Consider the following 55943-nt stretch of genomic DNA (forward strand, 5'->3'; position numbering starts at 1 on the left):
ACTCGATCTCTCGGCCGCGACGGTCAGATGCTGATGCGCCCCTCGAGCGCGGCGAGGCCGATGTCGGTGCGGAAGTGCCCGCCGGGCAGCTTGATCGCGTCGAGCTTGGCGTAGGCGTCGACCCTGGCTGCGGTGAGGTCCGCCCCGGTCCCGACGACGCTGAGCACCCGACCACCCGCGGAGACGACCGCGCCGTCGACGACCTTGGTTCCGGCGTGCAGGACCCCGTCGTTGTCGGCGCCGACGATCGAGTCACCGGTGCGGGGCGTTCCCGGGTAGTTCTCGGCGGCGAGGACGACGGTGACGGCGGCGCCGTCCTGCCAGCGCAGCGGCGGCAGCGAGGACAGGGTGCCGGTCGCGGTGGCGTTCAGCACCTCCCCGAGCGGGGACTCGAGCAGCGCCAGCACGGCCTGGGTCTCGGGATCGCCGAAGCGGCAGTTGAATTCGACGACGGCGGGGCCGTCGGCACCGATCGCCAGGCCCGCGTATAGGAGGCCGCTGAACGGGCAACCCCGCTTCACCATCTCGGCGGCGACGGGGACGCACACCTCGTCGACGATCCGGGTGACCATGTCGGCGGGCAGCCACGGCAGCGGGGTGTAGGCGCCCATGCCGCCGGTGTTCGGGCCGGTGTCACCGTCGCCGACCCGCTTGTGGTCCTGGGCGGGGAGCAGCGGGACCACGGTTTCGCCGTCGACGAGGCAGAACAGCGACACCTCGGGCCCGTCGAGGAACGACTCCAGCAGCACCGGGTGCCCGTGCTCGAGGATGTCGGCGGCGTGCGCGCGCGCGGCGGCCCGGTCGGTGGTGACGACGACGCCCTTGCCCGCGGCGAGCCCGTCATCCTTGACGACCCAATTGGGGCCGAACCGGTCGAGGGCCTCGTCCAGGGTGGCCGGGTTGTCCACGACCTCACTGCGCGCGGTCTTCACGCCCGCGGCGGCCATCACGTCCTTCGCGAACGCCTTCGAGCCCTCGATCCGGGCGGCGTCGGCGGACGGACCGAAGCAGGCGATCCCGGCGGCGCGCACCGCGTCGGCGACGCCGGCCACCAACGGCACCTCGGGCCCGATCACCACCAGGTCCGCCGCGACCCGCTGCGCGAGGGCGACAACCGCGTCACCGGAGGCGGCGTCGACGGGATGCTGCTCGGCGATCTTCGCGGTGCCCGCATTGCCGGGGGCCGCAATGAGCGCCGTCACCCCCGGATCGCGGGACAGGGCGAGCAGGAGGGCATGTTCACGGGCTCCGGAGCCGATAACGAGTACGCGCACGAACCTCAGACTACGTTCCGGTCCGTCTGGGGCGCGACGTCAGGTCGCACGGCGTCCCCCCCTCGACTGCTTGACCTTCACGTTGGTCGAGACCCAATGATGGTTCCCGTGCCGAACTCCCCCGACCCGTTCCCCCGCCCCGACGACCTGCTGCCGATCGGCGCCTTCGCCAGGGCCAGCGGGATCACCCCGAGCGCGCTGCGCTTCTACGCGGATGCGGGCGTGCTGGATCCGGAGTGGACCGACCCGGCGACCGGATACCGCTACTACGCGCCCAGCCAACTCGAGCGGGCGGTCACGCTGCGCCTGCTGCGCGAGATCGACATGCCGCTCGCCGCTGTCACCGCGGTGCTGGACGCCGACACCGGGCGGGCGGGCACGCTGATCGAGGAGCACGTCGACGCCCTCGCCGCCCGCGCCGGGCAGGCACGGGCCACCGCAGCCGCGGTCCGTGCGGGTCTCGGCGGGGTCGGGTCGTGGACGCCGGTCGCGACGGTCGGCGGCCCGGTGCTCGCGGCCGCGGTGGACCAGGTCCTCTCGGCGACCGCGCACGACCACACGCACCCGGTGCTGACCGGCGTGCACCTGGAGGCGGTGGACGGCAGCCTGACCCTCACCGCCACCGACCGCTACCGCCTGTCCACCCGGACGATCACCCTCGACCGGCCCGGCGCCCCCGACTGGTCCGGCACCGTCGCCGGGGACGACCTGCGGCTGGCCGCGGCGTGGATTCGGCGCCGGCCGGTCGTCGACCTGCGGGCCGGTGCCGCGGACCTGATCGTCGACGCGGCCGAGGCGGGGGCCCGCACCTGCGGGCTGCTCACCGACCCGTTCCCCGACCATCGCGCCGTCGTCGCCGGGATCCCGCCGGTGCGCACCCGCCTGGTGCTGGACCGGGCCGCGCTGGTGCGGGCCGTCGAGCAGCGCACCGGCGACCGGGTGGTCCTGGCGGCGGCGGGCGATGCCGTGACGGTGGCATCACCGGGCCCGGAGCCGCGGCCGGTGCCGGTGCCCGCGACGGCCGTGGGCGCCGCGACCACCCTCGCCTTCGAGATCACCACCCTGTACCCGGCGATCTCCGTCGCCGCGGGCCCCGACCTGATGCTCGACATCGCGGGCCCGGACCTTCCGGTCCTGGTCCGGTCCGCCGACGACGGCGACCTGACGACGCTGGTGATGCCCGTCGCCCACCCCACCCCGCACGAAGGAGACCCCGCATGACCGACGCAACGATGGACGCGATCGCCGAGGCAACGATGCTCGGGCGCGGCGGCGCAACCGATGCCGCCCGCGCCCGCCTGCTCGACCTGTGGGAGGAGATCACCCCGTCCGGGGACGCCCTGCACCGCTGCACCCTGGCTCACTATGTGGCCGACCTGCACACCGACCCGGCACAGGCGTTGGTCTGGGACGTCCGCGCGTTGGACGCCGCCGCCGCGCTGACCGACGAGCGCACCGAGCGGCATCACCCCGGCCTCCGGGTGGCCGGCTTCTACCCGTCGCTGCACCTGAACATCGCGGACAACCTCCGCAGGCTCGGCTCGTTCGACGCCGCAGGTGACCATCTCGCCGCGGCACGGCGGTGCGAGGGCACGCTCGGCGACGACGAGTACGGGGCGATGATCCGGGGCGCGCTGCACGAGGTCGAGCAGCAGGTCGCGCGGCGCTCGACGGCGCCGCGGCCCACCCCGCAGGGCTGACCGCTCGGCGCGGTCAGCCGTCGACGAGCGCCTGCAGCGCGGCACCGTACCGGGCGACGATCCCGTCCGTCGGCGTTGCGAGCAGCCAGGGGCTCTCCATCACGTACAGCGCGGCCATCAGCCCGGCCAGTTGGGTGCCGATCAGGTGCGCGCGCAGCTCGGCGTCGTCCCCGCGCAGTCGCGGGGTCAGTGGCACGACGATCATCTGGTCGATCGCCTCCTGCAGGTGCGCGCGGACCGCGGGCCGGTCGGACGCGCGCATCAGCGCCGCGTACACCGCGGCGGGCCGGGCCGGCTGCCCGCGCCGGGTCCGGTCGACGACGAAGGTGACCAGCGCCGCGCCGAGCCCGTCGAGCGGACCGCGCACCACCTCGAGGAACTCGTCTGACATCGTCATGGTCCGGCCCACCGAAGGGAAAGGACGTACGTCATGGATCGCCTGAACGGTAAGCGGATCGTCGTCACCGGAGCGGCCAGCGGGATCGGCCTTGCTGCCGCCCGGCTGATGGTCGCCGAGGGCGCGCAGGTGCTGGTCGCCGACCTCGACCGCTCGGCGGCGGAGTCCGCCGCATCGGGCATCAGCGGCGACGGACCGGGACGCGCGATCGGCGTGGCGGCGGACGTGCTGAGCGAGGACTCGATCGCCGCGATGATCGGCGCGGCGGTCGACGAGTTCGGCGGCATCGACGTGCTCTGCAACCACGTCGGCGGCAGTGACCCCCGCAAGGATCTCGACCTGCTCCACATGGACCTCGACGAGTGGGACCGGGCGATGGCGCTCAACGCCCGCAGCACGGTGGTCGCCTCCCGCCTCGCGCTGCCGCACATGATCTCCGCGGGCGGCGGATCGATCGTCAACACGGCCTCGGTCGCGGGCCTGGCGGGCAACGTCCTGCAGTGCGCGTACGGCGCGACCAAGGCCGCCGTGATCCGGCTGACCCAGTACATCGCCACCCAGTACGGGCCCGACAGGGTGCGCTGCAACGCCATCGCCCCCGGCGCGATCATGACGCCAGCCCTGCGGGACAACGTCCCCGCCGAGGTGGTCGCCGACATCCGCCGCCACAACCCGCTCAACGTGATCGGCGATCCGGAGGACATCGGCTGGGCGATGGTGTACCTCGCGTCGGACGAGTCCCGCTACATGAGCGGACAGACCCTGGTGCTCGACGGCGGCCTGATGGCACAGACCCCGATCGCGGCGAGCAGGCGGGTCCCGCTCGACAGCTGAGCGCCCGGGTCCACCAACCCGACCCGTGGCGCATAATCACCCGCATGGCATCCGTGTTCAGCATGATCATCGCCGGCGACCTGCCGGGTCGGTTCGTCTGGGAGGACGAGGACGTCGTCGCCTTCCTGACCATCAACCCGATCACCCCCGGGCACACGCTGGTGGTCCCGCGCGCCGAGATCGACCAGTGGCAGGACCTCGACGGCGAGGTGTTCGCCACGTGCTCCCGCGTCGCGCAGATCATCGGCCGGGCCGTCCGCACGGGCTTCGACGCCCCCCGCGCCGGCCTGCTGATCGCCGGACTCGAGGTGCCGCACCTGCACCTGCACGTGTTCCCGGCGTACAGCCTCGGCGACTTCAACATCTCCGGAGCCGACCCGGACCCGTCGCCGGAGTCCCTCGACCAGGCGCAGGCCACGATCAAGGCGGCGCTGCGCGAGCTCGGTCACGGCGCGAACGTCCCCGCCTGACCGTCCCCTGGCCCCGCGCCGGGGCCCGGGGGCGGTCCCGGCGAGCGGGAACGGGGCTGCGCCCCGGCGGTCGACACGGTTGATTGGATCCAACCGACCGTCCCTGAGGAGTACCGCCAACGTGACCGCCACCGATTCCCCGCTCTACCGCCCGCTGCGCATCCGCGGCCTCGAGCTGCCGAACCGCATCGTCATGTCCCCGATGACCCGCACCCAGTCCCCTGGCGGCGTGCCGACCGAGGACGTCGCGCAGTACTACCGCAGGCGCGCCGAGGGCGGCACCGGCCTGATCGTGACCGAGGGCGTCGGGATCGACCACCCCAGCGCGATCGACCACCCGGACGTTCCGAACCTGCACGACCCCGCCGCCCGCGAGGGCTGGAAGCGGGTGGTGGATCAGGTGCACGAGGCGGGTGGCCGGATCGCACCGCAGCTCTGGCACGTCGGTCCGCTGTTCGGCGCGATGCGCACCGTCGACGACGTGACGCCGATGCGCCCGTCCGGCGTGTGGGGCGAGCCGGGCGTCACCTCCTACCCGCAGGAGTACGTCGAGCGCGCGGTCGTCCCGACCGCCGCGATGACCGAGGCCGACATCACCGCGGTGATCGAGGCCTACGCGGACGCCGCGCGCACCGCCGCCGAGATCGGGTTCGACGCGATCGCCATCCACGGCGGCCACGGCTACCTGCTCGACGCGTTCCTGTGGGCGTCGACCAACCGGCGCGACGACGCCTGGGGCGGGGACCTGCAGCGGCGCACCGCGTTCCCCGCCGCGGTGGTCCGGGCGATCCGCGCGGCGATCGGCGACGACCTGCCGATCATCTACCGCTTCTCGCAGCACAAGCAGCAGGACTTCACCGCGCGGAACGCCGAGACCCCGGAGGAACTGGGCATCATCCTCGGGGCCCTCGTCGACGCGGGCGCCGACGTCCTTGACGCCAGCTCCCGTCGTTTCGACGCCCCGGCGTTCGACGGCAGTGACCTCTCGCTTGCCGGCTGGGCCAAGCAGACGACCGGCGCGATCACGATGGCCGTCGGCTGCGTCGGGCTCGGCAAGTCGCTGCGCGACGGACGCCTGGCAGGCCCGACGGTGGAGTCCGTCGACAACCTTCCCGAACTCGAACAGCGGCTCGCCGCAGACGAATTCGATCTCGCCGCGATCGGCCGACTGCACCTGGCCGATCCGCGGATCGCGGAAACCCTGCGTGCGGGCGGACCGCTGCCGGAGTTCGACCGGCGCAGGCACGAGTCGGTCCTGACCTAGGATCCAGCACCGCCGATACCCCGAGCCGGTCCCGCGCGAGCGAGGCCGGCTCGGGGTATCTTCGCTCCGAGGCAGAGCTGTGATCTCGAGGGCGGGAGCAGGCAATGGCGGGCAATGCGTTCGGATTCGAGCCGGTAGCGGGCGGCGACACCCTCCCCTTCCCCCCGAGGCCATCGGGGAGCATCGCGGGCCGCACGATGCAGGAGTCCGTGTACAGCCCGCGCCCGCCGACCTCCCGGCTGGCATCCGACGCCCCGAACATCGTGGTCGTCCTGATCGACGATGCGGGACCCGGTCTGCCGAGCGCGTTCGGCGGCGAAGTGAACACCCCGACACTCGAACGAATGCGCGACGAGGGTGTCTCGTACAACCGCTTCCACACCACCGCGATGTGCTCGCCGACCCGGGCGGCACTGTTGACCGGGCGCAACCACCACCGGGTCGGCAACGGGCAGATCGCCGAACTGGCCAACGACTGGGACGGGTACTCCGGCCACATCCCAAAGTCCAGCGCCACCGGCGCCGAGGTCCTGCGCCAGTACGGGTACACCACGGCGGCGTTCGGGAAGTGGCACAACACCCCGGCCGAGGAGACCACTGCCGCTGGACCGTTCGACAACTGGCCGACCGGGGTCGGATTCGACTACTTCTACGGGTTTCTCGCCGGGGAGGCCTCCCAGTACGAACCGAATCTGGTCCGCGGAACCACCGTGATGCTGCCGCCGCGAACACCCGAGGAGGGATACCACCTCAGCGAGGATCTCGCGGACGACGCCATCGGCTGGTTGCGCAGGCACAAGGCCCTCGACGCCGACCGACCCTTCTTCATGTACTGGGCCAGTGGGTGCCTGCACGGTCCGCACCACATCATGAAGCCATGGGCGGACCGGTACGCCGGGAAGTTCGACGACGGGTGGGACGCCTACCGGGAGCGGGTCTTCGCGCGGGCGAAGGAACGGGGCTGGATTCCGCGGGACGCCGAACTGACCGACCGCGACCCGACGATGACCGCGTGGGACGACATCCCGGACGAGGAGAAGCCGTTCCAGCGCAGGCTGATGGAGGTCGCCGCCGGATACGCCGAGCACTGCGACGTCCAGGTGGGGCGCCTGTTCGATGAACTCGACCGGCTCGGCTACCGCGACAACACCCTCGTGCTCTACATCTGGGGCGACAACGGCTCGTCGGGCGAGGGCCAGAACGGGACGATCAGTGAACTCCTCGCCCAGAACGGAATCCCCAGCACCCCGGCCCAGCACATCGCCGCGCTCGACGAACTCGGCGGGCTCGACGTGCTCGGCTCGCCGAAGACGGACAACATGTATCACGCGGGTTGGGCGTGGGCGGGCAGCACACCATACAAGGGCATGAAGCTGCTCGCCTCGCACCTCGGCGGCACCCGGAACCCGATGGTCGCCCGCTGGCCTGCGCGGGTCGACCCGGACCCGGTGCCGCGTCCCCACTTCCTGCACTGCAACGACCTGGTGCCCACCTTCTACGACATCCTCGGCATCACCGCCCCGCGGACGGTGCACGGTGTCCCGCAGGATCCTCTCGACGGTGCCAGCTTCGCGCCAACCCTGGTCGATCGGGAAGCGAAGGCGGGCAAGCTCACCCAGTACTTCGAGATCATGGGCAGCCGCGCGATCTACCACGACGGCTGGATGGCGTCGGCGTTCGGTCCGCGCGCGCCGTGGCTGGCCGGGGTGCCCGGCGGCATCCGGGACTGGAGTCCCGACGACGACACCTGGGAGTTGTACCACCTCGACGAGGACTGGACGCAGAACCGCGACCTCGCCGAGCGACACCCCGAGAAGCTCGCCCAGTTACGGGAGATGTTCGCGATCGAAGCGGCCAAGAACAATGCCCTCCCGGTCGGCGGCGGGTTGTGGGTGGTCGCGATGCACCCCGAGCAGCGCATCTCGACCCCGTACACCAGCTGGGAGTTCACCGGGGACGTCACCCGAATGCCCGAGTTCTGCGCTCCCGCCCTCGGAAACAGGAACAATCGGGTCACCGTCGACCTCACCGTTCCCGACGACGCGCACGGCGTCCTCTATGCGCTTGGGGCCAATGCGGGCGGGCTGACGTGCTTCCTAGACGGGGGGTATCTCTGCTACGAATACAACCTCTTCATCCTGATGCGCACCAAGATGCGGTCCGCCGCACCGGTATCCCCGGGACGGCACACCATCGTCGTGACCACCGGCTACGCGGAGCCCCGTCCGGGCGGCCCCCTCGATGTTCGGATGAGCGTCGACGGCAATCAGGTTGCCGCGACAACCGTCCCGGTCAGCGCGCCGCTGCTCTTCACCGCCAACGACTGCCTCGACATCGGCACCTGCCTCGGGTCCCCGGTCTCCCTCGACTACTACGACCGCGCCCCGTTCCCGTTCACCGGCACCATCGACAGGGTCACCGTCGAGTACACCTGAGCTGCCGGGTCAGTCACCGATCCCGGTGCGCGGCAACAGCACCCGGAACACCGCTCCCCCACTGTCCGGCGAGTCGACGGCGACGGTGCCGCCATGCGCTGCGACGAGGGCCGCGACGATGGACAGGCCGAGCCCGCTGCCGCCCGACCCGCGGGCCCGGGACGAGTCGGCGCGGTAGAAGCGCTCGAACACCCGCTCCCGCGCCTCGGCGGAAAGTCCGGGCCCGGTGTCGGCGACCTCGAGCAGCGCCGACCCGCCGACGGTGCCGACGCGGACGGTGATCGCCGCGTCGGCCGGGGTGTGCCCGAGGGCGTTGCTCACCAGGTTGGTCAGCACCTGCCGCAGCCGGGCGTCGTCGCCGAGCACCTCGGGACGCCCGGGCCCGTCGATGACCTGCACGTCGATGGACCGGTCGGGCACGGACGCCCGGGCGGCGTGCACCGCGTCGGACGCGATCGTCAGCAGGTCGACCGGGGCCATCGCCAGCGGACGCTGCGCGTCGAGTCGGGCCAGCATCAGCAGGTCCTCGACGAGCAGGCCCATCCGGGACGCCTCCGCCTCGATCCGCGTCATCGCCTGCCCGGCATCGGTGACCGCGCCCTGTCGGTACAGTTCCGCGAATCCGCGGATCGTGGTCAGCGGGGTGCGCAGTTCGTGGCTGGCGTCGGCGACGAACCGGCGCATCCGCTCCTCGGAACGCCGTGCCGACTCCTCGGAGGCCTCGGTCGCCGCGAACGCCGCCTGGATCTGCTCGAGCATCCCATTCAGCGCAACGGTGAGCCGACCGACCTCGGTTCGGGCCTCCCGAACCGGGATCCGTTGGTGTAGGGAACCTTCCGCGATCGACGCCGCGGTCTCCTCGACCTCGGCGAGCGGCCGCAGGCTGCGCCGGACCAGGAAGTACCCGACGACGCCGAGCACGGCAAGCACCCCGACGCCGATCCCGATCTGCAGGGCGACGAGGCGCCCGACGGTGGCGTCGACGTCGTCGAGTCGGACCGCGACGGTGACGGTGCCGTTCGGGGTTGTCGTGGTCAGCGCCCGCCACCGCTCGCGCGCCTCCCCGACCGAGCCGATGGTGACCGGGGCGGCGCCGGTGATCTCGGTCAGGTCCGGGTCGACGGGCTGGTCGTTGATCACGAGCGGCGGTGGACCGTCCGGGGTTTCGGTCCGGATGTAGAACGGGCTCGGCGGACGGGAGGGCCCCGGTTCGGACGGCGGCGGGGGCTGTGGGTACACCCGGGGCCGCGCCCACGTCAGCGACGCGTCGCGCAGGGAGGTGTCGATCCGGGAGATCAGCGAGTTCGTCATCGCGGAGGTCACCGCGACGCCGGAGGCGAGCAGCCCGAGCGCCGCGAGCACCAGCAGCACCGCAACGAGGGTGACCCGCAGCGGAGCCCGGCGCGGCCGCGGCATCCCCGCTACCTCGGCTCCCGCATGACGTATCCGACGCCGCGGAGCGTACGGATCAGCCGCGGCTCGGTGGTGTCGACCTTGCGCCGCAGGTACGACACATAGGATTCGACGACGCCGACCTCGCCGCCGAAGTCGTAGTGCCAGACGTGGTCCAGGATGCGCGGCTTGCTCAACACGACACCGGCGTTGACCATGAAGTAGCGCAGCAGGGTGAATTCGGTCGGCGACAACGACACCGGCTCCCCCGCCTTCCACACCTCGTGGGTGTCGTCGTCGAGTTCGATGTCCGCGAACGTGATCCGCGCCGGCGCCGCGGTGGCCGGGTCCCGCGACACCCGCCGCAGGATCACCCGGAGCCGGGCGACCACCTCCTCGAGGCTGAACGGTTTGGTGACGTAGTCGTCGGCACCGAGCGTCAACCCCGACACCTTGTCCTCGACGGCGTCCTTCGCGGTGAGGAACAGCACCGGCGCGTCGATGCCGTCGGCCCGCAGCCTGCGCAGCAGACCGAATCCGTCCATGCCGGGCATCATCACGTCGAGGATCATCGCGTCGGGGCGGAACGCCTTCGCCCGGTCGAGGCCCTCCGCGCCGGTGGACGCGGTCGCCACCTCGAATCCCTGGAACCGCAGGCTCACCGAGAGCAGTTCGACGATGTTCGGTTCGTCGTCGACGATCAGGATCTTCGCTTCGGTCCGCGCGGCAGTCACCCGACCAGTGTCGGGCAGTCACCTTCCGGCGAGCCGCCAGGAAGCTGAATGTCTCCTGTGAATCGGCGGCCCGCTGGTCACGGCGGCGCCGGGCCGCCACCGCGGTGTTGCTACGGTGGGGGACGTCGACGACGACATCCGGACGAGCGCACCGTACCCGGCCAGCGACAAGACGGTGCCCTGGGAGTGAAACACCATGGCATGGGTCGTCCTCGTCATCTCCGGTGTCCTCGAGGCGGTGTGGGCCACCGCCCTCGGCAGGTCCGACGGATTCACCCGGCTCGGGCCGACGGCGGTCTTCGGGGTCGCGATCGTCGCCAGCATGGCCGGTCTCGCCTACGCGATGCGGACCCTCCCGGTCGGCACCTCGTACGCGGTGTGGGTGGGCATCGGCGCCGCCCTCACCGTCGGATACGCGATGGTCACCGGCAGCGAGTCGGCGTCGGTGATGAAGGTGCTGCTGATGCTCGGCATCGTCGGCTGCGTGATCGGACTGAAGGCGCTGCACTGACCTCCCCCACGACGCAGGCGCCGTGACACGGGCCGGTGCCCGTCGGGTCCGGTTACAGTGACCGCATGAACCTGGTGGCGATGGTCACAGCGCCTGCCCGGGTGGGCCTCGCGCTCACCGACACGGCCCTCGGCGTTGCCGAGTCCGCGCTCGGCGCCGCCCGCGTTGCGGTGGCCGCGTCGGCAACCGGGAACGTCGCGGGCCTTGGCGGGCTCGCAACGGCGAACCCGTCGGGACCGCTGAAGCTGCTCCAGCAGATCGCGGAACTCGCATCCGATCAGCGCCCCCTCGGGCAGGCGATGCGGCCGGGCGGCCCGCTCGACCGGATCCTCGAACCGGGTGGCGTGGTGGACCGGCTCACCGCTCCCGGCGGCACCCTTGAGCGGGTCCTCGAACCCGGCGGGCCCCTGGAGCGGGTCCTCGCGCCCGGCGGACCGGTCGATCGTCTCCTCGACGAGGACGGACCGGTGGAGCGACTCCTCGCACCCGGCGGCCTGCTCGACCGGCTGACCGCCGAGGATGGCCCGCTCGAACGGCTCACCGCGACCGCGGGCCCCCTGGAAACCCTGACCAAGGAGGGTGGCATCATCGACCGCGCCCTCGAGGAGGGCGGCGTGCTCGAGTCGCTGCTCGCGAAGGACGGTCCGCTGGAACGGATCATCGCCGAGGGCGGTCCCCTCGATCAGATCGTGTCGCTGTCGGAGACCCTCACCTCGCTGGCCCCGAACCTGGAGCAGTTGGGCGACAGCGTCGAACTGCTCCGGGAAACGGTGGGCGTGCTCGGCGCGGCCGTCGGGCCGCTCGGCGAGCTTGCCGGGCGGTTGCCGGGGCGGTGGCTCAAGGGCGGACGGCCGAACGGAAACGAGCTGCACTGACGGTTCGGAGCGCTCACCCGGACGCCGCGGTGCCCCGCGTTCCCGGCGCCGCGCCGGACGCGACGCGCAGCCGGTCGAGTTCGGTCTCGACTTCAACCAGCCGCCGGTATAGCGCCTGGATGCTCGCCATGCACACCCCGTTGGCGTCGACCTGGGCGATGACCCGATCCGACGACCCCAGCGCGAAGGTCGCGGCGAAATCCTGCGCCATCGGCCCGAGGTGGCGCACCGACTCGTGGTCGAACCGGTACGTCCACACGCTGAGCGGCAGGTCCGCGAGCCGTTCGAGGACCTCGTTGGCGCCGTCCGGCACCGCCGCGTCGGTCGACACGCCCCGCCGGCGGGTCGCGTGCGACCGCATCCACGCGAGCGGATGGTGGGCGCCACCGAGCCGCCGCCGATCGTCTTCCCTGTTGTCCACCGGGATCAGGGGCGAAGCGGGCGGATGTGCTGCTTCGCCCGAATGTCGCTGAGCAGAAGTCCGATGCCGCCGCCGAGCAGTCCGAGTCCGAGACCCAGCGCCGCTCCGCCCAGGCCGATCGCGAGTCCAAGCATGATTCCTCCAAGGCTCTCGTCGAGTCGAATGTCGGGGCGGCCTCGGCGTGGGGGCGGCCCCACGAGATGAACACCTTCCACGGTCGTCCTCCCGCACGCCGATTGCAACCATGCGACCGATGTCGGAAGGGCCGGCACGGTCTGATACAGATACCGGTCATGAAACGCATCATGTTCGCCGTCCTCGCCGCCGCCTCCGTCTCCGTGCTCGCCGTCGGGTGCGGATCGGGCTCCGACTCGACCGATGCCGCGACGGTGGAGGCGACCACGGCCGCCGAGTCGGCGACGGGCGGCTACGCCGATCCCGTCTCGACCGGTGACGTGTACACCGACACCTGCAACGGTGTGCGGTCCTACATCCAGACCATGAAGGACGCCGGTCTCGCCGCCGACGACGCGAAGGTGCAGGCGATCGGCGACGAGTTCCTGAACCTGGCGAAGTCGGAGCCGGACTGGGCGGGCAAGTCGGCGCAGGAGCAGGCCGACTTCGAGCGCGGCGTCGCGGACGGTGTCGCGGGCACCTGCTGACGCCGGGAACGACAACGGCCCTGAACTGCGGTGCGCAGTTCAGGGCCGAACGGAGCCCCCTGTCGGGATTGAACCGACGACCTTTCGCTTACAAGGCGAGTGCTCTACCACTGAGCTAAGGAGGCGGGCAGGGCGCGCCCATCATATCCATCCGCCCGGACCACCCCGAACACGGGACCGCCCGGACCGCCCGCGCGAAATCCGCCCGCGGGAACGTTGCCGCGCAAGCCTTCCTGCTGGCGCGGCTCACGCTCCCGTCGCGGCGAGCACGTCGAGATAGTGCTGGTTGTACATCACGCCGAGGATGTTCCCGAACGGGTCGACGACGGAGGCGGTGACGAATCCCGGCCCGCGTTCGAGGGGCTTGTCGTGCACGGTGGCGCCGAGGGCGAGCAGCCGAGCGAACGCCGCATCGACGTCGTCGACGTGCCAGTAGACGACCTGGCCTGCCGGCTGCTCGGGGCGGGGATGCGGCGCGAACCGTGCGTCGACGATGCCGAGCTCGTGCTGCAGGTCGCCGATGCGGAACTCGACGTAGGCGGTGTGCCCGTCGATCTCGCGGGCGAAGTACGCCTCGGTGCCGAGCACCTCGGCGTACCAGTCCCTTGCGGCCGCCACGTCGTCGGCGTAGAAGCTGACGGTGCTGAGTCCTCGCAACATCGGTGGATCCTTCCTCGTTCACGGGGGGTCGAGATCATCCTTACCGGTGAACTGCCCGCCGTTCGAGCACATTCCCCTCGCGTCCCGGAATCCGTTCTGCCGCCGCCGCGCCAACACCACCCACCCGCCGGGCTGCGCCGGGAACCGATAGCGTGGCATCCATGAGTACATCCGAGATCGCCACGGTCCTCGCGTGGCATGACGCGTTGAACTCCGACGACATCGACACCCTCCTCGCGCTGTCCAGCGACGACGTCGAGATCGCCGATGCCGAGGGCGCCGGGCAGGGTCTCGGCGCCCTGCGGGAGTGGGCGTCGACGGCCGGGCTGACGCTTGAACCCGGCCGGATGTTCGTGCACCAGGGCGTGGTTGTCGTCGAGGAGCGGCAGTCGGTCGCCGCGCGCCCCGGCGAGACGATTCCACTTGCCCTCGCCTTCCGCGTCGTGCACGACCAGGTGACGTCGGTGTTCCGGCACACCGACCTGGCCGCCGCGTTCGACGCGACCGACCTCACCGAAGAGGACCTGGTGTCCTGACATGTCGCGGTGGCGCAGCGCCATCACCACCCTGAACAACCTCGTCGGTGAACGCGCGGTCGTCGACGAGCCGGTCGCCGCGCCGACACCGCTGCGCCCGATCGACCTGACCGACGACGCGAGGGTCGCCGAGGTGCTCGATCTCGCGGTCCGCTCCGGGGAGGTGCTGCTGGCGTCCGGCTCGTCCGCGACCGACACCGCCGCCCAGGTCCGGTTCGTCGCCGCGACCTACGGCCTCGCCCGCTGCGATGTGGACGTCACCTACAACGCGATCCGCGTCAGCGCCCACCGCGGCCCGACGATGCCCCCGGCGACGAGCATGCGGATCGTGCACTACCGCTCCCTCGACTTCACCCGGCTCGCTGCCGTCGACAAGCTGACCAGGCAGCTGCGCACCGAGGCCCTCGACCCGGCGATCGCGTTGGCGGAGATCAGTGCGATCAATCGGTCGCCGCATCCGTACAACCGGTGGGTCGCCACGTTCGGCTGGTCCGGGATGGCCGCGTCCGCGTCCGTCCTGCTCGGCGGCGGCGCGCTGGTGGCGGTGGTCAGCTTCCTGACGACGGCGGTCATCTACCTGACGAACCTGATGCTGAACCGGTTCGGGTTGCCGTTCTTCTTCCAGCAGGTGGTCGGCGGCTTCATCGCCGCGGCGCCCGCCGCGGTGCTCTACGCCCTGCGGGACCCGCTTGGGCTCGACGTGAAACCGTCGCTGGTCATCGCGGCAGGGGTGATCGTGCTGCTGTCCGGGCTGGCGCTGGTCGGTTCGGTGCAGGACGCCATCACCGGCGCCCCGGTCACGGCGGTCGCCCGGTTCTTCGAGGTGTTGATGCTGACCGGCGGCATCATCGCCGGTGTCGCGGTGTCGCTGCGGATCGCCGCCGCGCTGGGGACGCCGCTGCCGGACACCACGCCGGATCCGCTGTCGCCGAGCTTCAGCGAGATCCCCGTTCAGGTCGTCGCCGGCGCGTTCACCGCGCTGTTCTTCGCCGTCGCCTGCTACGCGGAGCGGCGCGCGCTCGCGGTGGCCGGGCTGAGCGGGGCGGCGGGCATCCTCGTCTACTTCACCGCGCTGACCCTGTCGATCGGGCCGGTGATCGCGACCGCGATCGCGGCGACGGTGGTCGGGTTCGTTGGCGGCCTGCTCGCCAGGCGGGCGCTGACGCCGCCGCAGGTGATCGCCGTCGCGGGCATCACCCCGCTGCTGCCCGGCCTGTCGCTGTACCGGGGCCTGTACGCGCTGCTGAACAACGACCTGCTGCTCGGCATCGGCGCGCTGATGTCGGCGCTCGGCATCGGGGTCGCGCTCGCGGCCGGGGTGACCCTCGGCGAATGGCTGGCCCGGACGCTGCGGCGGCCACGGCGACTCCCGCGAACCGAAGCGCTCCGGTACCCATTCCTGCAGCGATGGCAGGACGGGCCCGGAGCGCGGTGGTTTCGGCGGTGAACCGGATGGCTAGCCGTTGCCTGCGGCCTTGTCCTTCTCCATCGCCTCACGCAGGCTCTTCGGACGCATGTCGGTCCAGTTCTTCTCGACGTACTCGACGCACGCCTGGCGGCTCTCCTCGCCGAAGACGATCCGCCATCCCTGCGGCACCTCGGAGAAGGTGGGCCACAACGAGTGCTGGTCCTCGTCATTGACGAGAACATAGAAGCGACCGTCTTCGTCGTCAAAGGGATTCGTGCTCATTTGGCCTCGCTTGTCGCAAACTCGTTCGTGGTGCTGTCCACCCCTGTGGAGGACTCGACCCTATCAAGATCGCGTCTCGCTGACCGACTTACGACGATCGAATTGAGGATCTCCCCGGACCGGATCGCGACATTCGACAGCAGCGACGCGGTCAAACCGTGCGTCTTCTCCGTTCCGCCCTGCAGATAGATGCCTGCCCGCACGTCGTCCGGGGTGCCGAGGCGGTAGTCCCGGTCCACGTCGGTGACGGCGCAGGCAGGCGCGAACTCGCCGAGCAGCTCGTCGAGCGGCGCCGGGGCGAAACCGGTGGCCAGGACCAGCGCGTCGCAGGTCAGCGTGTCGGTGAGCCCGTCGAGGTTGCTGCGGATCGCGACCTCGATGCCGTCCGCGCCGTCCTGCACGGACACGATGTCCGAGGCGCGGTGCATGAACAGGCGACGCCTGCCGCTCACCAGTTCCTGGTATTCAGCGGTGTACAGCTCGTTGATCAGGTCGATGTCGACGACGGAGTAGTTGGTGCCCTTGTGCACGCCGAGCAGCCGTTCCCGTTCGTCGGGGCTGGCGCCGTGGAACTCGTCGACGGTGGCCGGGTCGAAGATCCGGTTGGCGTAGGGGCTGTCGTCGGCTGGGCTGTAGCCGTACCGCGAGAACACGCTGTGCACCTCGGCCTGCGGGTGGTTGCGATGCAGGTACTGCACCACCTCGGCGGCACTCTGCCCGGCGCCGAGCACCGCGAACCGCTGGTGCCGCGGCTCCGGCATCTGGTCGAGATGGAACAGGAACCGGTGATTGTGGAAGCACCGCGGCGACGGGGTCGCCCACTCCGGCAGCCGCTCCCGCAGCCCGGCGCCGACCGCGATGTTGCGCGCGTGCAGCGTCCGACCGTCCGACGCCGCGACCGTGAACTCGTCGACGGTGCCCGCCGCCGAGCGCACCCCGCTGACCCCGGTCACGGTGAACCCGTAGCGGACGTCGGCGTCGACGCGGTCGGCCGCCCACTGCAGGTAGTCGTTGAACTCGAGGCGGCTGGGGAAGAAGGTCTGATGGTTGACGAAGTCGACCAGCCTGCCCTTGTCGAACAGGTAGCAGAAGAAGCTGAAGGTGCTGGCCGGGTTGCGGAAGGTGACCAGGTCCTTCGGGAACGCGATCTGCATGGTGGCGCCGTCGAGGAGCATCCCCGGATGCCAGACGAACCGGTCCTGGCGTTCAACGAAGCAGGCCCGGATCCGATCCTCCGGCGCGGATGCCGCGTTGTGTTCCTCGATCGCGATGGCGAGCGCGAGGTTCGAGGGCCCGAACCCGACGCCGACGATGTCGAACACTTCGGACCGGGAATCCCCGCTCGTCCGAGTCGAAGTCATGGCAGCAGTCCATCCTCGCCGCGGAGCGGCGGTCCCGTTCTCCGGCACCCCGCATCGAACCGAGGCCCCCGTATTAGTAGCGCAGCCTACCCTAATACGAGGGGGGTTCGGTCGGTGCGGCGAGGACCCGGGCGTCAGCCCTTCAGGAAGTCGAGGACCGCGGAGTTCACCGCCTCGGGACGCTCCAGGTAGCCGTAGTGGCCGCAGTCCTCCAACTCGATGTACCGGGCGCCGGGGATCGCCTTCGCGACCTCCGCGGCGAGGCCGGGCGCGACGAGACGATCGTCGGCAAACCCGATCGCCAGGCACGGCACCGTGATCCTCCCGTAGGCGGGCAGGCGGTCACCGAAGTCGTCGAGACCCTCCTGCGCACGCACCCCCGGCGAGGGGGTGCCCTTGGAGAACGCGAAAATGTCGAGCCAGTCCTGCGCGGCCATCGGGTCGGCCAGCGACGTGGGCGACAGGTTCAGCACCGCGGTGATCGCGGCGCGGTACGTGTCGGGCAGGGTGATGCCCTTCTCGTCCAGTTCCCGCTCGCCGTCCCGCAGCGCCTTCTGCAGGGTGTCGCGCCTACCGTGCGCGGCGAGGAACACCGCCCTGCGGACCAGGTCCGGGCGGGTCAGCGACAACTCCTGCGCGATCCGGGCGCCCAGCGACGTGCCGACGACGTAGGCGGGGCCGCCGAGATGCTCGATCAGTGCCGCGGTGTCCGCGACCATGTCCTCGATCGTGAATCCGGCAGCGCACTCGTCGGTGGGGGCGATGCCGCGGTTGTCGAACGTGCACACCCGGTAGCCCGCGGCGACCAGCGCGGGCACCTGATGCAGATCCCACACCCGGCCGGGGCTGCCCGTCCCCATGATCAGCACGACCAGATCTCCGGAGCCCTTGACCTGGTAATTCAGCTGAATCCCGTTGATCGTGGCGAGCGGCATGAACAGACCTTTCCGAGGGCGGCAACGACGCTGGTCACCGTACCCTGCTGCGATCCGGGCACCCCGCGCCCTGTCAGGCCTTGACCGCGTGCCCCATGTACGAGATCGCGGTGGACCGGGTCCTGCCGAAGTCGAGGCGGCGGCTGACCTCGCCCCAGGGCAGCCTGCCCCGCGACGCGCGGGCCATGTCGAGGACCCGCAGCGGATTCCGGGACCGGGGTCCTAGTCCGACGATCGCGCCAGCCCGCAGGCCCCCGCGGCCCAGCGCATCGACCAGTTCGGCGGGCCTGATGCACATCGCCCAGTCGTGCACGTCGGTGTCGAACAGCCGGGACCACCGCCACTGCTGCATGAGCTTGATCGCGACGAGCCTGCTGGTGCGGGTCCGGTTGATGGTGTCGAAGAGGAACACGCCGCCGGGTTTGAGGGCGCGGGCCGTCTCCCCGATGACGGCGTCCACATCGGTCACGTGTTCGAGCACATCGCAGCAGTAGGCGACGTCGAACTCCGCGTCCCGCACCGGGATTCGCTCCCCCGAGCCCAGCCGGTAGTCGATGTCGAGGCCGCTCGCCGCGGCGTGAGCGCGGGCCGTGGTCACCGAGACGGCGGAGGGGTCGACGCCGACAACACGAAACCCGATCCGGGTGAACTCCTCGGCGAGGAAGCCGCCGCCCGAGCCGATGTCCAGAGCGCACATCCCGGTGAAGTCGGCACCGATCCGCGCGGCGAGCACCTCACGGAAGTACGCGAATCGGCCCGGCGTCAGGCTCCCGTGCAGCATGTTGAGCGGATTGTCCTCGTCCCACCAGCCGTCCCCGACACGGTCGTAGACGTCGTTGTCGATCGGCACCGGATCACCTGCGCGTCCTGGGTCTCGGCGGGGACGGACCCGTCCCCCGGACCACCCTTGCACGATCGGCGCCGTCGTGCCATCGCGGTCACCGCCCGGACCAGGCCGTCCACAGCGTCGCGTAGCGCCCACCCGCCGCAACGAGGTCCGGGTGCGTCCCGGATTCGATGACGACGCCGCGGTCGAGCACCAGCACCCGGTCCGCGGCGGCGGCCTGGGTGAGCCGGTGCGCGACGATCAGGGTGGTGCGGCCGCGGGTGGCCGCCTCGGCCGCCGCCTCGAGATCCCGCGCGCCAGCGCTGCCCGCCTCCGCGGTCGCCTCGTCGAGCACCGCGACCAGCGGGTCCGCCAGCACGAGCCGGGCCAACGCCAACTGCTGGGCCTGGGCGGCGGTCAGCAGCGACCCGCCCTCACCGACGACGGTGTCCAGCCCACGGTCGAGGGCCCGCGCCCAGTCCAGCGCGCCGACGGCGGCGAGCGCGGCCTCCGCCTGCTCGGTGGTGGCGGACGGCCGGGCCAGCCGCAGATCCTCGATCAGCGGGCCGGCGAACACGTGCACCTCCTGGCTGACGATCACCACCCGCTCACGCAGCCCGTCCCCGAGGTCGGCGACGGGCACGCCGCCGAGGGTAACGGCGCCGCCGGTCGGGGCCAGCGATCCTGCTGCGATGGCCGCGACCGTGGACTTGCCGGCGCCGGTGGCCCCGACGAGCGCGACCCGCTCCCCGGGTGCCAGCCGAATGTCAATGCCGCACACCACGTCCCGTTCACCGTCGTAGCTGTAGCGAACCCCGTCCAGGCGTAGTTCCGCGGACCGCGGGACCGCCCCGGACGCACCGCGGATCGGCACCGGAATGTCGACGACACCGACCAGCCGGGCCAGCGACGCGCCCGCCGACTGCACCTCGTCGAAGGTGAACATCAGCATCCCGATCGGGTTGAACAGTCGATGGAACAGCAGCGCCGCCGCGGTGGCGGCACCGACGGTGACGTGCCCGTCGCGGACCAGCACGAAACCGACGACCAGGATCACCGACAGGCCGACGAACTCGGCCCGGTTGCCGCGTCCGGCCAGCCGGGTGAACAGGGCGAACACCCCGGTCGCCAGGTCCCGCGCCCGCGAGGAGGCCCGGTCAATCTCGGCCAGATGCCGGTCCTCGAGCCCGTAGGCGCGGACCGTGCGGGCACCGGACATCGTGGCGACCAGGGCCTGCGCCCGCTCCCCCATCGCGACCCGCTCGGCGGCGAACACCGGCCCCGACCTCGGCAGGTACCAGCGCAGCGCGAGCCCGTACAGCGGCAGGGCGACCGCACCCGCCACCCCGAGACGCCAGTCCATGCCCAGCATCGCGACCAGACTCAACGCCACCAGCAGCACCGCCGACACCAGGCTCGGGACCACGTCCGCGACCGCCTTGCCGATCACCGCGACATCGTCGCCGACCCGGGACAGCAGGTCGCCCGTGCCCGCCCGTTCCACCGTGGCCACCGGCAGCGTCAACGCGCGGTCGACGGTGTCCTCCCGCAGTCCCGCGAGCATCCCCTCACCGAGCCTGCTGATCAGGATCGACGTCCACCCGGCGAACAGGCCGCCGACGATCGCCGCGACGGTGATCACGGCGACCACCCCGACGATCGCGGTCCCGCCCGCCTGCTCCCGCACCCGGTCCACCAGCACACCGAACGCGTAGATCGGGACCAGCGTCGTCGCGGCGCCGACGGTCCCGGCCGCGGCGGTCAGCGCGGTCAACCGGCGGCGCCTGCCGAGTTCGCCGCGCAGCCACGACCAGCACCGCCGGGTGGTGGCGATCGGCAGCAGCACAGCGTCGTGCGCGGTCACCGCAGCACCACCTTCCGGTACGTCGCATCGGTGGCGACCAGGTCCGCGTGCCGCCCCTCGGTGACCACCGAGCCTGCGCCGAGCACCAGCACCCGGTCCGCTGCAGCGAGCAGGGCCGGGCTGGAGGTGATCAGGATCGTGGTGTGGGCGCGGTCGGTGTCACCGTGACGCATCGCGGCGATGCCGTCGGCGATGGCCTGTTCGGTCACCGCGTCCACCGCCGTCGTCGGGTCGTGCAGGACCAGGACCGGGGCCCGCGCGAGCAGCGCCCGCGCCAACGCGACCCGCTGCCGCTGACCACCGGACAGGCTGGCACCGCGGTCGGTCACCGGCTGGTTCAGGCCCTCCGGGTGCGCCCCGACGACGTCGGCGGCGGCGGACGCCGCCAGCGCGCGCCGCACCGCGTCGGGGTCGGCGTCCGGACGACCGCCCGCCACGTTCGAGCCGATCGTCCCGGCGAACAGGTCGGTGTGGTGCGGCTCGACGAGCAGTGCCCGCCGCGCGTGCGCGAGGTCGATCTCGGCGAGCGCCGCGCCGCCGACGGTGACGGTGCCCCGATACTCCCCGGGCGGGACGTGCCCGGACAGCAGGTGCGCCAGCGCCTCCGCGTCCTGGGGGCGGTGCGCGAGCACCCCCAGCAGCTCGCCCCGCCGCGCCAGCAGCGACAACCCGTCCAGCGACCGGAACCCGACCCCGGCCAGCTCGAGGTCGGCGACCGCGGGCACCGGCCTGGTCCCGGCCGGGACCAGGGGCTCGGCGTCGAGCAGCAGGGCCAGCCGGTCGGCGGACGCGCGGGAACCGGCGAGGAACCCCGGCAGCCGGGACAGCGTCCCGAGCGGTTCGATGACGAACTGGGACAACCCGACGACGGTGATCAGTTCCCCGACACCGATCCGGCCCTGCAGCGCGAACCAGCCCGCGAATCCGGCGACCCCGACCGCGAGCAGGGCGCTGACGGTGACCGACGCGCCAAGGTGTCCGCCGGTGGCGCGGGCGGCCCGCAGGGTCGCGGCCAGCGCGGTGCGGCTCGCCGCCCGATACCGGTCCGCCGCGACCCGTTCCGCGCCGAGCCCGCGCAGCGGACGCAGCCCCGCGACCAGGTCGGTCGCCAGCGCCGCCGCCCCCGCGGTCGCCTCCTGCTGCGCGGTCACCCGCCGGGTCACCACCGGCGCGGCCACCTGCATCACCGCGAGGATCAGCGGCGTCCCCACCAGCACCGCCAGCCCGAGCGGGACGTCGATCACCAGCAACGCGACCGCCGACGCGGCCACCGCGGTCAGTGCGGCAACGCAGCGGGGCAGGATGTCGAGGATCCAGGAGGCGCGCTCCGCGTCCGAGGTCGCGACGGTCAGCAGCTCCCCCGCCCGCAGCTCGGTCCGCACCCCGCGCGGGTCCAGGATCCGGCCCGCCACCTCCACCCGCAGCAGGTGCGCCTCCTGCTGCATCGCCCGCACGATCAGCTGCGCGCCGAAGCGCCACGCCAGGGTGAGCACGAGAAACAGCGCCGCGAGGCCGGTGATCGACCAGACCAGCGCCGGACTGGACGAGGGGGCGATCGCCCGCCCGACGATCCACCCGATCGCGATCGGCACCAGCGTCTCGGCGAGCTGGTGGACCGCGAGCAGCGCGGTGCCCGAGGTCAGCCTGCCGCGGTGCCTGCGGACGGTGCGACGAAGAATCGCGCCGCCGCCGGTGCCTGTGGGTGCGTCCGCCATCACTCTCCCGATTCCCTGCGAAGTGAGTGAACCCTAAACCAGCCGGAAGTGGCGCGGGAGGCCCCCGTTCTCTTAGAGTCGCGGGCAGAAATCCCCGGCTGCGCGTCCCGCAGCTTCCCCATGGAGGAACCGGCATCATGGCCACCAAGACCACCACCGAGAACGACATCCCCGACGAGGAACTCGAGCCCGTCACCGACGAAACCGCCCGACAGGCACAGCGGGTCGTCGCGGCGTACGCGGCAGACGCCGACGAATGCCGCATGTTGCTGTCTATGCTCGGCATTGGCCCCTCGGCCAAGGTCGACTAGTTCGCCGCCGCTGCCCGCTCGGCAGCACGGCAGGAAAGACAGGATCACAGTGGGCGCTGCCGCTTCGGAATTCGTCGTCGTCGCCAACCGGCTGCCCGTCGATCTGGAGAAGCTGCCCGACGGCAGCACCCGCTGGAAGCGCAGCCCCGGCGGCCTGGTCACCGCCCTCGAACCCATCCTCCGCGGTAACCGCGGGGCATGGGTGGGCTGGCCCGGGGTTCCCGACACCGAGCTCGAGCCGATCGTCGAGGACGGCATCGAGATGCATCCCGTCGCGCTGAGCGCGCAGGAGGTGTCGGACTACTACGAGGGCTTCTCCAACGCCACCCTGTGGCCGCTCTACCACGATGTCATCGTCCGCCCGGAGTACCGGCGCGAATGGTGGAACGCGTACGTCGAGGTCAACCGCCGCTTCGCGGAGGCAACCGCGAAGGCGGCCGCCGAGGGCGCGACCGTGTGGATCCAGGACTACCAGCTTCAGCTGGTCCCGAAGATGCTGCGGATGCTCCGCCCCGACCTGACGATCGGGTTCTTCCTGCACATCCCGTTCCCCCCGGTCGAACTGTTCATGCAGATGCCGTGGCGCACCGAGATCGTCGAGGGCCTGCTCGGTGCCGACCTGATCGGGTTCCACCTGCCCGGGGGCGCCGAGAACTTCCTGTTCCTCGCCCGCAGGCTGATCGGGCACCAGACCTCGCGGGGGTCGGTCGGGGTGCGCTCGAAGCTCGGGGTCGTGCAGGTGGGGTTCCGCACCGTCCGGGTCGGCGCGTTCCCGATCTCGATCTCGTCCGGCGCCCTCGACGAGCAGTCCCGCACCAAGACCATCCGGGATCGGGCCAAGCAGATCCGCAAGGAACTCGGCAATCCGAAGAAGATCATGCTCGGCGTCGACCGGCTCGACTACACCAAGGGCATCGACGTCCGACTCGACGCCCTGCACGAACTCATCGCGGAGGATCGGGTCGATCCGGCAAGCACCGTGATGGTGCAGTTGGCGACGCCCAGCCGCGAGCGGGTCGAATCGTACGTGCAGATGCGCGGCGAGATCGAGATGACGGTCAGCCGGATCAACGGCGAGTACGCCGAGGTCGGGCGGCCCGTCGTGCACTACATTCACCGGCCCATCCCCCGCGACGAGCTGATCGCGTTCTTCGTCGCCGCCGACGTCATGCTGGTGACGCCGCTGCGGGACGGCATGAACCTGGTCGCGAAGGAGTACGTGGCCTGCCGCAGCGACCTCGGCGGCGCCCTGGTGCTCAGCGAGTTCACCGGCGCCGCAGCCGAACTCCGCCAGGCGTACCTGTGCAACCCGCACGACCTCGAGGACGTGAAGGACAAGATGGAGGCGGCGCTGACGCAGCCGCGCGAGGACGGCCGCAGGCATATGCGCGCGCTGCGCCGTCAGGTCCTCGCCCACGACGTCGACCGCTGGGCCAAGTCGTTCCTCACCGCGCTGTCCAGGGACTCGGTCGCGGGTCCCGCACTGTTGCCCACCGAACCGGTGGACTGAGCCACCCGAACGACGAAGGCGCCGCGGTGAACCCGCGGCGCCTTCGTCGTTCGGTGGATGGTCCTATACCGGCGAGAGTCGCCCGGTCAGCCAGCGGTCGCCGTCCTTGTGCATCTCCATCCGCACCCGGCTGCCGGTGGTTGCGGCGTCCGGGACGTCGGCGCTGGTGGTGATCTGGTTGACGAACAGCAGCACCACCGCATCATCCGGGGTGGCGGAGACGACGGAACCGGCCTGCACCGTCGCCTGCACCGTCAGCTTCTTCTCCTTCGCGCCGGGCGCGATGGTCTCCTTCACCAGCGTGTCGTACTCGTCCCGGAAATCGCCGGTGAGTCCGTCCGCGGCAGCAGCGAGTTGCTGGTCGACCTCGTTGTAGTTGTAGGACAACATCTTCGCGGCCTGGGCGCTCGCCGCCGCGACCGCGTCGGTGCGGGCCTGCTCGGTGGCGCGGTCCTGCAGGTATCCCGTGAGGAGCAGCCCGACACCCACCGCGAGCGCGACAACCAGCACCGCGGCAACGGCCGTGAGCACCTTCGTGGACGAGGTCCCAGGCACGGCAGGCGGGTCCGCGGGCTCGCCCGCTGCCGTCGCATCCGCTGCCGTGTCGGCGTCCTTTGCCGGCGCGTCCGTTGCCGTGTCGGCGTCCGCCGGCGCCGCCTTCTCTAGGTCGACGCCGGGGGCGTCCTTGCCTTCGCCGGGCACATCCTTCGCTTCGCCCGGCACATTCTTCGCTTCGCCCGGCACATTCTTCGCTTCGCTCATGGCACGAACTCCACCTTCGAGGCCGTCATGGTTCCGCCGTCGTCGGTGACGGTGACCCGCATCCGGAAGTCCCGCGGGCCGTTCTGGGTGCCGTCCGGGGTGCTGACATCGGCGCGGGCCGCGACGAGAACCTTGGCGGTGTCGCCATCCTGACTCTCGAATCCGGACTCGAGGATCTTGCCGACGGTGGTCACCCCGGCCTCCTTGACGACGGAGACGAACGGGTCCTCGCGGCCGTCGAACTCGGACTTGAACTCGCCGCTGGCGCCGGCGAGGATCCGCTCGACGTCCTCCTTCGCGGTGTCCGGCTTGATCGTCGTCAGGTTGAGCACGGTCTGGCGGGCGGTCTGCACGAACGCATTGCGCTGCGCGTCCCGGTCCTGCGCGGCGCTGCGCTCGATCAGCAGCCACACCCCGGCCGCGAGCAGTGCCGCGACGAGCACCCCGACCAGGATCCAGGCGAGCATCCCGGGGCGTCTGCCCGGCGCCGCGGTGGTGTCGCCGTCGCCGGTCTGTCCGCCGGTGCCGATGGAATCCGATTCGGCAGCAACCGATTTCGGAGCTTCGGTGTTCTGGGTCGTCAGCCCTGCTGACGTGTCATCATCGTCTGCCACGTCGTGTCCTCTCTTGCTTCTCCACCCGACGCCAGCGCGGGCTGGGCGTACAGGCGGCCGTCGGGCCCGACGTACTTGCCGGTGGTCGGGTCGTACGGGCGCGCCGTGGCGGGCACTCCCGAGGCGCCGCTGTAGGAAGCCGGGGCCGTCGTGTACGAGGGTACAGACGGGTCCTGGACCGGGCCGCTGGGCGGGTTGTTGCCCGCCCCGACGTGACCGCCCGCGCGGCACTGCTCGACGCTCGCGGCCCGCCTGCCGGGGAACTCCATGCACGGGTAGTTGCGGGCGCCGCGCACGGCCGACGGATCGTCGGGCGCGACATTGCAGAACAGGTTCGGCGGGGTGTCGGGAGTCGACACCTCGTCACCGGAGCGACGCTGCTCGGGCGGCAGGAAGCCGGTGGTGCACGGCGGCGGGTCGTTCACCTGGAGATGGAAGTTCACCAGGGCACCCTCGTCGATCGGGCCCTTGAACGCCGCGGTCATCAGGCCGGCGACCAGCGGCGGGTAGATCACCAGGACCTGTTCGATGCTCTTGTTGTAGATGGCACCGACCTCACCGACGCTGACCAGGTTCGCCAGCAGCAGCGGCAGCGTCGGCTGCAACTCCTGGAACAGCTCGGTGGCCTCGGCGGCCGCACCCGGCCCCTTCTCCAGCAGGCCCCGAATCTGCGGATCGCTGGCCCGCAGCTGGTTGGAGAAGGTGACCAGATCCCGGGTCCAGGACCGGATCGCGTCGCTGGTGACGACCTGGGTGTCGAGCAGCGCACCGGCCTGATCGATCAGCGTCTTGGTGGCGTCGACGTTCGCGTTCGCCTCCTGTACGAACAGCCGCGCCGAGTCGATCAGCCGCTGCAGGTCCGGCCCGGCACCGTTGAACGCCTTGAAGGATTCGTCGACGACCAGCCGCAACTGCGTATTCGAGATGCTCTTGACCAGGCTGTCGGCCTGATCGAGCATGTCGCCGACGTCCTGCGGGGTCGAGGTCCGGTCCACCGGGATGACGTCGCCGTCGACGAGATAGGGCTCGCCGTCCGAGCGGGAGATCAGGTCGACGTACTGCTCACCGATCGCGGAGACACTCTTCACCGCGGCGTCCACATCGGCCGGGATGTCGAAACCGCTGCCGATCGACAGGGTCGCGTCGACCCCGCTGTCGGTGAGGGTCACCGACTCCACCTTGCCGACGTTGGTGCCCCGGAACGCGACGTTGGCGTGCTCGTACAGCCCTCCGGTGGAGGACAATTGGACGGTCACCCGGTACTGCCCGATCCCGAACAGAGCGGGCAGCCGGACATACTGGGTGGCCATCACGGCGAGTCCGATGACCGTCAGGATCGAGAAGATCACCAGCTGGACCCGGACGAACTTGGTGAGCATCATGGCGTCGGCGCTCCTAGCTGCGGCAGACCGGGGATCTGGATGTCCGGCAGGCCGGGAATCTTGATGGCGGCGGGCGGCTTCGGCTCGGCCTGGAGCGCGTCCGGCTGCTTTGCCGCGGGCGTGTCAAGCGGATTGGCCGCCTCGCCGGCGGCCCCGGCGAACTGGCCGAGCGCGCCCTCGACCCCGGCCAGCCGGGTCGCCATGCCGCCGCCGCCGAAGTTCAGGTCCAGCCGTTCATTGGTCAGATCGACCATCATCATCAGGTTCGCGTAGTCGCCCCGGATGAACTGGTCCATATTCTTCATCGCGAACGGGAAGGTGAACAGCAGCGACATCACTTCGGTGAGATTGTTTCCGGTACTGGCCAACTCGTCGAGCAGCGGCGCCAGCGAGGCCAGGTTCGCCTTCAGGTCGTCGCCGCTCTCGTTGATGACCCGGGTTGCGGTCGTGCTGAAGGTGCCGAGCGCGACGAGCGCGTTGGTCAGATTCTGCCGCTGATCGACGAGGACGTTCAGGGCGGGCGGAACCGCCTCGAGCGCCGCGTTGAGGACCTCGGTCTGCTGGTTGACGGTGCCCGCGAGCCGGTCGATGCCCTCCATCGCCGAGATGATCTCTCCGCGCTGCCGGTCGAGGCTGCCGACCAGGCTGTCCAGCTGCGGCAGCAGATCCCGGATCGAGTCGGTCCGGCCGTCGAAGGCGGCATTGAGCTCGCGGGTGATGTCGTTGATCTGCGCCAACCCGCCACCGTTGAGCACCACCGACAGCGACGACAGGGTCTGTTCGGTCGTCGGGTACGCGCCTGCCCGGTCGAGCGGGATCACGTCCCCGTCCTGCAGCGTTCCGTCGGGGGCGATGCCCTCCGGCGGGGCGAGCTCAAGGTGCTGGGAGCCGAGCAGGCTGGTCTGACCGATCCGCGCGGTCGCATTGGCGGGCAGCTGCACGTCCGGGTTCAGCGACACCGTGACGAGAGCATTCCAGCCGTCGACCTCGATGCCGGTGACGGCGCCGACGGTCACGTCATTCACCCGGACAGGTGAGTTCTGCGACAGCGTCGTCACATTCGGCATCTCGATCCGGACGGTGTAGGAGCCGTCCTCGGTGCCCTGGGTGCCGGGCAGCGGCAACGAGTTCAACCCGTCCCACTCGCATGCGGTCAGGGTCAGCGTCAAGCCCAACGCCACCGCGACGACGGCGGCCCTGCGGCCCCTGCGCTTGCGCGCCATCATTGTCCGCCTCCCGGATTAAGGAGCGCCCCAAGACTCTTGGGCACGTTCACTGTCGGCATGGCCGCGAGCGGGCCAGCGATGGTCGCCGGAGCGGTGCGCGGCGCGACCTCACCTGCGAGGCTCGGCGGCGAGTACTCGATCTGATCGGGGTTGGCGGTGGTACCGATCGCCGGGTTGGTCAGGATCCCCGGGTAGTTCATCGCGACCGAGTTCAGCACCGGGCCGAGGTACTGCGCGCACAGGTCCGCGCTCTTGTCGGAGTCGTTGTTCTCCAGGCCGCGGATCATGCCGCAGATCATGTTGATCGGGTTACCCGCGTTGGACCCGGCGATCGCGCCGTTGAGCGAGCCCTGCCGCGGGGCGTAGAGGTTGTTGAAGTTCGCCAGCGCGTTCGGCGCAACGTGCAGCACCTGTTCGAGCTCGGGGCGCTTGTCCACGAGCATCGCCGTTGCGTCGGCGAGCCGCTCCACCTGCTCGGTGAGCGAGGACCGGTTCTCCGACACGAACCGCTGCACGTCCCCGACCGCGACGTCGAGATCGGTCAGCGCGGTGCCCAGCTCGTCGCTGGTGTCCGCGAGCAGCGACGACACCGACTGCAGCCTGCCGCCGAACTGCACGATCTGCTGGTTGCTCGCCGACAGCGTGGTGACGAAGGTCTGCAGGTTCCGGATCGTGCCGAACAGGTCGGTCCGGCCATCGGACATCGTCTTCATCGTGTCGGACAGCTCGCGCAGGGTTGTGCGCAGCGAGTCGCCGTTGCCGTCCAGGTTGGCGGCCGCGGTGTCGATGAAGGTGCCCAGCGACCCCTGGTCGGCGGCACCCTGCGGTCCGAGGGCCTCGGACAGCTTGGTGAGCTCGGCCTTGATCTCGTCCCACTCCACCGGAACCGCGGTCCGCTCCAGCGGAATCTCGGCGCCGTCGGACATCGCGTCGCCGCCGTCGTAGACGGGGGTCAGCTGGACGAACCGCGCGGCGACCAGGCTCGGCGCGACGATGACGGCCTTCGCGTCGGCCGGGATGTCCACGGAGCGGTCGATGTTCATCACCACGGTGGCGCCGGAGCCGGTGGGGTTGATCGTCTCGATCGTGCCGACCTTCACCCCGAGCACCCGGACGTCGTCGCCAGCGTAGATGCCGCTGGTCGACGGGAACTCGGCGGTGATGGTCGTCTTTCCGATGCCGGGGAAGAAGTACAGGACTCCCACGACGAGGGCGGCGACCACGGCGACGATCCCGCCGCCGATCAGCCACTTCTTCGAATTCGCTTGCTGGCTCATCGGTTCGGATCCTTGAGCTCGGTCTTGAGCGGGGGAAACTGTTGCAGGTCCTTCGGCACGTGCTCGGGCCAGACGAGCTGGTCGACCATGGTCTGGGTCAGCGCCCCGACGCTGAAGTTCGCGACGTACGCCATGAAGAACGGGCCGCTGCCGACCGCCTCACCGAGCGCGGTCGCGTACGGGGCGAGCCCGTCGAGGCCGCGGCTGATGTTGTCCTTGTTGCGCTGCAGGATCTCCACGGCGGCGTTGAGCTTGTCGAGCGTCGGCTTCATCTGCTGCTCGTTGTCCTGCACCAGCCCGGTCAGCTGCCTCGACACCGCGGACACGTTGGTGATCAGCTCGCTGATCGCGGTGCGCCGCCGGTCCAATTCGCCGAGCAGGTGGTTGCCGTCGACGACCAGCGCGTTGATCTGGTCGCTGCGGGTGGCGAGGATGCCGGTGACACTCTCGGCCCGCGCGAGCAGATCCTTGAGGGACTCGTCGCGGGCGTTGATGCTCTCGGAGAGCCGGGTGACGCCCGCGAGCGCGGTGCGCAGTTCCGGCGGTGTGTCCGCCAGCGCGTCGGACATCGCGTTCAGCGAGTCGTTCAGCTGGCCGGTGTCGAGCTCGGACACCGTGGTGGTCAGGTCACCGAGTGCGTCGTTGAGCGAGTACGGGGAGGTGGTGCGGTCCAACGGGATCGTGCCACCGGAGGCAAGAATCTCGGTGCCCTCCGGCAGCACCTCCACCGACTTGCGCCCGAGAATGGTGTTGGTCTTGATGCTGGCGCGGGAGCTGTCCCCGAGTTCAATCGACTCCTGCATCGTGAAGCCGACCAGGACGTCGGTGCCGTCGAGCTCGATCGCCTCGACCTTGCCGACGTTCACGCCGGCGACGGTGACGTAGTCGCCGACGAGCAGCCCGCCCGCGTCCGCGAACTCCGCCTGGTAGTGGATGCCGCTGGCGATGAACGGCAGCCGGTCGTACTGCAGGCCGGCGATCACCAGCGCGCCGGCGACGACGAGCCCGATGACCCCGAGTTGCACGGGGTTTCGTTCGCGCATGCTCATCGGAACGCGCACCTCCCTGTCTCTTGGGTCGGGGTCGTCGGAAGTGCCACGTGCAGGTCCTTCCCGTCCGGAGCGGAGAACTTGAAGCTCACCGAGCAGGTGTAGAACTGGAAGAAGCTGCCGTAGGTGCCGGTGCGGATCAGCTTGCGGTAGGCGTCCGGCAGGCGGTCGAGCACCCACTGCACGTCGTCCTCACCGTCGACGAGCTGGGTGGCGACCTGCTGCGCACCCGCGATGGTGGCCTGCAGTGGGGGCCTAGCCCCCTCCAGCAGCCGCGCGAGATCGCCGGTGGCGGTGGCGATCTGCGGGATCGCGGCGCCGATCGGATCCCGGTCCTGCGCGAGGCCGCTGACCAGCTGCTGCAGTTCGTCGATCGTCGAGGAGAACTGCTCACCGCTGTTATCAATCGTGGTCAGCGTGGTGTTGAGGTTGGTGATGACGTCGCCGATCAGCTGGTCCCGTTCGGCGAGGGTGTTGGTGAACGAGCTGGTGTTGCCGAGCAGCGAGACCAGGGTTCCGCCCTGCCCCTGGAACACCTGGAGCAGTGCCGCGGTAAGGTCGTTCACCTGGTCCGCGCTCATGCCCTTGAGCAGCGGCTTGAAGCCACCGAGCAGCAGGTCCAGGTCGAGGGCAGGCGAGGTCTGCGATTCCGGGATGGTGCCGCCGTCGGACAGGGTGTCCGTCGACCCGGCGCCCTCAAGCAGTTCGAGGTAGCGGTCCCCGACCAGGTTCTCGTACCGGACGGTGGCCCGGGTGCTCTGCAGCAGCGGGTACTTCGCATCGACGTCGAACGCGACGTGGGCGAGGGCATCCGAGCCGACCTCGACGCCGGTCACCGAGCCGACCGGGACGCCAGCGATCCGCACCTTGTCCCCGGACTGCAGCCCGGAGGCGCTGGTGAACTCGGCGTGGTAGTCGTCGGTCGAGCTGAACCGGGCCTGGCTGAACACGATCGCCAGCCCGGCGAAGATCACCGCCATCACGGTCGCGAAGACGGTCAGTTTGATCGCGGTCGGCCGCATCACTTCTGCCCTTCCTGCGGCGCGACGCCCGCGTAGAGCCACTGGAACATCTTCGGCACGTTCAGCGACGTCTTGGTCGACGGCACGAACGGCACGGTGCCGGTGTCGGTGACGACGAACGGCGCGTTGCCGTCGGTCTTCGGGTCGAAGTTGGGCAGGCCCCAGCAGCTCGGGCCGCCGGTGGCGTTCACCTTGGGCAGGTCCTTCGGATAGGTGTAGGGCTCGGCCCCGGGCAGGAAGCTGGTGCTCAGCGCGACTCCGGGCTGCAACCCACCCATGATCTCTTCGGCCTGCGGACGAACCTTGTTGAGTCCGACGATCACACAGGCCGCGCTCGGCGCGTACTCGGCGAGCATCGCGGTGGTCGGCCGGAGCAGGTCGAGGGACCTGGTCAGGTTCGGCTCGTTCTCGGTGACCACCTGGTTGGCGGTGTTCGCGAGCCCGGTCACGTTCATCAGCAGCAGGTTCAGGTTGTCCTGCTCGTCGACGATCGAGCCACTGGTTGCGGTCGCGTTGTCGAGCAGCGTCATCAGGTTCGGGGTGACGTCGGCGAACGTGTTGGTCACGGTCGCGGCGGCCTCGAGGTCCTTCTGCAGCTGCGGCAGCACCGGGTTCATCGTCTTGAGATACGAGTCGGTCTCCGCGAGCAGCTGGCCCAGCTGGTCGCCGCGGCCGTTGAGGGCCTCGGAGATCGCACCGAGCGTCGCGTTGAGCTTCTCCGGCTCGATCTGCTGCAGCAGCGTCGACAGGTGTTGGAACAGCGTGTTGAACTCAACCGTCACGGACGTCGCCGCGATGTTCGTGCCCGCCGCCAGGGACTGCGAGGACGGGTTCTCGGGCTCGACGAAGTTGACGTACTTCGCACCGAACACGGTGGTGGACTTGATCTCCACCGTCGAGTTCGACGGAATCAGGTGCAGCTGCGAGGGATCCATGTCGAGGTGCAGCACGGCCTCACCGTCGACCTCGTCGATCGAGCCGACGCGGCCAACCTCGACCCCGCGCATCTTCACCTTGGCCTGCGGGTCCATCACCAGGCCGGACCGCTGCGCGGTGACCGTCACCGGCTCGGTGTCCTTGAACCCGCCGGAGAACATCACCAGCGCGGTGGTGGTGATGGCCACGAGGCTGCCGACGAGGATCAGCGCGGCGACCTTCTTCTTTGCTGAGGAATCGGACATGCGCGCTACCCCGAGAGGTTGAAGTTGCCGGACCCGCCGTACACGGCGAGCGAGATGAGCAGGGTGACCGTGACGACCGCGATCAGCGAGGTCCGCACGGCGTTGCCGACCGCGACACCGACCCCGACGGGGCCGCCACTGGCGTTGTACCCGTAGTAGGTGTGGATCAGCATGACCGCGACACCCATCACGATCGCCTGCGCGAACGACCACAGGATGTCGGTCGGGATCAGGAACGTCGAGAAGTAGTGGTCATAGACGCCCGGCGACTGGCCGTTGATCACGACGGTCGCGAACCGGCTGGCGATGAACGACGCGACGACGGCGAGCGAATACAGCGGGATGATCGCGATCATCCCGGCCATCACCCGGGTGCTGACGAGGTACGGGATCGACGGGATCGCCATCACCTCGAGCGCGTCGATCTCCTCCGAGACCCGCATCGCCCCGAGCTGTGCGGTCGAGCCTGCGCCGATGGTGGCGGCAAGCCCGATGCCCGCGATCACCGGGGCGGCGATGCGCACGTTGATGAACGCGGAGAAGAAGCCGGTCAGGGCCTCGACGCCGATGTTGCCGAGCGAGCTGAAGCCCTGGACCGCGATCACCGCGCCGGAGGCCAGCGTCAGGAACGCGACGATCACCACGGTGCCGCCGATGACGGCGAGTGCGCCGGTACCCATGCCGATCTCGGCGATCAGCCGGATCGTCTCCTTGCGGTAGTGGATCAGGGCGCGGGGCGCCCACACCAGTGCCCGCCAGGAGAACAGGGCCTGCTCACCGACGCTGTCGACACCGAGTCCGACCTTGTGCAGGCGGCGGCGGGTGCCCCGGAACTTTCCGGTCAGTGCGAATGCCATCCCGTCACCCCGCCGTCAGCTTGATGCCGATGGCGGTGACCAGGACGTTGACGACGAACAGCGCCATGAAGGCGAAGACGACCGTCTGGTTCACGGCATCACCCACGCTCTTCGCACCACCCTTCACGTTGAGACCGAGGTAGCACGCCACCAGGCCAGCGATCATGCCGAACAGGCCTGCCTTGAGCTGCGAGATCATCAGCTCACCGAAACCGGTGAGCAGGGTGATCCCGTTGACGAACGCGCCGGGATTCACGTCCTGCAGCAGCACCGAGAAGGCGAAGCCGCCCGCGATGCCGATGGTGCTGACCAGGCCGTTGAGCAGCAGCGCGATCACCGTGGATGCGAGCACCCGCGGCACGACGAGCCGCTGAATGGGGTCGATGCCGAGCACCCGCATCGCGTCGATTTCCTCGCGGATGGTGCGGGCTGCGAGGTCCGCGCAGATCGCGGTCGCGCCGGCACCGGCGACGATCAGCACCGTCACCATCGGGCCAACCTGGGTGACCGCGCCGAGTGCGGCGCCCGCTCCGGACAGGTCGGCCGCGCCGATCTCGCGGAGCAGGATGTTGAGGGTGAAGCTCACCAGCACGGTGAACGGGATCGCGACGAGGACGGTGGGGACCATCGACACCCGCGCGACGAACCACGACTGGTCGACGAACTCCCGGCCCTGAAAGGGGGGTCGAACCATGGCGCGGAACACTTCCGCGGTCATCTGGAAAAATCCGCCGACCGCACGGAGCGGCACGGCAAGGAGGTCGTTCATCGGTCCTCCTCGTCAAGGGTCGTTCGCGTGGCGGGATGGGCGCGCACCACGGTTGGGAAGACGTGTCGATTCCCCCCAGGATCTGTGATGCGGGTCATACTAAATAGAACACGTTCACCTGTCAAAGCCGTCCACCGTCCCGGCCGTCACCACTGGTCAGAGCGGATGCAGACAGTCGGGGCCTGCCCGAGGCCGAGGACGCGTTCATCGAACCGTCCAGCCCGGCGAACAGGCGGTCGTCGACCCTCACGAGACCGAGCACGGCGGCCGCATATGCCACCCTCCGACGCATCCTTGAACGACTCACGTTGCCTGCCTTCACCTTTCACCGGGTGGGACAGCCGGCGTCCGACACACCGGCCCAGAAGCGACGGGGCGGACGAGCGCCCGAACGGCAACCCCTCCGCCCCGCGTCGCGAACTCCGAGCTCACGGGCCGGACACACGGCCACCCCGACCCCGACCGCACGCGTGGCCGCCGGGCACGTCCTCGTACCCACGGTCGAGGCCGCGTCCATTCCGCCACATCATGTCCGGTCGGCGCCGCAGAATGCGGGAAACCACAGAGTTCTTTTAACTGCGAACGAACTGGCGCGCCGAGAGTTCGGCGCACGGCGTCAGCCCAGCGACTTGACGGCCTCGGTCGCGGCGAACATCCGACCGGGTTCCCGGCCGTCGAAGTAGCCGCCGATCGACTCGGCGAGCCCGGCCGGGCTCCACTCCGCGTCCGGCGCGTCGAAACGCTGCTCGACGACCGGCGCGGCCATCAGCGCAACCATCGGCCCGTACACGATGAAGACCTGGCCGTTCACGGCATCCGCGGCGGGCGAGGCCAGGTACGAGACGAGGTTCACCACATGCTCGGGCGAGAGCGGGTCGACGGCGCCCTCGGGCGCGTCACCGAAGACGTTCTCGGTCATCGCGGTCCTGGCCCGGGGGCAGATCGCGTTCGCGCGGACGCCGTAGCGCTCCAGCCCGCGGGCGGCGGACAGCGTCAGCGCGGTGATACCGGCCTTCGCGGCACCGTAGTTGGGCTGCCCGGCCGGGCCGAGCAGACCGGCCTCCGAGGAGGTGTTGATCAGCCGGCCGTACACCGGAGCGCCCGCCGCCTTGGACTCGGCGCGCCAGTGCACGGCTGCGTTGCGGCACAACAGGAAATGACCGCGCAGGTGCACCTTGAGCACCAGGTCCCACTCGTCGTCGGACATCGAGAACAGCATCTTGTCGCGGACGATGCCCGCGTTGTTGACCACGATGTCGACGCCGCCGAGCTCCTGGGCTGCCGTCATCAGGGCATCGGCGGTGGAGCGCTCGCCGATGTCACCGGGGACGAACACCCCCTTGCCGCCGATGGCCTGGATCTCGTCGAGCAGGGCGTCCGACTGCTCGCCCGCCGCGAGGTCGTTGACGACGACGTTCGCTCCGGAGCGAACAAGGCCGAGGGCCTCGGCCTTGCCGAGGCCCGAGGCCCCACCCGTGACGATCGCAACCTTGCCGTCCAGACTTACCTCGCGACTAGCCAATCTCACCACTGCCTTCGTGAATAGGTCGAGAATCAGGTGTGGAACGGGCGGAAGGATCGTACAGAGAACATCGCCCCGTTCGTGACGGCAGTCACTTTAGAACGTGTTCTCATTCGCGGCAAGGTTCGATTCTCAGAGCACGAGCGTGAGCGCCGCGCGCGGGCACTGCGAGACGGCCTCCTTCATCAGTGCGACGGTCTCCGGGTCGTCGCCGACGGGCTGCGTGACGATCAGGTTGTCGTCGTCATCGAGATCGAAGACGTCGGGCGCGACACCGACGCAGACGCCATTCGCCTCACACCGGTCAAAATCGACCTTGACCTCCATTGATGAACCTCATTTCTGCTGGGATCGGAACGGCTGACCGGACGGACGATGGGCTGTGTCCACGGCCAGATCCATCATTAGACTAGAACCCGTTCCACGCCTGTGCAATGATGCGAAAAACCGGCCACGACGGGCCAAAAGACGGCCCAGCACGAGGCGCCCCGCCAGAACGCGCCCGGCACCGTTGGCGATCACTAGAACCTGTGTCAGACCGGAGAGGGATCATGCACATCACCTACACCGCGGAACAGCAGAAGCTGAGGGAGGAACTGCGCGCGTACTTCGCGAAGCTGATCACTCCCGAACGCCGCGAAGCGCTGGCCGCCCAGACCGGCGAGTACGGCTCGGGCACCGTGTACCGCGACGTCGTCCGGGAGATGGGCCGCGACGGCTGGCTGGCGCTGGGCTGGCCCACGGAGTACGGCGGACAGGCACGCTCCGCGTTCGACCAGCTGATCTTCACCGACGAGGCCGCGATCGCGGGCGCACCGGTTCCGTTCCTGACCATCAACTCGGTCGCCCCGACGATCATGCACTACGGCTCCGAGGAGCAGAAGAAGTTCTTCCTGCCGAAGATCGCGGCCGGTGAACTGCACTTCTCGATCGGCTACTCCGAGCCGGGCGCGGGTACCGACCTCGCCAGCCTGCGCACCACCGCGGTCAAGGACGGCGACGACTACATCGTCAACGGCCAGAAGATGTGGACGAGCCTCATCGCCTACGCCGACTACGTCTGGCTCGCGGTGCGCACCGACCCGAGCGCCAAGAAGCACAAGGGCATCAGCATGCTGATCGTCCCCACCACCGCGGACGGCTTCTCGTACACGCCGGTCCACACGATGGCGGGCCCGGACACCAGCGCCACCTACTACCAGGACGTCCGCGTCCCGTCGTCCGCCCTGGTCGGCGAGGAGAACGGCGGCTGGTCGCTGATGACCAACCAGCTCAACCACGAACGGGTCGCGCTGGTGTCCGCTGCGCCGATCCAGGGTGCGCTGCGCGCCACCGTCGAGTGGGCGCAGAACACCAAGCTGGCCGACGGCCGCCGGGTGATCGACCAGGAATGGGCCCAGATCAACCTCGCCCGCGTGCACGCCAAGGTCGAGTACCTGAAGCTGCTGAACTGGGAGGTCGCGTCCGCGGACGCGCCGAGCAAGGGCGACGCATCGGCATGCAAGGTGTTCGGCACCGAATTCGCCACCGAGGCATACCGACTGCTGATGGAGGTCCTCGGACCCCTGGCCTACCTGCGGCAGGACTCGACGGGCGCGATCCTGCGGGGCCGGGTCGAGCGGATGCACCGTTCGTCGCTGATCCTCACCTTCGGTGGCGGCACCAACGAGGTGCAGCGCGACATCCTCGCCATGACCGCACTGGGACAGCCGCCCGCCAGGCGCTGACGTCGGCCACCGGCCGAGTGCTGACGTCGGCCACCCCACATCACCCAGGACCGCACCCGAAGGAATCACCGTGGACTTCACCCTCACCGAGGCCCAACTGGACCTCGAACAGCTCACCCGGAGCATCACCGAGAAGCTCACCACCAACGACCGGCTGCGCGAGATGGATGCCGCCGAGGACCGTTTCGACCGCACGCTGTGGCAGGCGCTGGCCGACGCGGGTGTCCTCGCGGCGGCCCTGCCCGAGTCGGTCGGCGGTGGCGGATTCGGCATCCTCGAGCAGTGCTCCGTGCTCCGCGAGATCGGCCGAACCCTCTCTCCCGTGCCGTATCTGAGCTCGATCATGCTCGCCGGGTCGGCGCTCGCCGAGTTCGGCGACGACGCCCAGCGCGACCTGGCGCGGCGAGCGGCCGACGGCTCTGCGGTCGTGACCGTCGCGCTCGCCGAGGAACTCAACCACGACCCGGCGCACCCGGCCACCCGCGCCGAACGCAGCGGCGCCAGCTGGACGATCACCGGAACCAAGATCACGGTCCCGGCCGCCGCGTTCGCGGACACGATCCTGGTCCCCGCCACCACCCCCGACGGCGTCGCGGTGTTCGTTGTCGACCCCGCAGCGCCGGGCGTCCGGATCGATCGGCAGCTCACCACCGACTACAGCGCCGAGGCGATCGTCGACCTGTCCGGTGCGGTCACCGCACAGCTGCTCGGCGGCACCGAGCGCGGCGCCGAGGTGGTCGGCTGGATCCTCGACCGCGCGGCGGTCGGGTTGGCCGCCCTGCAGCTCGGCACGCTCGAACGCGCCCTCGAACTCGTCTCCGAATACGCCCGCGAGCGGGTGCAGTTCGACCGCCCGATCGGCAGCTTCCAGGCCGTGGCACAGCGGCTCGCGGACGCCTTCATCGACGTCAAGGCGGTCCGGTCGACGCTGTGGCAGGCCGCGTGGCTGCTCGGCGAGAACCTGCCGGCCGACGCCGAGGTGCGGACCGCGAAGTTCTGGGCTGCGGACGCCGGGCACCGCGTCGCGCACACGGTGATCCACGTGCACGGCGGCGTCGGATTGGACCGTGACCACCCCGTGCACCGCTACTTCCTCGCCGCCAAGCACAACGAGTTCGCGCTCGGGTCCGCGACGGAGCAGCTCCGCAGACTGGGACAGACGCTGGCCGACGTCCCTGCCTGATCCCTACACTGCGCGCCATGACCACTGCTCCCACCGTCACCGACCTGCTACTCGCACTGCGGGACGACAACGACCACGGAATCCTCTTCGAGGACACGAGGATTCCGTGGTCGGAGCACGTCGGCGCATGCATCGACGTCGCCGCAGCACTGGCGTCGCTGTTGGATCCAGCGGCACCCCCGCACGTGGGGGTGCTGCTGGACAACGTCCCCGAGTTCGCGCTGCTACTGGGTGCCACCGCGGTCGGCGGCACCGTCCTGGCCGGGCTGAACCCGACCCGGCGCGGCGCCGCCCTCGCGGGGGACATCGCCCGATCCGACTGTCAGGTCGTGGTCACCGACTCCGAGAAGGCGCGCCTGCTCGACGGACTCGACCTCGGTGCGGTGCGGGTCCTGCTGGTCGACTCCCCCGAGTGGCACGACCTGCTCGCCGCGCACCGCGACAGCACCGCACCGGACGCACGCCCCGCGCCGGACGAGTTGTTCATGCTGATCTTCACCTCCGGCACCAGCGGTGACCCGAAGGCGGTCCGGGTCACCCACCGGATGGTCGCCGGCCCCGGTGTGATGCTCGCAAACCGGTTCGAGTTGACCTCCGCCGACACCACCTACGCGTCGATGCCGCTGTTTCACTCCGGCGCCGTGATGGCGTGCTGGGCGATCGCGCTCGCCGCTGGCGGAAATTTCGCGCTCCGGCGCAAGTTCTCGGCGTCCGGCTTCCTGCCGGATGTCCGCCGGTTCGGTGCTACCTTCGCCCACTACGTCGGCAAGCCCCTCGCCTACGTGCTCGCCACTCCCGAACGCGACGACGACGCCGACAACCCGCTGAAGATCGTGTACGGCAATGAGGGTTCGCCGTCGGCGATCGCCGACTTCGGCCGCCGGTTCGACGTCCGAGTCGTCGACGGATTCGGGTCCACCGAGGGCGGTGTGCTGATCTCCCGCCTGCCGGGCACCCCCGCCGGGGCCCTCGGCCCGCTGCCCGCAGGCATCGCCGTCCTCGATCCGGACACCGGGGCACCCTGCCCGACAGCGGAATTCGATACGGCAGGCCACATCCTCAATGCCGACAAGGCCACCGGCGAGCTGGTCAACACCACCGGGACCGGGAGCTTCGCCGGGTACTACAAGAACCCGGCGGCCGAGGCCGAGCGGGTCCGCGACGGCCAGTACTGGAGCGGCGACCTCGGCTACGTCGACGCCGACGGCTACGTGTACTTCGCGGGCCGCAGCTCCGGATGGATGCGGGTCGACGGCGAGAACCTCGGCACCGCGCCGATCGAGAACATCCTCGCCCGCCACCCGGGGGTCGTTGAGGTCGCGGCGTATGCGGTCCCCGACCCCCAGGTCGGCGACCGGGTGGCCGTCGCGATCGTCGCCGCGGACGGCTTCGACATCGACGAGTTCGCCGAGTTCCTCACCGCGCAGGGCGATCTCGGCCCCAAGCAGCTGCCGAGTTTCATCCGCGTCACCGCGGACCTGCCGAAGACCGCCACCTACAAGGTGCTCGGCCGGTCGCTGAGCGCGCAGCGCTGGAACTCCCCCGACCCCACCTGGTTCCGCGCCGCAGGCGCCGCGTCGTTCGTGCCGGTGACCGCGGACCTCGCCGCGCAGCTGGACACCGAACTGGACCGCTGATCCCCTCCCCCTCGCCCGAGTGAACGGAAGCGTTCAGTCGATCTGATCGAATGAATGTGCCGTTCGCTCGGTGCGCCGGCGTCTGCCGAACAGCTATCTTGCTTACACCGATAGTGATACCTTGCTGTGCATGAGTCCTTCCGTTGACCGCCGCAGCCTCATCCTGCGGGGCGTCCTCGACCTCTGTGTCCTGTCGATCCTTCGCGAACGCCCGATTTACGGCTACGAACTGACGGAGCGACTCGCCGAACGAGACCTCCTCGTTGCGGGCGGATCGTCGTACCCCCTACTCGCCAGGCTCGAACGGGCCGGACTGGTGTGCACCGAGAGCCGCCCGTCCGACTCGGGTCCGCCGCGCAAGTACTACTCGGTGACCGACCTCGGCCTCAACACACTGGCGACCGGAACCGAGGAATGGGCAACGCTCGCCGCATCAGTGAATTCGGTTTTGCCATCAACGAACTCGACAGGAGAAGCACGATGAGCGTCACCGACTCCACCCCCAGCGGGGTTCCGACGACCGCCGATGTCACCCGAATCGCCGCCCGGGTGTGGCGCCGTGCCGGTGTGCGACGCAGCGACCGCGCGGGACTGCTCGACGAACTGTCCGGCGAACTCGAGGCCGCGGACAGCGCGGGCCTTGGAGCCGATGCCGTCGTGGGTAGCGATCCCGCCGCAACGCTTCGGTCCTGGGCGGACGAACGCGGGCTGTCCGGTCGGGCAACCCGACTCGGGTTGGTGGTGCCGGCCACGCTTGCCGGCGCCACCCTGGGCATGGGGACGACGCTGACCATGCTGTACCTGGGTTTCTGGCGCAACGTGACCGTCGAGCCCGCCCAGCTGATTGGCGTGATCTTCGCGGCGAGCGGCGCCCTCGGCTACCTGCTCGCGCTGGCCTGTACGTGGGGCACGCTCCGGGCCGTCGGGGATCCCCGGGCCGCGGACACCACACGGGCCCTGGCACGGATTCTGCCGATCGCGGCCCTGTTCGCGATCCTGGCCGGAGTCGGCACCGCGTGGGCGCAGGGCTTCACCACGCTGCCAAGTACCTTTGCCACCACGATCGTGGCCGTGTGCGCGATGGTCGGCGCTGGCGCTGCGATCGCCCGCCACATCGGACTCCGACCCCGCGTCGACTGAAGTCGAATGACGAAGGCCGGGTACGAGATTCGTACCCGGCCTTCCGGCGTGCTGCGGTCCTGACCTCCGGCTACCCGCCCAGCTTGTCCAGCCGCGCGACGGTGGCCTCGAACTCGGCGACCAGGTCGGCCATCGTGTCCGCGACGGGCCGGATCTCGTTCATCCGGCCGACGATCTGGCCCGCCGGCATCGCGACGACATCCGGGTTCTCGGCGGCGGCGATCCGCTGGTGCGCCTCGGCGACCAGGATGTTCTGCAGCGGCATCGGCAGCGCGGCTGGCGCACCCTCCGCCGACCACGCCTCGGTCCACTTGGTCTTGAGCAGCCGCGCCGGCTTGCCCGAGTAGATCCGGGAACGGACGGTGTCGCTCGAGGTTGCCGCAAGCAGTGCCCGCTGCGTCGCCGACGTACCGTCCGCCGCGCTGCCGAGCCGGTACTCGGCCGCGGTGAGCCAGTACGATCCCATCCACACGCCCTGGGCACCCAGCGCCATCGCCGCCGCGACCTGACGGCCGCTGCCGATGCCACCCGCCGCGATGACCGTCGCGGAATCACCGACCGCGTCGACGATCTCGGGAACCAGCACCATCGAGGCGATCTCACCGGTGTGACCGCCCGCCTCGTAGCCCTGCGCGATGACGATGTCGACGCCGTTCGCGACGTGGCTGAGCGCGTGCGGGACCGCACCGGCCAGCGCCGCGACCGGGACGCCGTGGCCGTGCGCCTCGTCGATCACGTCCTTCGGCGGCGAGCCGAGTGCGTTCGCGATCAGCGCGGGACGGTGCTTGAAGGCGACGTCCAGCTGGGCTCGGGCCACCGAGTGCAGCCAGCCGAGGACGCCGGTGGCGTGCTCGACGTCGTCGGACAGCGGAGGAACCCCGAGCTCGGCCAGCGTGCGGTCGACGAAGGCGCGATGCTCGGCCGGGATCAGCTTGTCCAGGTCGACCGCGCTGCCCTCGGTGGGCACCTTCGCGGGCATCACGACGTCGACGCCGTACGGCTTGCCGTCGGTGTTCTCGTCCATCCAGTTCAGCGTCGCGTCGAGTTCCTCGGCGTCGTTGAAGCGGACGCATCCGAGGACCCCGAGCCCGCCGGCCCGCGTGACGGCGGCCGCCACATGCTCGGAGGGGGTGAACGCGAAGATCGGGTACTTGATCCCGAACTTCGCCGCGAGCTCGTTGTGCATCAGGAGTTGCCGTTCGTGTAGTGATCGTCCGCCTCGCGCGACTCGGCGACGCCCTTCGCCCACTTGTAGTCGGGCTTGCCGGCGGGCGACCGCTTGATCTCGTCGACGAACCACACGCTGCGCGGCACCTTGTAGCCCGCGATCTCCTTGCGCGCGGCTGCCACGATGTCGTTCATGCTCGGGCGGGCGCCGTCACGGGTCGCGACGACCGCGGCGACCCGCTGGCCGAACCGCTCGTCCGGGACACCGATGACGAGGGTGTCGAAGACGTCGGGATGCGTCTTGACCGCGCCCTCGACCTCCTCCGGGTAGATCTTCTCGCCGCCGCTGTTGATCGAGACCGAGCCGCGGCCGAGCATCGTGACCGTGCCGTCCGCCTCGACGGAGGCGTAGTCGCCGGGGATCGAGTAGCGGATCCCGTTGTAGACCTTGAAGGTCTCGGCGGTCTTCTTCTCGTCCTTGTAGTAGCCGAGCGGGATGTGGCCGCTGCGGGCGAGCAGGCCGACCTTGCCGGAGCCGGGCTCGATCGGGTTGCCCTCGTCGTCGAGGACGGTGGTCTGCGAGTCGATCTTCACCCGCGGGCCGCCGGTGTGCTCGAAGCCCTTGGTGATCGTCGCGAGGCCACCGAAGCCGGTCTCGGAGGAGCCGATCGAGTCGGTGAGCAGGCGGTTCGGCAGCAGCTCCAGGAACTCCTCCTTCAGCGCCGGGGAGAACAGCGCCGCACTGGAGGCCAGCACGTACAGCGACGAGAGGTCGTACGGCTCACCGGTTTCCGGGTTGCCCGCCTTCAGCGCGTCGAGCATCGGACGGGCCATCGCGTCACCGGTGATGAAGATCAGGTTGACCTTGTGGCGGTCGATGACCTGCCACACGGCGTGACCGTCGAACTCCGGGTGCAGCGCAAGGGTGCCGCCGCCGAAGAGGCTGTGGAACACCGCGGACTGCGCGCCGCCGTGGATCATCGGCGGGATGGGGAACCGCACCATCGCCGGGTTGGCCGCGCCGAGCTTGGCCATGTCCCACTCGTCCTGGACGTACTCGCCGGTGATGAAGTTGACGCCGCCGCCGAGCACCCGCCACCAGTCCTCGTGCCGCCACATGACGCCCTTCGGCATGCCGGTGGTGCCGCCGGTGTAGAGCATGAAGATGTCGTCGGGGCTGCGCTCGCCGAAGTCGCGGGCGGGCGAGGACTGTGCGAGCGCCTCCTCGTACTCCACCCCGCCGAAGCCGGCGAAGTCCAGCTCGCTGGTGCCGTCGTCGATGACCACGACCGACTTGACCTGCGGGGTGTTCGGCAGCACGTTCGCGACCTTGTCGACGTACCTGCGCTCGACGACCAGCGCGGCCATGTCCGAGTTCTCGAAGATGTACTGCAACTCGTTCTCGACGTACCGGTAGTTGACGTTCACCATCACGGCACGGGCCTTGAACACCGCGACCATCGCCTCGATGGCCTCGATGGTGTTCCGGGAGTAGATGCCCACCTTGTCGCCGGGCTTCACCCCGTGATCGAGCAGGTAGTGCGCCAGCCGGTTGGTGCGGTCCTCAAGTTGCGAATAGGTGAACTCGCGACGCCCGTCCAGCAGCGCCACGCGCTCGGGATTCAGGTCGATGGAGTGCTCAACGAAGTCTGCGATGTTAAGTGCCACGACCAACAAAGTAGAACGTGTTACCGTTTCTGGCAAGAGTCAATTTGAGACCCAACTCACACGCATTCGGGAGCAATCAGTGTCCTCCACCACGGCCGCGATTTCAGACGTTTCGGACAAGTCCGCGCACTGCCTCGTGGAGAAGCGCGGTCACGTCCTGATCGTCACGATGAACCGCCCGGAGGCACGCAACGCCCTCTCCGGCGAGATGATGGCGATCATGGTCGACGCCTGGGACCGGGTCGACAACGACCCCGACATCCGGGTTGCCGTCCTGACCGGTGCTGGCGGCACGTTCTGCGCGGGCATGGACCTCAAGGCGATGAACAAGAATGCGCCCGGCGACGCCTTCTCCAAGGGCAGCCTCGACCCGACCTCGCTGCCCGCCCTACTCAAGGGACGCAGGCTGACCAAGCCGCTGATCGCGGCGGTCGAGGGCGCCGCGATCGCGGGCGGCACCGAGATCCTGCAGGGCACCGACATCCGGGTGGCGGGCGAGAGCGCGAAGTTCGGCGTCTCCGAGGCCCGCCTCGGCCTGTTCCCGCTCGGCGGGTCCGCTGTTCGGCTGGTCCGGCAGATCCCCTACACCGTTGCCGCGGAAATCCTGCTCACCGGCCGCAACGTCCCCGCACCCGAGGCCAAGGAGCTCGGCCTGATCGGCCATGTCGTGCCGGACGGCGAGGCGCTGACGACGGCGCTCGAGATTGCCGAGCGGATCGCCGCCAACGGCCCGGTCGCGGTGCAGGCCATCCTCAAGACGATCCGGGTGACCGAGGGCATGCACGAGGAGGAGGCGTTCAAGCTCGAGGCAAAGATCGGCGCCGAGGTGTTCAAGAGCGACGACGCCAAGGAAGGCCCCCGGTCCTTCGCCGAGAAGCGCGCCCCGAAGTTCCAGGGCAGGTAGCCCCTCACGAGCCCCGCCCCCTCACCCGACCCACTCCGCCCACCCCGCCCCGCCCCGCCCCCGAGTGAACGGAAGCGTTCAGTCGATCTGATCGAACAAATGTGCCGTTCGCTCGGGCCAGCGAATTGGCGAGAATGACCCATCCGGAGCCACACGGACCGACTGCCATCACCCCGTCGCGCGACGCTCCGGGTCCATGATCACGGGCGGCCGGGGGCGCTGAGCCGCCAGCGCGAAGTGGGCACGAAGCGACGCGGATACCGCGCTCGGATCTGAGTACACCATCCGGGGAATGGTCACCAGGACGACGATCAACTGGTCCTGCATCCTGGTCCGCCGTTCGACCGTGGCCGCATACAGCTCCGGCGTGGCATGCCAATCGACCGAGTCGATCTCCCACGCCAATCCGACGCTGTCGATCCAGCCGTCGGGCTGCGCCAGAAACACACCGTTTGAGGTGCGAATCGGGCGGTTGAATACCATCTCGGGGAGGCCGGTCGACTGCCAGATCTTCCGGGCGACGGCCTCCGGAACCGAGTGCACATTCGCGTCCATCTCCTCGACCACGATGCGTGGCAGAGCCGAGCCGCGGACGCTCCCCTCCTCAAGCTCGACCGCCAACTCGGCAGCGGTGACGGCCCTGCGTTGAACAACGGATGCGATCAACGCGCGTGCCGAGTCGAGCGTCACGCACAGCCGGGCAGCGTCCAGCACCGCCCGCGGGATCGGCGCACACGGCAAACCGCTCCTGTTGACGGGTACTGGCAACCGAGTGGTCCGCTCGACCCGAACAAGCGACGTCGACTGCTTCCGTCGACGATCCGGAAGCAGCACGTGAACCTCGCCAGCCTCCTCACCGAAGCCATACTCGCGCAACGCAGCTCGGCCGGTGAGCAAGGCGTCGTCCCCGCAGTACGTCAGGGCCGCGACTACGCGCTGCCGCGGCGTCGGGTAGCCGTTGGTCAACTGGACAACACCGGGAAGGAGCCGCCGCCACGGCCCACCCGGCTTGCATCTCGCAACGATCGTCGACGACGACACCCCGAACGACGCCAGCGTGGCCACGCTGATCACCCCACTGACCGCGGCCATCTCAAGCACTCGACCCTCGCCGCCCCATCCCCCGTGCCTCATGACCTCGATCATGGACGCATCCGGAGACCCGGACCGTCCCTGGAGTGGGTGTCTGTGTACAAATTCCCGGCCTGTGGACAACCGAGACTCCCGAGTGAACGGCACATTCATTCGATCAGATCGACTGAACGCTTCCGTTCACTCGGGGAGGCGGGCAGTGGGTACTAGGCCGGGTGGACGGCGGCGGCGAGTTCGCGCACGTGTTCGACGTCGCGACAGGTCACCAGCAGCATCGTGACGCCGGCGTCCTCCCACACCTTCACCTGCCTGCGGACCTCGTCGAGGTCGCCGACGATCATCGTGTCGGTGACCATCTCGTCCGGCACGGTCGCGATGGCCTCCTCCTTCTTGCCTGCCAGGAAGAGCCGCTGGATCTCCTTGACCTCGGCCCCGTAGCCCATCCGGGTGTACACCTGGGCGTGGAAATTCAGCTCGGCGGCCCCCATTCCGCCGACATACAGCGCGGTATAGGGCTTGGCGGCGGCGATCGCCGCGGCGCGGTCATCGGTGACGACGACCTGGCAGGTCGCGGCGATCTCGAAGTCCGCCCGGCTGCGTCGGGCGCCGGGGCGGGCAAATCCCTCGTCGAGCCACGCGTTGTACATGTGTGCGAGCCGCGGCGTGTAGTAGATCGCGAGCCAGCCGTCGGCGATCTCCGCGGTCAGCGCGACGTTCTTCGGCCCCTCGGCGCCGAGCCAGATCGGCAGGTCCGCGCGGAGCGGGTGGGTGATCGGCTTGAGCGGCTTGCCCAGTCCCATCCCGTCCTCGCCGCGGTACGGCAGCGGATAGTGCGGGCCATCGTTGGTGACGGCTGCTTCCCTGGCCAGGACCTGCCGGATGATCGAGACGTATTCCCGGGTCCGGGCAAGGGGTTTCGGGAACGGCCTGCCGTACCACCCCTCCACGACCTGCGGCCCCGAGACGCCGAGGCCCAGAATCGCCCGCCCGCCGGATAGGTGGTCAAGGGTCAACGCGTGCATCGCGGCGTTGGTCGGGGTCCGGCCGGACAGCTGCGCCACCGAGGTGCCGAGGCGGACCCGCTCGGTGCTCGACCCCCACCAGGCGAGCGGGGTGAACGCGTCGTTGCCCCAGGATTCTGCGGAGAACACCGCTTCGAAGCCGCAGCGCTCGGCTTCTGTAACGAGTTCGGCGGCGTTCGTCGGCGGCTGCGCGCCCCAGTATCCGAGTTGCAACCCCAGCTTCATTTGCGCGCCTCCGTGTTTTCCCATTTCCGCCGCACCGCGACAGTGACTCTTGCCACAGTAATGAGAACCTGTTCTACTCGATTCCGTGACCCTTGAAAAGACCCAAGTGGCCGAGCAGCCCCTGCGGGCACCACTTAATCTCAAATTCGACTACACGCGGTCCGTTGGACCGACCATCGGCGCGTTCGTCACCGGGCTGCGCGACCGAAAGGTGGTGGGCGCCCGGGCCTCCGACGGCCGGGTGCACGTGCCGCCGCCCGAGTTCGACCCCGTCACCCACGAACCGACGACCGACTTCGTCGACGTCGCGGACACCGGGACGGTCGCCAGCTGGACGTGGATGCCCGACCCCATCGAGGGCCAGCCGCTGAGCCACCCGTTCGCGTGGGCCCTGATCCGGCTGGACGGCGCGGACACCTCGATCCTGCACGCCGTCGATGCCGGATCGGCGGACGCGATGAGCACCGGGATGCGGGTACGGGTCCGCTGGGCCGACGAGCGCACCGGACACATCCGCGACATCGCCTGCTTCGAGCCGGGTGAGAGCGAGTCCACCCCCTCCGCATCCGGCGGCGAGCCGGTCACCGACATCGTCACCCCGATCGACCTGCACTACACGCACACCGCGTCGTTCGAGGAGAGCTACTACCTTCGCGGCCTGATGGAGGGCAAGGTCATCGGCGGCCGCACCGACGCGAACGGCAAGGTGTATGTGCCCCCGCGCGGTGCGAACCCCACCGACGGCGTCCCCACCAAGGAGCAGGTCGAGGTCTCCGACAAGGGCACCGTCACCACGTTCTGCATCGTCAACGTCCCGTTCCTCGGTCAGCAGATCAAGCCGCCCTACGTGGCCGCGTACATCGTCCTGGACGGCGCGGACATCCCGTTCCTGCACCTGCTCCTCGAGGTCGATCCCACCGAGGTCCGGATGGGCATGCGGGTCGAGGCCGCGTGGCGCCCGAAGGACGAGTGGGAGTACTCGCTGCGCAACATCTCCCATTTCCGCCCCAGCGGTGAGCCGGACGCGGACTACGACACCTACAAGCATCACCTCTAGGAGCCGGTAAGACCATGACAGACATTGCAGTCGTCGGCTTCGCGCAGGCCCCCCATGTGCGCGAGACCACCGGCACCACCAACGGTGTCGAGATGCTCGTCCCCTGTTTCCAGCAGCTCTACGCGGAGCTCGGAATCACCAAGTCCGACATCGGGTTCTGGTGCTCCGGATCGTCCGACTACCTGGCCGGGCGCTCGTTCTCGTTCATTTCCGCGATCGACTCGATCGGTGCCGTTCCGCCGATCAACGAGTCGCACGTGGAGATGGACGCCGCCTGGGCGCTGTACGAGGCCTGGGTCAAGATCATGACCGGTGAGGTCGACACCGCCCTCGTCTACGGCTTCGGTAAGTCGTCCGCGGGCAATCTCCGCCAGATCCTCGCGATGCAGATGGATCCGTACGTCGTGGCGCCGCTGTGGCCGGACTCGGTGTCGGTCGCGGGCCTGCAGGCCCGGCTCGGGCTCGACGCGGGCAAGTGGACCGCCGAGGACATGGCCGAGATCGCCCGCCGCAGCCGGGCCGCCGCGAAGAGCAACCCCAACGCCCAGATCTCCGGTGACGTCGACGTCGAGACGCTGCTGGCAGGCGAGTACGTCGCCGACCCGCTGCGCGCGCACGACTGCGCCCCGATCACCGACGGCGCCGCCGCGATCATCCTCGCCCGTGGCGACCGCGCCCGCGACCTGTGCGAACGCCCCGCGTGGATCACCGGAATCGACCATCGCATCGACTCGCCGAACATCGGCTCGCGGGATCTGACGGTCTCCCCGTCCACCGCGGCCGCGGCCCGCGCCGCGACCGGCGGTGACGTCTCAAACATCGACGTCGCCGAACTGCACGCCCCGTTCACGCACCAGGAGATCATCCTGCGGGAGGCGATCGGCCTGACCGACGCCACCAGGATCAACCCGTCCGGCGGCCCGCTGACCGGCAACCCGCTGTTCTCCGGCGGCCTCGAACGCATCGGCTACGCCGCACAGCAGATCATGAGCGGTGACGCCCAGCGCACCCTCGCCCACGCCACCAGTGGCCCCGTGCTGCAGCAGAACCTGGTCGCAGTCATGGAAGGACGCAACAACTGATGGCGAGCAACAATTCCCGAGGCTCCGCCCGAGGTAAGCAACTCGCAGCCGTCCTCGGCACCGGCCAGACCTACTACGTCGCCAAGCGGCACGACGTCACGATGGCGGGCATGATCCGCGAGGCGATCGACCGCGCGATGGCCGACGCCCACGTCGGCTGGGACGACATCGACGCGATCGTCATCGGCAAGGCGCCCGACCTGTTCGAGGGGTCGATGATGCCGGAGCTGGCGATGTCGGATGCACTGGGTGCCAACGGGAAGCCGCTGCTGCGCGTGCACACCGCCGGATCGGTGGGTGCCTCGACGGGCAACGTCGCGACCAGCCTCGTGCAGTCCGGCGTCCACAAGCGGGTGCTCGCGGTCTCGTGGGAGAAGCAGTCGGAATCGAACGCGATGTGGGCGCTGTCCACGCCGGTGCCGTTCACGATGCCGGTCGGTGCGGGTGCTGGCGGCTTCTTCGCCCCGCACGTCCGCTCGTACATCCGCCGCTCGGGCGCTCCCGACCACATCGGCGCGCTGGTTGCCGTCAAGGACCGGCGCAACGGCGCGATGAACCCGTACGCACACCTCAAGCAGGCCGACATCACCGTCGAGTCGGTGATGGAGTCCCAGATGCTGTGGGACCCTATCCGTTTCGACGAGACGTGCCCGTCCTCGGATGGTGCCTGCGCGATCGTCATCGGCAACGAGGACGCCGCAAAGGAGGTGCTGTCGGAGGGACGCAAGGTCGCCTGGATCCACGCGACCGCGATGCGCACCGAACCGCTGTCGTACGCGGGCCGCAATGTCGCGAACCCGCAGGCCGGTCGGGACGCCTCGGCCGCGCTGTGGAAGGCGGCGGGGATCACCGACCCGCTCACCGAGATCGACGAGGCGGAGATCTACGTCCCGTTCTCGTGGTTCGAGCCGATGTGGCTCGAGAACCTTGGGTTCGTCGCCGAGGGCGAGGGCTGGAAGTTCACCGAGGCGGGCGAGACCGCGCTCGGCGGACGGATGCCGGTCAACGCCTCCGGCGGCGTGCTCTCCTCGAACCCGATCGGCGCGTCCGGCATGATCCGGTACGCCGAGTCGGCGATGCAGGTGATGGAGCGGGCCGGCGACCACCAGGTGGACGGCGCGCGGAAGGCCTTCGGGCACGCGTACGGCGGCGGCTCGCAGTACTTCGCGATGTGGGTGGTCAGCTCCGATCGCCCCACCAATTAGGAAGGGGCACACCGTGAAGTACACCGTCGGAATCGCGATGAGTCCGCTCGAGCAGTTGGTCCCGCTCGCGCAGACCGCCGAGGAGTGCGGGTTCGCCAACATCGGCCTCCCGGACTCGTTGTTCTACATGGAGACCGCGGCCGCCGACTACCCGTACACCCCGGACGGGTCGCGGATGTGGAACGCCGACACCCCGTGGGTGGATCCGTTGATCGCCGCCGCGGCGATGGGTGCGGCGACCTCGACGATCGGCTTCTACACCAACGTCCTCAAGCTCGGTTCCCGCAATCCCCTGCTGCTGGCCCGCCAGGTCGGGTCGGTGGCGAACCTGACCGGCAACCGGTTCGGGTTTGGTGTCGGGATCGGCTGGGCGCCGGAGGAATTCGAATGGTGCGGGGTGCCGTACAAGAAGCGTGGCGCCCGGGTCGACGAGATGATCGAGGTCATCAAACTGGTGCTCGCTGGCGGCATGGTCGAGTTCCACGGCGAGTTCTTCGACTTCGACCGGCTGCAGATGAGCCCGGCCCCGTCGGTGCCGGTGCCGTTCTATGTCGGCGGGCACACCGAGGTCGCGCTTAAGCGCGCGGCGCGGGTCGGTGACGGCTGGACGTCGGCGATGATGAAGTTCAAGGATCTCGTCGCGACCAAGGCCCGACTGGACGAGCTGCGGGCCGAATACGGCAGGGAGAACGAGCCGTTCGAGATCCAGGCGGTGTGCATCGACCGGTTCGGCAAGGACGGCTACGCCGAGATGGCCGACGCCGGCATCACCGACTGCATCGTGGTGCCCTGGCTCTTCGACGGCGTCGCCTTCGACGGACCGCTCGAGGCGAAGCAGGACTCGCTGCGCAAGTTTGCCGATCAGTACATCAAGTAGGGAGATGCCATGACGGCTGAGACGACCACCGACCACCCTGCCCTGATCGCCTCGCGCGCGTCGCAGGCCGCGGCCAGCGGCAAGCGCAAGGAGGAGTGGCTGAACCTGTTCGCCGAGGACGGCTGGGTCGAGGACCCGGTCGGCCCGTCGGGCTTCGACCCCGAGGGCAAGGGGCACCACGGGCGGGAGGCGATCTCGAAGTTCTACGACATGACGATCGCGAACACCGACTCGATCGAATTCATCATCGACGACCAGTTGGTGTGCGGCAGTGAGGTCGTCAACATCGGGCGGATCCGCACGGTGCTGGCCGGTGCGCAGGTCGATGCCGAGGGCGTGTTCATCTACCGCGTCACCGACGAGGGCAAGCTGCAGTCGCTGCGGGCCTTCTGGGAGGTCGACCGGGCAATGAAGACCATGACGAAGCTGTAACCCTCCCCGGAACAGGCGAAGGGCCGCATCCCGATCGGGATGCGGCCCTTCGTCGTTCACGACCTGCCGGGTGCTCGGCGGGAACCGGACGCCCCGTCCGGAAAGCCAACAGCGCCGGCTGGACCGTGTGGTCCCGCCGGCGCTGTTTCGCGTTACCGTCGGCTCGCCCTCACCGAGCCGTCAGTGCGCGACGGGGCAACCCCCACCGGTGCCCTGGGTCTGGTAGTCGACCTGGTACTCCTTGAGGCCGTTGAGCCAGCCGGAGCGCAGGCGACGCGGGTCCGCCACCTCGGTGATGTCCGGCAGGAAGTCGGCGATCGCGTTGAAGATCAGATCGATCTCCATGCGGGCCAGGTTGGCGCCCAGGCAGTAGTGGGCACCGGTGCCGCCGAACGACAGGTGCGGGTTCGGGTCCCGCAGAATGTTGAAGTCGTGCGCGTTCTCGAACACGTCCTCGTCGAAGTTCGCCGAGATGTAGTTCATCACCACACGCTGACCCTTGGTGACGGTGACGCCGCCGATCTCGGTGTCCTCGAGCACGGTGCGCTGGAAGGCTGCGACCGGGGTTGCCCAGCGGATGATCTCGTCCGCCGTGGTCTTCGGGCGCTCCTTCTTGTACAGCTCCCACTGCTCGGGATGGTCCATGAAGGCCTTCATGCCGTGGGTGATCGCGTTGCGGGTGGTCTCGTTGCCCGCAACGGCGAGCAGGATCACGAAGAACCCGAACTCCTCGGCGCTGAGTGCCTCGCCGTCGACGTCCGCCTCGATGAGCGTGGTGACCAGGTCCTCGCGCGGGTCGGCCTTGCGGGCCTCCGCCATCTGGTACGCGTAGCCGAGGATCTCCATCGACGCCGTCACCGGGTCGATGTCCAGCTCCGGGTCGTCGTAGCCGGTCATCTGGTTGGACCAGTCGAAGACCTTGCCGCGGTCCTCCTGCGGCACGCCGATGAGCTCGGCGATGGCCTGCAGCGGCAGCTCACAGGCGACCTGGGTGACGAAGTCGCCCTTGCCCTCTGCGGCGGCGGCCTTGACGATGGCCTCGGCCCGCTCGTGCAGCTCGTCCTTGATCGCATTGATCGCGCGGGGGGTGAAGCCGCGGGAGACCAGCTTGCGCAGCTTGGTGTGCTCCGGGGCGTCCTTGTTCAGCAGCACGAACCGCTGCAGTTCGATGTTCGCACGGTCGATGTCGTCGGCGAACCGCGGAATCGCGGTGTTCTCCCAGGTGGAGAACACGTCGCTGCGCATCGAGACGTCGCGGATGTCCTCGTGCTTGGTGACGAGCCAGTAGCCACCGTCACTGAAGCCGCCGACGCCGTCCGGCTGCTCGACCCAGAACACCGGCTGGGTGTTGCGCACCTCGGCGAGTTCCTCGACGGGGAGTCGATGTGCGTAGATGTCCGGGTCCGTAAAGTCGAACCCGGCGGGGATGTTGGGCTGCGCCACTGCTGTCTCCTGCCCTCGCGTATCAAGTCGCAAGTGATCTGTAACACGTTCTATCGATATTGAATCACACCCCCAACGTCTAGGGAAGATCTGCAGCCAGAGTCCTTGCCGAGGCACGGAACCTGTTCTACTTTCCTAAGAAGAACATGAAAGGAGCCCGCAGTGGGCACACCAGTAATCGTCGAGGCCGTCCGGACCCCGATCGGCAAGCGCGGCGGATGGCTGTCCGGCCTGCACGCGGCCGAAACCCTTGGTGCCGCGCAGGTCGGCCTCCTCGAGCGCTCCGGCATCGATCCGCAGCTCGTCGAGCAGGTCATCGGCGGCTGCGTCACCCAGGCGGGTGCGCAGTCCAACAACGTCACCCGGACCGCGTGGCTCGCCGCGGGCCTGCCCTGGCAGGTCGGCGCGACCACCATCGACTGCCAGTGCGGCTCCGCGCAGCAGGCCAACCACCTGATCGCAGGCCTCATCGCGACCGGCGCCATCGACGTCGGCATCGCCTGCGGTGTCGAGCAGATGAGCCAGGTCCCGCTCGGCGCCAACGTCGGCACCGAGGCCGGACCGCGCCGCCCCGCCTCCTGGGACATTGACATGCCCGCCCAGTTCGAGGCCGCCGAGCGAATCGCCAAGCGCCGCGGCATCACCCGCGACGACATCGAGGCGCTCGGCGTCCGGTCGCAGGCCCTGGCCAAGCAGGCATGGGAGGAGGGCCGCTTCGACCGCGAGGTGCTGCCCGTGACGGCCCCCGTCATCGGCGCGGACAAGCTGCCCACCTCCGAGACCACGGTGATCTCACGCGATCAGGGTCTGCGCGACACCACCGCGGAGTCCCTCGCGGGGCTCAAGCCGGTCATCGAGGGCGGGATCCACACCGCGGGCACCTCCTCGCAGATCTCCGACGGCGCCGCCGCCGTGCTGCTGATGGACTCGGACCGGGCGCTGGCGCTCGGCCTGAAGCCGCGGGCCCGGATCGTCTCGCAGGTCCTCGTCGGCGCCGAGCCCGAGTTCCACCTCGACGGTCCCGTGCAGGCGACCGCCAAGGTGCTCGAGAAGGCGGGCATGAAGATCGGCGACCTCGACCTGTTCGAGGTCAACGAGGCGTTCGCGTCGGTTGCGCTGTCGTGGGCGCAGGTGCACGGCCCCGACATGGACAAGGTGAACGTCAACGGCGGCGCGCTCGCGCTCGGACATCCCGTTGGCAGCACCGGATCCCGGCTGATCACCACCGCGCTGCACGAGTTGGAGCGTCGCAACGGCTCGACCGCGCTGATCACGATGTGCGCGGGCGGCGCGCTGGCCACCGGCACCATCATCGAACGGATCTGACGCCGCGATGAACCGCCCACCGCTGCTCGACACGAGATTCACGCGCTCGATCATCAAGTGGATGTCGAGGGCGAACGTGGTCGCGTACCGGGCGACCGGTGGGCGGATCGGCGGCAAGTGGCGGGTCGGCAGCGCCGCGCGGACGGGGCTGCCGATCTGCCTGCTCACCACCACCGGACGCAAGTCCGGTGCGCACCGGGTCAGCCCGCTGCTGTTTCTCGAGGACGGCGACAGCGTGGTGCTCGTCGCGTCGCAGGGCGGCCAGCCGAAGCACCCGCTGTGGTACCTCAACCTGAAGGCCGACCCCCGGGTGACCATCCAGATCCGGTCCCGGCTACGCCCACTCGTCGCGCGCGTCGCCGACGACGAGGAACGCGCCCGGCTGTGGCCGAAGCTGGTGGCGATGTACCCGGAATTCGACGACTACCAGGCGTGGACCGACCGGCAGATCCCGGTCGTCGTGTGTTCCTAGAAAATCCCCTTCGGGTGGCCGACAATGCGAGATGACTCGGCAATGCTCACCCAACAGATGAGGGAGATCGTCATGACGGCCGGCCCCCAAGATCAGATCCTGGACCGACGCGAACTCGCGTCCGCGTTACTCAAGGCGCTCGAGATGCGACACGAGGTCCTCGACGCGATCGTCGAGAGCGACGACCACGCGGGGGCGGTGCGCGCGGTGAGCGGGCTGCTCGACAGCACCGAGGCGAACGCCGAG

57 protein-coding genes, 1 tRNA gene and 1 riboswitch (1 of these 59 running past the window's edge) are annotated in these 55943 nt (G+C 69.6%); of the genes, 27 read left to right on the forward strand and 31 right to left on the reverse strand.

Going from position 1 to position 55943, the window contains the following annotated elements; all coding sequences use genetic code 11:
* Positions 1–23 precede the first annotated feature (23 nt).
* Entirely contained in the window at positions 24–1274 is a 1251-nt protein-coding gene (gene purD, locus ACFWPA_RS14660) for a phosphoribosylamine--glycine ligase (RefSeq protein WP_378570703.1), read from the reverse strand.
* 108 nt (positions 1275–1382) lie between these two features.
* Between purD and ACFWPA_RS14665 the strand changes: the two genes are divergently transcribed.
* Complete coding sequence (locus tag ACFWPA_RS14665; protein ID WP_378507320.1) at positions 1383–2495, forward strand: MerR family transcriptional regulator; 1113 nt, start codon at positions 1383–1385, stop codon at positions 2493–2495.
* The gene (locus ACFWPA_RS14670) at positions 2492–2974 is read left to right on the forward strand and encodes a hypothetical protein (RefSeq protein ID WP_378507321.1); all 483 of its coding nucleotides are present in this window, start codon (positions 2492–2494) and stop codon (positions 2972–2974) included. The genes ACFWPA_RS14665 and ACFWPA_RS14670 overlap by 4 nt, the downstream gene beginning before the upstream one ends.
* Before the next feature lie 13 nt (positions 2975–2987).
* On the opposite strand, the gene ACFWPA_RS14675 is transcribed toward ACFWPA_RS14670, so the two are convergent.
* Entirely contained in the window at positions 2988–3371 is a 384-nt protein-coding gene (locus ACFWPA_RS14675; RefSeq protein ID WP_378507322.1) for a hypothetical protein, read from the reverse strand.
* A 33-nt stretch (positions 3372–3404) separates the two neighbouring features.
* On the opposite strand from ACFWPA_RS14675, the gene ACFWPA_RS14680 reads away from it, so the two are divergent.
* From ACFWPA_RS14680 to ACFWPA_RS14695, 4 genes are all read left to right on the forward strand, one after another.
* Positions 3405–4205: an SDR family NAD(P)-dependent oxidoreductase gene (locus tag ACFWPA_RS14680; RefSeq protein ID WP_378507323.1), complete on the forward strand. Its 801-nt coding sequence runs from the start codon at positions 3405–3407 to the stop codon at positions 4203–4205.
* 44 nt (positions 4206–4249) lie between these two features.
* Positions 4250–4675, forward strand: coding sequence for an HIT family protein (locus ACFWPA_RS14685; RefSeq protein WP_378507324.1), 426 nt, complete (start codon positions 4250–4252; stop codon positions 4673–4675).
* A 121-nt stretch (positions 4676–4796) separates the two neighbouring features.
* Positions 4797–5939: a 12-oxophytodienoate reductase gene (locus tag ACFWPA_RS14690; protein WP_378507325.1), complete on the forward strand. Its 1143-nt coding sequence runs from the start codon at positions 4797–4799 to the stop codon at positions 5937–5939.
* Positions 5940–6043: 104 nt separating this feature from the next.
* Complete coding sequence (locus tag ACFWPA_RS14695) at positions 6044–8374, forward strand: arylsulfatase (RefSeq protein ID WP_378507326.1); 2331 nt, start codon at positions 6044–6046, stop codon at positions 8372–8374.
* A 9-nt stretch (positions 8375–8383) separates the two neighbouring features.
* On the opposite strand, the gene ACFWPA_RS14700 is transcribed toward ACFWPA_RS14695, so the two are convergent.
* Positions 8384–9790 carry a sensor histidine kinase gene (locus ACFWPA_RS14700; protein ID WP_378507327.1) on the reverse strand — a complete coding sequence of 469 codons (1407 nt, stop codon included), beginning with the start codon at positions 9788–9790 and terminating at the stop codon, positions 8384–8386.
* Between the two features lie 5 nt (positions 9791–9795).
* Positions 9796–10500, reverse strand: a complete 705-nt coding sequence (locus ACFWPA_RS14705; RefSeq protein WP_378507328.1) for a response regulator transcription factor — start codon at positions 10498–10500, stop codon at positions 9796–9798.
* Positions 10501–10616: 116 nt separating this feature from the next.
* Positions 10617–10682: riboswitch (guanidine-III (ykkC-III) riboswitch) on the forward strand.
* A 14-nt stretch (positions 10683–10696) separates the two neighbouring features.
* Between ACFWPA_RS14705 and ACFWPA_RS14710 the strand changes: the two genes are divergently transcribed.
* Both ACFWPA_RS14710 and ACFWPA_RS14715 read left to right on the forward strand, forming a co-directional pair.
* On the forward strand, positions 10697–11011 hold the full coding sequence (locus tag ACFWPA_RS14710) for a DMT family transporter (protein WP_378507329.1): 315 nt from the start codon (positions 10697–10699) through the stop codon (positions 11009–11011).
* Between the two features lie 65 nt (positions 11012–11076).
* Positions 11077–11886 carry an ABC transporter gene (locus ACFWPA_RS14715; protein ID WP_378507330.1) on the forward strand — a complete coding sequence of 270 codons (810 nt, stop codon included), beginning with the start codon at positions 11077–11079 and terminating at the stop codon, positions 11884–11886.
* 13 nt (positions 11887–11899) lie between these two features.
* Here ACFWPA_RS14715 and ACFWPA_RS14720 read toward each other — a convergent pair whose 3' ends face one another.
* Together ACFWPA_RS14720 and ACFWPA_RS14725 are read right to left on the reverse strand one after the other, a co-directional pair.
* The gene (locus ACFWPA_RS14720) at positions 11900–12307 is read right to left on the reverse strand and encodes a tail fiber domain-containing protein (RefSeq protein ID WP_378507331.1); all 408 of its coding nucleotides are present in this window, start codon (positions 12305–12307) and stop codon (positions 11900–11902) included.
* Between the two features lie 5 nt (positions 12308–12312).
* Positions 12313–12441: a hypothetical protein gene (locus ACFWPA_RS14725; RefSeq protein ID WP_378507332.1), complete on the reverse strand. Its 129-nt coding sequence runs from the start codon at positions 12439–12441 to the stop codon at positions 12313–12315.
* Between the two features lie 159 nt (positions 12442–12600).
* Here ACFWPA_RS14725 and ACFWPA_RS14730 point away from each other — a divergent pair, with 159 nt between their 5' ends.
* Positions 12601–12969, forward strand: coding sequence for a hypothetical protein (locus ACFWPA_RS14730; RefSeq protein ID WP_378507333.1), 369 nt, complete (start codon positions 12601–12603; stop codon positions 12967–12969).
* Between the two features lie 53 nt (positions 12970–13022).
* On the opposite strand, the gene ACFWPA_RS14735 is transcribed toward ACFWPA_RS14730, so the two are convergent.
* A tRNA-Thr gene (locus ACFWPA_RS14735) sits at positions 13023–13094 on the reverse strand.
* A gap of 121 nt (positions 13095–13215) precedes the next feature.
* Positions 13216–13629 (reverse strand): VOC family protein, encoded by a 414-nt coding sequence (locus ACFWPA_RS14740; RefSeq protein WP_378507334.1) that lies wholly within the window; start codon positions 13627–13629, stop codon positions 13216–13218.
* A 161-nt stretch (positions 13630–13790) separates the two neighbouring features.
* Here ACFWPA_RS14740 and ACFWPA_RS14745 point away from each other — a divergent pair, with 161 nt between their 5' ends.
* Both ACFWPA_RS14745 and ACFWPA_RS14750 read left to right on the forward strand, forming a co-directional pair.
* On the forward strand, positions 13791–14165 hold the full coding sequence (locus tag ACFWPA_RS14745) for a nuclear transport factor 2 family protein (RefSeq protein ID WP_378507335.1): 375 nt from the start codon (positions 13791–13793) through the stop codon (positions 14163–14165).
* A 1-nt stretch (position 14166) separates the two neighbouring features.
* Positions 14167–15612: a threonine/serine exporter ThrE family protein gene (locus ACFWPA_RS14750; RefSeq protein ID WP_378507336.1), complete on the forward strand. Its 1446-nt coding sequence runs from the start codon at positions 14167–14169 to the stop codon at positions 15610–15612.
* A gap of 9 nt (positions 15613–15621) precedes the next feature.
* Here ACFWPA_RS14750 and ACFWPA_RS14755 read toward each other — a convergent pair whose 3' ends face one another.
* The 6 genes from ACFWPA_RS14755 to ACFWPA_RS14780 form a co-directional block, all read right to left on the reverse strand.
* Positions 15622–15855 (reverse strand): MbtH family protein, encoded by a 234-nt coding sequence (locus ACFWPA_RS14755; RefSeq protein ID WP_378507337.1) that lies wholly within the window; start codon positions 15853–15855, stop codon positions 15622–15624.
* The gene (locus ACFWPA_RS14760) at positions 15852–17216 is read right to left on the reverse strand and encodes a lysine N(6)-hydroxylase/L-ornithine N(5)-oxygenase family protein (protein ID WP_378507338.1); all 1365 of its coding nucleotides are present in this window, start codon (positions 17214–17216) and stop codon (positions 15852–15854) included. Before ACFWPA_RS14760 ends, ACFWPA_RS14755 begins: the two co-directional genes overlap by 4 nt.
* Before the next feature lie 134 nt (positions 17217–17350).
* On the reverse strand, positions 17351–18151 hold the full coding sequence (locus ACFWPA_RS14765; protein ID WP_378507339.1) for an alpha/beta fold hydrolase: 801 nt from the start codon (positions 18149–18151) through the stop codon (positions 17351–17353).
* 73 nt (positions 18152–18224) lie between these two features.
* Positions 18225–19001 (reverse strand): bifunctional 2-polyprenyl-6-hydroxyphenol methylase/3-demethylubiquinol 3-O-methyltransferase UbiG, encoded by a 777-nt coding sequence (gene ubiG, locus ACFWPA_RS14770; protein ID WP_378507340.1) that lies wholly within the window; start codon positions 18999–19001, stop codon positions 18225–18227.
* An 88-nt stretch (positions 19002–19089) separates the two neighbouring features.
* Positions 19090–20841 carry an ABC transporter ATP-binding protein gene (locus ACFWPA_RS14775; protein WP_378507341.1) on the reverse strand — a complete coding sequence of 584 codons (1752 nt, stop codon included), beginning with the start codon at positions 20839–20841 and terminating at the stop codon, positions 19090–19092.
* Complete coding sequence (locus ACFWPA_RS14780; RefSeq protein ID WP_378507342.1) at positions 20838–22556, reverse strand: ABC transporter transmembrane domain-containing protein; 1719 nt, start codon at positions 22554–22556, stop codon at positions 20838–20840. Before ACFWPA_RS14780 ends, ACFWPA_RS14775 begins: the two co-directional genes overlap by 4 nt.
* Positions 22557–22693: 137 nt before the next feature.
* On the opposite strand from ACFWPA_RS14780, the gene ACFWPA_RS14785 reads away from it, so the two are divergent.
* Together ACFWPA_RS14785 and ACFWPA_RS14790 are read left to right on the forward strand one after the other, a co-directional pair.
* Positions 22694–22867: a hypothetical protein gene (locus ACFWPA_RS14785; RefSeq protein WP_378507343.1), complete on the forward strand. Its 174-nt coding sequence runs from the start codon at positions 22694–22696 to the stop codon at positions 22865–22867.
* 49 nt (positions 22868–22916) lie between these two features.
* The gene (locus tag ACFWPA_RS14790; protein WP_378507344.1) at positions 22917–24377 is read left to right on the forward strand and encodes a trehalose-6-phosphate synthase; all 1461 of its coding nucleotides are present in this window, start codon (positions 22917–22919) and stop codon (positions 24375–24377) included.
* Positions 24378–24440: 63 nt separating this feature from the next.
* On the opposite strand, the gene ACFWPA_RS14795 is transcribed toward ACFWPA_RS14790, so the two are convergent.
* The 12 genes from ACFWPA_RS14795 to ACFWPA_RS14850 all read right to left on the reverse strand — a co-directional run bounded on the left by ACFWPA_RS14795 (position 24441) and on the right by ACFWPA_RS14850 (position 36365).
* On the reverse strand, positions 24441–24932 hold the full coding sequence (locus ACFWPA_RS14795; protein WP_378507541.1) for a h domain protein: 492 nt from the start codon (positions 24930–24932) through the stop codon (positions 24441–24443).
* A 203-nt stretch (positions 24933–25135) separates the two neighbouring features.
* Positions 25136–25753 carry a hypothetical protein gene (locus ACFWPA_RS14800; RefSeq protein WP_378507345.1) on the reverse strand — a complete coding sequence of 206 codons (618 nt, stop codon included), beginning with the start codon at positions 25751–25753 and terminating at the stop codon, positions 25136–25138.
* Positions 25720–27135, reverse strand: a complete 1416-nt coding sequence (locus ACFWPA_RS14805) for an MCE family protein (protein WP_378570706.1) — start codon at positions 27133–27135, stop codon at positions 25720–25722. The genes ACFWPA_RS14800 and ACFWPA_RS14805 overlap by 34 nt, the downstream gene beginning before the upstream one ends.
* Positions 27132–28358, reverse strand: coding sequence for an MCE family protein (locus ACFWPA_RS14810; protein ID WP_378507542.1), 1227 nt, complete (start codon positions 28356–28358; stop codon positions 27132–27134). The genes ACFWPA_RS14805 and ACFWPA_RS14810 overlap by 4 nt, the downstream gene beginning before the upstream one ends.
* Complete coding sequence (locus ACFWPA_RS14815) at positions 28358–29638, reverse strand: MCE family protein (RefSeq protein ID WP_378507347.1); 1281 nt, start codon at positions 29636–29638, stop codon at positions 28358–28360. Before ACFWPA_RS14815 ends, ACFWPA_RS14810 begins: the two co-directional genes overlap by 1 nt.
* Positions 29635–30687, reverse strand: a complete 1053-nt coding sequence (locus tag ACFWPA_RS14820) for an MCE family protein (RefSeq protein WP_378507348.1) — start codon at positions 30685–30687, stop codon at positions 29635–29637. Before ACFWPA_RS14820 ends, ACFWPA_RS14815 begins: the two co-directional genes overlap by 4 nt.
* On the reverse strand, positions 30684–31709 hold the full coding sequence (locus ACFWPA_RS14825; RefSeq protein WP_378507543.1) for an MCE family protein: 1026 nt from the start codon (positions 31707–31709) through the stop codon (positions 30684–30686). The genes ACFWPA_RS14820 and ACFWPA_RS14825 overlap by 4 nt, the downstream gene beginning before the upstream one ends.
* Positions 31709–32890 carry an MCE family protein gene (locus tag ACFWPA_RS14830; RefSeq protein ID WP_378507349.1) on the reverse strand — a complete coding sequence of 394 codons (1182 nt, stop codon included), beginning with the start codon at positions 32888–32890 and terminating at the stop codon, positions 31709–31711. The genes ACFWPA_RS14825 and ACFWPA_RS14830 overlap by 1 nt, the downstream gene beginning before the upstream one ends.
* A gap of 5 nt (positions 32891–32895) precedes the next feature.
* Positions 32896–33747, reverse strand: coding sequence for an MlaE family ABC transporter permease (locus ACFWPA_RS14835; RefSeq protein ID WP_378507350.1), 852 nt, complete (start codon positions 33745–33747; stop codon positions 32896–32898).
* A 4-nt stretch (positions 33748–33751) separates the two neighbouring features.
* A complete protein-coding gene (locus ACFWPA_RS14840) occupies positions 33752–34516 on the reverse strand; it encodes an MlaE family ABC transporter permease (RefSeq protein WP_378507351.1) in 765 nt (254 codons plus the stop codon).
* A 616-nt stretch (positions 34517–35132) separates the two neighbouring features.
* Positions 35133–36038 (reverse strand): 3-oxoacyl-ACP reductase, encoded by a 906-nt coding sequence (locus ACFWPA_RS14845; RefSeq protein ID WP_378507544.1) that lies wholly within the window; start codon positions 36036–36038, stop codon positions 35133–35135.
* Between the two features lie 132 nt (positions 36039–36170).
* Positions 36171–36365: a ferredoxin gene (locus tag ACFWPA_RS14850; RefSeq protein ID WP_378507352.1), complete on the reverse strand. Its 195-nt coding sequence runs from the start codon at positions 36363–36365 to the stop codon at positions 36171–36173.
* 224 nt (positions 36366–36589) lie between these two features.
* Here ACFWPA_RS14850 and ACFWPA_RS14855 point away from each other — a divergent pair, with 224 nt between their 5' ends.
* The 5 genes from ACFWPA_RS14855 (at position 36590) to ACFWPA_RS14875 (ending at position 41725) form a co-directional block, all read left to right on the forward strand.
* Complete coding sequence (locus ACFWPA_RS14855) at positions 36590–37765, forward strand: acyl-CoA dehydrogenase family protein (RefSeq protein ID WP_378507353.1); 1176 nt, start codon at positions 36590–36592, stop codon at positions 37763–37765.
* A gap of 70 nt (positions 37766–37835) precedes the next feature.
* On the forward strand, positions 37836–38948 hold the full coding sequence (locus ACFWPA_RS14860) for an acyl-CoA dehydrogenase family protein (RefSeq protein WP_378507354.1): 1113 nt from the start codon (positions 37836–37838) through the stop codon (positions 38946–38948).
* A gap of 17 nt (positions 38949–38965) precedes the next feature.
* Entirely contained in the window at positions 38966–40585 is a 1620-nt protein-coding gene (locus ACFWPA_RS14865) for a long-chain-fatty-acid--CoA ligase (RefSeq protein WP_378570709.1), read from the forward strand.
* Between the two features lie 130 nt (positions 40586–40715).
* On the forward strand, positions 40716–41069 hold the full coding sequence (locus ACFWPA_RS14870) for a PadR family transcriptional regulator (protein ID WP_378507356.1): 354 nt from the start codon (positions 40716–40718) through the stop codon (positions 41067–41069).
* Positions 41066–41725 (forward strand): hypothetical protein, encoded by a 660-nt coding sequence (locus ACFWPA_RS14875; protein WP_378507357.1) that lies wholly within the window; start codon positions 41066–41068, stop codon positions 41723–41725. The genes ACFWPA_RS14870 and ACFWPA_RS14875 overlap by 4 nt, the downstream gene beginning before the upstream one ends.
* Before the next feature lie 70 nt (positions 41726–41795).
* On the opposite strand, the gene ACFWPA_RS14880 is transcribed toward ACFWPA_RS14875, so the two are convergent.
* Positions 41796–42911 carry an NAD(P)H-dependent flavin oxidoreductase gene (locus tag ACFWPA_RS14880; RefSeq protein ID WP_378507358.1) on the reverse strand — a complete coding sequence of 372 codons (1116 nt, stop codon included), beginning with the start codon at positions 42909–42911 and terminating at the stop codon, positions 41796–41798.
* Positions 42911–44560 (reverse strand): acyl-CoA synthetase, encoded by a 1650-nt coding sequence (locus tag ACFWPA_RS14885; RefSeq protein WP_378507359.1) that lies wholly within the window; start codon positions 44558–44560, stop codon positions 42911–42913. Before ACFWPA_RS14885 ends, ACFWPA_RS14880 begins: the two co-directional genes overlap by 1 nt.
* A 79-nt stretch (positions 44561–44639) precedes the next feature.
* On the opposite strand from ACFWPA_RS14885, the gene ACFWPA_RS14890 reads away from it, so the two are divergent.
* Positions 44640–45464 carry a crotonase/enoyl-CoA hydratase family protein gene (locus ACFWPA_RS14890; RefSeq protein ID WP_378507360.1) on the forward strand — a complete coding sequence of 275 codons (825 nt, stop codon included), beginning with the start codon at positions 44640–44642 and terminating at the stop codon, positions 45462–45464.
* A 168-nt stretch (positions 45465–45632) separates the two neighbouring features.
* Here the strand turns inward: ACFWPA_RS14890 and ACFWPA_RS14895 are convergent, their stop codons facing one another.
* Both ACFWPA_RS14895 and ACFWPA_RS14900 read right to left on the reverse strand, forming a co-directional pair.
* Entirely contained in the window at positions 45633–46556 is a 924-nt protein-coding gene (locus ACFWPA_RS14895; RefSeq protein WP_378570711.1) for a hypothetical protein, read from the reverse strand.
* Positions 46557–46762: 206 nt separating this feature from the next.
* The gene (locus ACFWPA_RS14900; RefSeq protein ID WP_378507362.1) at positions 46763–47803 is read right to left on the reverse strand and encodes an LLM class F420-dependent oxidoreductase; all 1041 of its coding nucleotides are present in this window, start codon (positions 47801–47803) and stop codon (positions 46763–46765) included.
* A 106-nt stretch (positions 47804–47909) separates the two neighbouring features.
* Between ACFWPA_RS14900 and ACFWPA_RS14905 the strand changes: the two genes are divergently transcribed.
* From ACFWPA_RS14905 to ACFWPA_RS14925, 5 genes are read left to right on the forward strand one after another with little or no spacing between them, the layout of a single operon-like run.
* Positions 47910–48860, forward strand: a complete 951-nt coding sequence (locus ACFWPA_RS14905; protein ID WP_378507363.1) for a Zn-ribbon domain-containing OB-fold protein — start codon at positions 47910–47912, stop codon at positions 48858–48860.
* Positions 48861–48874: 14 nt separating this feature from the next.
* Positions 48875–49942, forward strand: a complete 1068-nt coding sequence (locus ACFWPA_RS14910; protein WP_378507364.1) for a thiolase domain-containing protein — start codon at positions 48875–48877, stop codon at positions 49940–49942.
* Positions 49942–51147 (forward strand): thiolase domain-containing protein, encoded by a 1206-nt coding sequence (locus ACFWPA_RS14915; RefSeq protein ID WP_378570713.1) that lies wholly within the window; start codon positions 49942–49944, stop codon positions 51145–51147. The genes ACFWPA_RS14910 and ACFWPA_RS14915 overlap by 1 nt, the downstream gene beginning before the upstream one ends.
* 13 nt (positions 51148–51160) lie before the next feature.
* Positions 51161–52024 carry a TIGR03619 family F420-dependent LLM class oxidoreductase gene (locus ACFWPA_RS14920; RefSeq protein ID WP_378570715.1) on the forward strand — a complete coding sequence of 288 codons (864 nt, stop codon included), beginning with the start codon at positions 51161–51163 and terminating at the stop codon, positions 52022–52024.
* A gap of 9 nt (positions 52025–52033) precedes the next feature.
* Positions 52034–52456, forward strand: a complete 423-nt coding sequence (locus ACFWPA_RS14925; RefSeq protein WP_378570717.1) for a nuclear transport factor 2 family protein — start codon at positions 52034–52036, stop codon at positions 52454–52456.
* 180 nt (positions 52457–52636) lie between these two features.
* Here the strand turns inward: ACFWPA_RS14925 and ACFWPA_RS14930 are convergent, their stop codons facing one another.
* Positions 52637–53899 carry a cytochrome P450 gene (locus tag ACFWPA_RS14930; RefSeq protein ID WP_378507368.1) on the reverse strand — a complete coding sequence of 421 codons (1263 nt, stop codon included), beginning with the start codon at positions 53897–53899 and terminating at the stop codon, positions 52637–52639.
* A 162-nt stretch (positions 53900–54061) separates the two neighbouring features.
* Between ACFWPA_RS14930 and ACFWPA_RS14935 the strand changes: the two genes are divergently transcribed.
* The 3 genes from ACFWPA_RS14935 to ACFWPA_RS14945 all read left to right on the forward strand — a co-directional run.
* Positions 54062–55225 carry a steroid 3-ketoacyl-CoA thiolase gene (locus tag ACFWPA_RS14935; protein ID WP_378507369.1) on the forward strand — a complete coding sequence of 388 codons (1164 nt, stop codon included), beginning with the start codon at positions 54062–54064 and terminating at the stop codon, positions 55223–55225.
* Between the two features lie 7 nt (positions 55226–55232).
* On the forward strand, positions 55233–55697 hold the full coding sequence (locus ACFWPA_RS14940) for a nitroreductase family deazaflavin-dependent oxidoreductase (RefSeq protein WP_378570719.1): 465 nt from the start codon (positions 55233–55235) through the stop codon (positions 55695–55697).
* A 72-nt stretch (positions 55698–55769) separates the two neighbouring features.
* Positions 55770–55943 carry the start of a GNAT family N-acetyltransferase gene (locus tag ACFWPA_RS14945; protein ID WP_378507371.1) on the forward strand. 504 nt of this gene lie beyond the right edge of the window, so only the first 174 of its 678 coding nucleotides appear in the window; its start codon is at positions 55770–55772; its stop codon lies beyond the right edge, outside the window.

The sequence above is a fragment of the Rhodococcus sp. NPDC058505 genome (assembly GCF_042720095.1).
Taxonomy (GTDB): Bacteria; Actinomycetota; Actinomycetes; order Mycobacteriales; family Mycobacteriaceae; genus Rhodococcus_G.

Coding starts and splice junctions, on each gene's coding strand:
- ACFWPA_RS14865 (WP_378570709.1), top strand. CDS start 38,966: ATGACCACTGCTCCCACCGTCACCGACCTGCTACTCGCACTGCGGGAC.
- ACFWPA_RS14855 (WP_378507353.1), top strand. CDS start 36,590: ATGCACATCACCTACACCGCGGAACAGCAGAAGCTGAGGGAGGAACTG.
- ACFWPA_RS14835 (WP_378507350.1), bottom strand. CDS start 33,747: ATGGCATTCGCACTGACCGGAAAGTTCCGGGGCACCCGCCGCCGCCTG.
- ACFWPA_RS14765 (WP_378507339.1), bottom strand. CDS start 18,151: ATGCCGCTCGCCACGATCAACGGGATTCAGCTGAATTACCAGGTCAAG.
- ACFWPA_RS14915 (WP_378570713.1), top strand. CDS start 49,942: ATGGCGAGCAACAATTCCCGAGGCTCCGCCCGAGGTAAGCAACTCGCA.
- ACFWPA_RS14810 (WP_378507542.1), bottom strand. CDS start 28,358: ATGGCGCGCAAGCGCAGGGGCCGCAGGGCCGCCGTCGTCGCGGTGGCG.
- ACFWPA_RS14725 (WP_378507332.1), bottom strand. CDS start 12,441: ATGCTTGGACTCGCGATCGGCCTGGGCGGAGCGGCGCTGGGTCTCGGA.
- ACFWPA_RS14715 (WP_378507330.1), top strand. CDS start 11,077: ATGAACCTGGTGGCGATGGTCACAGCGCCTGCCCGGGTGGGCCTCGCG.
- ACFWPA_RS14825 (WP_378507543.1), bottom strand. CDS start 31,709: ATGCGGCCGACCGCGATCAAACTGACCGTCTTCGCGACCGTGATGGCG.
- ACFWPA_RS14925 (WP_378570717.1), top strand. CDS start 52,034: ATGACGGCTGAGACGACCACCGACCACCCTGCCCTGATCGCCTCGCGC.
- ACFWPA_RS14830 (WP_378507349.1), bottom strand. CDS start 32,890: ATGTCCGATTCCTCAGCAAAGAAGAAGGTCGCCGCGCTGATCCTCGTC.
- ACFWPA_RS14695 (WP_378507326.1), top strand. CDS start 6,044: ATGGCGGGCAATGCGTTCGGATTCGAGCCGGTAGCGGGCGGCGACACC.
- ACFWPA_RS14780 (WP_378507342.1), bottom strand. CDS start 22,556: ATGGCGGACGCACCCACAGGCACCGGCGGCGGCGCGATTCTTCGTCGC.
- ACFWPA_RS14840 (WP_378507351.1), bottom strand. CDS start 34,516: ATGAACGACCTCCTTGCCGTGCCGCTCCGTGCGGTCGGCGGATTTTTC.
- ACFWPA_RS14870 (WP_378507356.1), top strand. CDS start 40,716: ATGAGTCCTTCCGTTGACCGCCGCAGCCTCATCCTGCGGGGCGTCCTC.
- ACFWPA_RS14875 (WP_378507357.1), top strand. CDS start 41,066: ATGAGCGTCACCGACTCCACCCCCAGCGGGGTTCCGACGACCGCCGAT.
- ACFWPA_RS14755 (WP_378507337.1), bottom strand. CDS start 15,855: ATGAGCACGAATCCCTTTGACGACGAAGACGGTCGCTTCTATGTTCTC.
- ACFWPA_RS14675 (WP_378507322.1), bottom strand. CDS start 3,371: ATGACGATGTCAGACGAGTTCCTCGAGGTGGTGCGCGGTCCGCTCGAC.
- ACFWPA_RS14815 (WP_378507347.1), bottom strand. CDS start 29,638: ATGAGCCAGCAAGCGAATTCGAAGAAGTGGCTGATCGGCGGCGGGATC.
- ACFWPA_RS14710 (WP_378507329.1), top strand. CDS start 10,697: ATGGCATGGGTCGTCCTCGTCATCTCCGGTGTCCTCGAGGCGGTGTGG.
- ACFWPA_RS14910 (WP_378507364.1), top strand. CDS start 48,875: ATGACAGACATTGCAGTCGTCGGCTTCGCGCAGGCCCCCCATGTGCGC.
- ACFWPA_RS14895 (WP_378570711.1), bottom strand. CDS start 46,556: ATGGCCGCGGTCAGTGGGGTGATCAGCGTGGCCACGCTGGCGTCGTTC.
- ACFWPA_RS14745 (WP_378507335.1), top strand. CDS start 13,791: ATGAGTACATCCGAGATCGCCACGGTCCTCGCGTGGCATGACGCGTTG.
- ACFWPA_RS14670 (WP_378507321.1), top strand. CDS start 2,492: ATGACCGACGCAACGATGGACGCGATCGCCGAGGCAACGATGCTCGGG.
- ACFWPA_RS14730 (WP_378507333.1), top strand. CDS start 12,601: ATGAAACGCATCATGTTCGCCGTCCTCGCCGCCGCCTCCGTCTCCGTG.
- ACFWPA_RS14880 (WP_378507358.1), bottom strand. CDS start 42,911: ATGCACAACGAGCTCGCGGCGAAGTTCGGGATCAAGTACCCGATCTTC.
- ACFWPA_RS14760 (WP_378507338.1), bottom strand. CDS start 17,216: ATGACTTCGACTCGGACGAGCGGGGATTCCCGGTCCGAAGTGTTCGAC.
- ACFWPA_RS14740 (WP_378507334.1), bottom strand. CDS start 13,629: ATGTTGCGAGGACTCAGCACCGTCAGCTTCTACGCCGACGACGTGGCG.
- ACFWPA_RS14900 (WP_378507362.1), bottom strand. CDS start 47,803: ATGAAGCTGGGGTTGCAACTCGGATACTGGGGCGCGCAGCCGCCGACG.
- ACFWPA_RS14785 (WP_378507343.1), top strand. CDS start 22,694: ATGGCCACCAAGACCACCACCGAGAACGACATCCCCGACGAGGAACTC.
- ACFWPA_RS14850 (WP_378507352.1), bottom strand. CDS start 36,365: ATGGAGGTCAAGGTCGATTTTGACCGGTGTGAGGCGAATGGCGTCTGC.
- ACFWPA_RS14820 (WP_378507348.1), bottom strand. CDS start 30,687: ATGAGCATGCGCGAACGAAACCCCGTGCAACTCGGGGTCATCGGGCTC.
- ACFWPA_RS14700 (WP_378507327.1), bottom strand. CDS start 9,790: ATGCCGCGGCCGCGCCGGGCTCCGCTGCGGGTCACCCTCGTTGCGGTG.
- ACFWPA_RS14940 (WP_378570719.1), top strand. CDS start 55,233: ATGAACCGCCCACCGCTGCTCGACACGAGATTCACGCGCTCGATCATC.
- ACFWPA_RS14750 (WP_378507336.1), top strand. CDS start 14,167: ATGTCGCGGTGGCGCAGCGCCATCACCACCCTGAACAACCTCGTCGGT.
- ACFWPA_RS14685 (WP_378507324.1), top strand. CDS start 4,250: ATGGCATCCGTGTTCAGCATGATCATCGCCGGCGACCTGCCGGGTCGG.
- ACFWPA_RS14805 (WP_378570706.1), bottom strand. CDS start 27,135: ATGATGCTCACCAAGTTCGTCCGGGTCCAGCTGGTGATCTTCTCGATC.
- ACFWPA_RS14680 (WP_378507323.1), top strand. CDS start 3,405: ATGGATCGCCTGAACGGTAAGCGGATCGTCGTCACCGGAGCGGCCAGC.